The following is a 56,555-nucleotide window of genomic DNA, read 5'->3' on the forward strand; positions in this document are numbered from 1 at the left end:
TGAGCCGCTTTTGCTGTTGTGGGGCGATCGGTTTACAACCGGGCATCGCCACTCACGAGTCAGGAAAGCTGGCCGTCGTAGTCCGGCAGTTTGAAGCCCTTTTCGTAGTCCCCGCCTTCGAGGTCGGTGGACCGGTTGCCGATGTTCGCCGTGATCGTGTAGCCCTGCTGGGTCAGGTCGGCGCGGCAGCGCTGCTTGCCCTCCGCGGTGCCCTCGCCGGATTCGCGGGTGCAGATCGCGTCGATCGGATAGCCCGCGCTGCTCAATTGCTTGCGCGCGGAGGAGGAACTGGTCCGCGCCGTCACGAACAGCACGGACACGTGGTGCTGACCTGCCCATTGGGCGACCGCGAGGACCGGCTTGTTCGGTTCGCCGGGATGGTATTCGGTTTCCAGCGACGTGTTGTCGATGTCCAGCACGATCGCCAGCTTGGACCCGCCCTGGGTGACCCGGTCGGTCAGCCACGGAATCGCCGGGTCGACGGCTTCGCGGACGTCGGCCTGCCATTGTGCGTAGCTGGGCAGTTCGGACACCGCAGCCGAAGCGGTGGCCGGGGCGGCGATCAGCCCGGCGACGGCGAGAATTGCGGCGCAGGCGCTCTTGACGGTCATCGGCGCGATTTCTCCTTAGCGTGGCGGAAATTGCCGTCGACCACGCTAATCTCGCCGGGAGTTTCGGTGCACCGTCGTTCGTCGGGTTATTTCGCGGCGGCGGAGGGGAATTCGCCGTCCGTTCACCGGGAACTACGGGCGTGTTTTCCGCCGCGATTCGGGGTGATGATTGTCGACGCCGGTGGACAATCATCACCCCGATCCGCCGCTATCCGGCGATGGTGTCCAATTCGGCAAGGGCGTCCGCGGGCAGTTCCAGGTCGGCCGCCGCGACGTTCTCCCGCAGGTGCGCGACCGACGACGTGCCGGGGATCAGCAGGATGTTCGGCGACTGGTGCAGCAGCCAGGCCAGCGCGACCGCCTTCGGACTGGCGCCGAGCCGGGCGGCGACGTCGTCCAGCGTCGAGGACTGCAGCGGGCTGAACCCGCCGAGCGGCCAGAACGGGACGTAGGAAATCCCTTGGGCGGCAAGGGATTCGATCAGCTTCTCGTCCCCGCGGTGCGCGACGTTGTACCAGTTCTGCACGGTGACCACCGGCGCGATCGACTGCGCCTCGGCCACCTGCTCGGCGTCGACCACGCTCACGCCGAGTTCCTTGATCTTGCCTTCCTGGCGCAGCTCGGCGAGCACCCCGAACGGTTCGGCCAGCGAACCCGGCACCGGCGAGTGTCCGTCCGCGCCGCCGCCGACGCGCAGGTTCACCACGTCCAGCGCCTCGACGCCGAGGTTCCGCAGGTTCGACTCCACCTGTTCGCGCAGCTGCTCGGGCGAGCGCTCGTGGATCCAGCCGCCCTGGTCGTCGCGCACCGCGCCGACCTTCGTGACGATCTGCAGCCCGGCATACGGCGCGAGCGCTTCGCGGAGCAGCTCGTTCGTGACGTACGGCCCGTAGAAGTCAGCGGTGTCGATGTGGTTCACGCCCAGCTCGACGGCCGTGCGCAGCACCGCGAGCGCCTCGTCGCGGTCGTTCGGCGGCCCGAAGACGCCGGGTCCGGCCAGTTGCATCGCGCCGTATCCCAGGCGGGCGACGGTGTGCCCAGCCAACGTGAACGTCCCGCCGGGGAGGTTGTCGGTCAATGTTCCGCCCTTCTTTCTCGCCGCGCCGGTGCCGTCGCGGCTGCCGTCCATGGTGCTGCCGGCGGCGCGGCGCGGCCAGTACCCCTCGGTCCTGGGAGTGTCAGGGCCAGGCTCGCGGGACAGGAGCCCGATAATTTGGTATACCATTATCATGGCTTCTCTCACTGTGACCGGCGTGCGCCCGTGGGGCGGCGACCTGGCCGACATCGTCCTCGACGGCGACCGCATCTCCGACGTCCGGCCCGCCGGTTCGGCCCCGGTGGAGGGCGAACGGATCGACGGCGCCGGCCTGCTCGCGCTGCCCGGGTTCGTCAACTCGCACGCGCACGTCGACAAGAGCTGGTGGGGCAAGCCGTGGGTGTCCTACGGCGGCGTCGCGAGCACCGAAGGCCGCATCGCGCACGAGCGGGCCGAGCGGGACGCGCTGGGGATCCCGAGCGTCGAGGTCGCCGAGACGGTGCTGCGCGAGTTCCTGCGGCACGGCACCACCGCGGCGCGCAGCCACGTGGACGTCGACCTGGGGCTCGGCCTGCGCGGCATCGAGATCGTGCGGGAGGCCGCGCAGCGGCTGGGCGGCGCGGTGGAGGTTGAGATCGTGGCCTTCCCGCAGGACGGCGTGCTGCGGCGGCCCGGCGTGCTCAAACTGCTCGACGAGGCCGCGGCGGCGGGTGCGGGCTGGATCGGCGGCCTCGACCCGGCGGGCATCGACCGCGACCCGGTCGGCCAGCTCGACGGGCTGTTCGAGATCGCCGAGCGCCGCGGTGTCGGCCTCGACATCCACCTGCACGACGGCGGCGAGCTGGGCGCGTTCCAGTACGAGCTGATCGCGGACCGGACGGTGCGCGCCGGGCTGCAGGGCAAGGTCACCGTCTCGCACGGTTTCGCGCTCGGCGAGGTTCCCCCGGCGCGGCAGGCGGCGTTGCTCGACCGGATCACCGAGGCGGGCATCTCGCTGGCGACCGTCGCCCCGGTGCGGACGGCCCCGCTGCCTTGGACCGAGTTGTCCGCGCGCGAGGTCCCGGTCGGGCTCGGCACCGACGGAATCCGCGACCTGTGGTCCCCGTACGGCGACGGTGACGTCCTGCAGATCGCGCTCGGCTTCGCCCGGTTGCACGGGCTGCGGAAGGACGAGGACCTCGTGGCGGCGGTGGAGCTGGCGACGCGGCGGGCGGCGTCGTTCGTGGCTCGGCAGCGGCATGATCTGGCACCGGGTTGCCGGGCGGATGTGGTGTTGGTGGCGGCGGAGAACGTGCCGGACGCGTTGATGCGGGTGCCGGTGCGTTCGCTGGTGATCGCGGGCGGCCGAGTCGTGGTGCGGGACGGCGAAGTGCTCGTCTGAGCAGTTCGTCCGCTGCTCCAGCATGCCGCCGGTTTTTCCGTAGCCAGGGACGAAGTTTTCGGCTCAGCGGAGCGATAGCTTCCCGGGATGGACAAGCTCGACGCTCTCCGCAGGCGGCTGGAGCAGGACCTCCCCGCGCTGCTGGCGCAACACCACGTCCCCGCCGCGGTCGTCGCGGTGGCTGTCGGCGACGAGACGGCCACCGCGGCCGCCGGGGTGCTCAATCTTGGCACCGGCGTCACCGCCACCATCGATTCGGTATTCCAAATCGGCTCGATCACCAAGGTCTGGACGGCAACCCTCGTCCTGCAGCTCGTGGACGAGGGCCTGGTCGACCTCGACGCCCCGATCCGGCAGTACCTCCCCGACCTCAAACTGGGCGACGCGGCCATCACCGTGCGCCAGTTGCTCAGCCATACCGCCGGGTTCGAGGGCGACCTCTTCACCGACACCGGACCGGGGGACGACGCGGTGGAGAAGTTCGTCGCGACCCTCGACGGCGTCGCGCAGCTCTTCCCGCCCGGGGAGCTGTTCTCCTACAACAACGCCGGGTACGTCGTCCTCGGACGGCTCGTGGAAGTGTTGCGCGGCAAGCATTACGAGGACTGCCTTCGCGAGCACCTCGCCGAACCGCTCAAGCTCCGGCAATTCTCCCCGAACGCCCTCGACGCGATCCGGCACCGCGCCGCGATCGGGCATCTCGAACCCGAGCCGGGCGCCGACCTCGTGCCCGCGCCGTTCTGGTCGATGCTGCGGTCCAACGGCCCGGCCGGGTCGTCGCTCGCGATGTCCGCGGCGGATCTGCTCGCCTTCGCCCGCATGCACCTCGCTGGTGGTGCCGAAGTGCTGAGCGCGGAAAGCGCCGCGGCAATGGTGCAGCGGCAGGTCAGCCTCCCGCCGCTCGGCATCATGGGCGACGCCTGGGGCCTCGGCTGGGAGCTGTTCGACACCCCGAGCGGCCAGGTTTACGGCCACGACGGCAACACCATCGGCCAGGCGGCGTTCCTCCGGCTGGTGCCCGAAAGCGACCTCGCGGTGGCCTTGCTGACCAACGGCGGCGACGCGATGAGCCTGTACGCCGACCTCGTTCCCGCACTGCTCAAGGAATTCGGGGGCGTCGAGGTGTCGCTGCCGCCGCGTCCGCCGTCCGAGCCGGAAGCGTTCGCGGCGGACCGGTATCTCGGCACTTACGCCAGCACGGTCGCCGATCTCGTGGTCTCGCAGGACGACGACGGCCGGGTCTGGTTGGAGCAACGTCCTAAAGGGACAGCCGCGGAATTGAGCTCCGCCAGCAAATCCGAACTGGTCTTCCTCGAGGGCGACACGTTGATCCTCCGCGAGGCGCAGGCCGGGATCCACCTGCCGCTGGTCTTCCTCGGCGACGACGGCACCGGCCGCGCGCAATACGTCCATTCGGGGAGGGCGACCCGTCGCGCCGGGTGACCGGACGGCTTTGCCCGAACTGAACGATCCGGCGGCCGTCCCCGGGTAAGGTTTTACCTCGTGGCCGCTGATCTGGGGTGGAATACGGGGCAGACGCGAATCCACGCTGCCGACGGCCGCCTCCTCGGCGCGGGCGTGCTGATCGGCGGCCGGTACGTGCTGACCTGCTCCCGGGCGGCCCGCGACGAAACCGCTTTCCGGATCGAATCGGCGGGGGCCGCGGCACTGGCCGGGCTGGTCCCGCCGCGCGCGGGCGGGCGCGGCGACCTCGCGCTGCTCGAACTCGAGACTCCGGTACGCGGCGGCGCGATGCTCCGGCGCAAGGTCGAATCCGGGCGGGAAGTCCGGATCCACAGTCTTCCCCTCCGCCTCGGCTACGGCATTTGGGTGCGCGCCACCACCGGCGTGCCGGACGGTGAACGGGTCCCGCTCACGCTCCTGGAGGGGCGCGTCGACCCGGACCTGTCCGGCTGTCCGGTGTTCGACCGCGCCACCGGGCGACTGCTCGGCATCGTGGTGGTCGATTACGCGGTGCGGCTGGTTCCGGCGGACACCGTGCTGGCGTACTTCCCGCAGCTGCGCGAATGGGTGACCGACGATTCGGTGATCGAGGACCGGCTCGACGAACTCCTCGTGCGCACTGGCCGCCTGCCGATGCCGGACACCGGGGACCTGCGGGTCGCGCTGCCGAAAGCGACTCTGACCGACCCGTACGACGCGGTCGTGCCCGACGCGACGGTGCCGGAGTCTCGCCGGTTTTGCGCGGAGTGCGGCAATCCGGTGGGCCGCGACCAGGGCTCGCGGGCCGGCCGGACCCGCGGTTACTGCGTCCGGTGCGGCGCGCCGTTCAGCTTCCAGCCCGCGCTGGAGCCGGGCATGGTCGTCGTCGGTCGTTACGCGGTCGTCGGCTGCATCGCGATCGGCGGGTTCAGCTGGATCTACCTCGCCCGCGACGAGGCCGACGGCGGCCGGTTCGTGGTGCTCAAAGGCTTGATCGGCGAACGGGACCGCGACGGCGCGCTGGCCGCCGCGCAATCCGCCGTCGTCCCGCGCCTGCTGAGACTGGACCATCCGAACATCGTCCGCACCCTCGCCCACGTCGAAGGCCCGGATCCGGAAACCGGCCAGCCCATCGGGTATCTGGTGATGGAATACGTGCGCGGGATTTCGCTGCGGACGGTGGCCCGGCGCGCGAAACGGCTGCGCCCGGAGCACGTCGCCGCGTACGGGCTGCAGCTGCTCGACGCGATCGGATACCTGCACAAGCGAGGGTTGCTGTACGTCGACGTGAAACCGGACAACGTGCTGCAGGACGGCGACCGGATCACGCTCGTCGATCTCGGCTCGATGCGGCGGCAGGACGACCGGGACAGCGTGCTCGTCGCCACCCCGGCGTATCAGCCGTCGCGGTCCGAGCTGGACCGGGAAGGCGTCAGCGTCCGTTCGGATCTCTATTCGCTCGGCCTCACCCTCGCGGAGCTGCTGCGCGCTTGCCGCGGGCCGGACGACAGCGTCGGAACGGAGATGCTGCGAGCCCTGATCGACCGGGCGACCGCGGATTACGCCGACCGGTTCGCTACTGCCGACGACATGGCCGAGCAGTTGCGCGGGGTGCTGCGGCTGCTGCTCAGCCAGCGCACTCGCGTGCCGCGCCCGGCCGTCTCCCAGCAGTTCAGCAATCCTCGCGGACTCGCTGGGGCGGGGCTCGGGGTGCCGGAGTGGGAGGCCTGGGCTGCGGAACCGCCGTTGCGTGCCGACGACGCGCTGCGGCGCGAGGACGTGCGGGCAGCGTTGCCGATTGCGCTTTTCAGCGGTTCTGATGAGGTCGGGGAAACTTGGCGCGGCGCTGGGGTGTTGCTGGACGCGGGGATGCTCGACGACGCGGAGCGGCAGTACCGGGAGTGCGCTAGTCAGCTGCCGGGCGAGCTGGCACCGTTACTGGCCTTGGGTTTCTGTGCGGAACTGCGGGGCTCGACCGACGTTGCGGCGCGTTACTACGACGCGGTATGGGCCTGCGATCGGGCCATGGTCGCGGCGGCGTTCGGGCTTGCGCGGATCCGGCTCCGGGACGGCGATCGCGTTGGCGCGGCGGCGGTTTTGGACGAGGTGCCTGACAGCACGGAGGCCCGGGTCGGCGCGGTGCGGGCGCTCGCCACGGAACTGTCCAGTGTGGACGAGGCCGCCGCAGCCTGGTCCCGGCTCGGCGAACTGGATCTGGACGAGGACGAACAGGACCGGCTGACCGCGGTGGTCGGGGAAGTGCTGCTGCGACTGGCTCTCGGACAACCCGCGGCCGCCGCCCGGCTGCCGGACCTTCGCCAGGTGCGGGACGACCTCGCGCGGATCTACCGGACGCACTCGAATCGGGCGTGGTCGAACCTGCGGGAGCATGCCCGCCGGGTGCGTGCGGCCAAGGTTCCCGAACCGCGTCCGTCCTGGCGGCCCGCGATCGTGGTGCGGCACCCGGATTACCTGCCGCGGCAGGCTTCGACCACGACCGTGCGCGTCACGGTCACGGCCGGCTCCGACGGCGGTTCGATGCGGCTGTTCGTGCGAGAGCTGCCAGGGTGCGTGCTGTACTGGGTCGGCCAGACAACCCCGGCGGAAACGCTGATGCCGTTGCCGCAGCAGCGAATCAGCGACTCGGTGCTCGACCTCGGGCAGTGGGCGGCCGGGGAAACCCGGAGTTATGCGCTGAGCTTTCTCGTGCCGTCGAGAATGGCGACCGGGCAAGAGAATCAGCTGGCCACGATCTGGGCGCAACAGGAGACCGCGCAGTCGGCGGCAGAACACGTGTACGTGCGGCTGACCGACGATCCGGCCCGGCTGACCCCAACGCCGCCCGGTCTCGCGGCCGCCGTGGAGGCCGCGCGTTCCGCGTACCGCGAAGGGAATCCGCGCGGCACGCTGGACGCGCTCGGCTCCGCGGTGGCTTTGGCGACCGCGCAAGGGAACGAGGCTGTGCTGGGCCGGTTGCGGTTGCTGGTGGACATTGTGGACGCGGAGAGCGGGCTCGTGAGTTTCCGCGGGCCGTTGGATGGGGAAGACCTTCTGTCGGAGCGGATTTCGGTGCGGTATCGGACTCGGGAGCCGGTCGCTGCTGAGCCGCCGGTACCTGCTGACGAGGACCACGAGGTCGACATGCTGCGGCCCGAGACGGCTGCTGACTGGGCGGTGCTCAGCGCGCGAGTCGAGTCGCGTCGCGTGGATTCGCGCCGGGTCGATTCCCGTCGGGTCGACTCCCGGCGCGTCGATTCCCGCCGGGTGGACTCTCGCCGGGTCGATTCCCGGCGGGCCGATCCGCGGCCCGGTACCTGGCGGACCGGCCGGGTCGGCTATCCGGTGCGGCCGGACCACCTGGACCCCGGGCCGGATCCGTTCGACTCCCAGCGCGTCGTCTGGGCCGGGCTGCGGGCGACCGGTGCGAGATCGCCGGACGACGCGCCGCCGCCGGTACCGGGGTTGCTGGCGGCGAGCGTCGAATGCCGGTCCGAAGATCCGGTCGTCGTCGGGAAGCCGGTGCGGGTCGCGGTTTCGGTGCGGCGCAAGGAACCCGCGGCCGTACCGGCGGGCGTGGTGCGGGTCCGGGTGCTGCTCGACGCTGCGCCCGGGACGGCAGAGCCGATGTCGCGGATCGGCTGGATCACCGGCGACCGGCTGCGCGATCCGGCGGAGTTCGACGTCATGCCCGTCGCGCCGGGGACGCTGCGGCTGGTGTTCCGGATCTACCGCGAGCACGACGCCCAGCTGCTCCTGGAAATCGCGGCCGCGCTGCCGGTGGAGGTGCCGTCATGACCCGTCAGCTGAGCGCCGAGGTGACCGTCGACAACACCGCCGGGCTGAGCCGCGTCGCGGTGCCGCCGTACAACCGGGCGCGGACGGTCAACCTGCGGTTCCTCGAATTCCCTGGGGTGCCAGGACTTCTCGTGCAGGCTTGGGGCAGCGCGTTCCCCGAGGACGGCGGCGGCGGGTACCAGGGCCGGATCACGCACAGTCTCGGCGAGCTGAACTCCCGGATCGACATCCTCCGCGAAACGTGGCAGCGGCACATCGCGGACCTCGCCGAGCAGACCGAACGCGGCCCGCGCCGGTATCCGTTCGCCGACGGCTGGGATCTGTCGGAGCGGCCGGAACTGTTGCGGCGCGCGGGTTTCGCGCTCGCCGATGCTGGCTATCTCATGTACCGGCTGTTGTTCGCGGGTTCGGATCACGGGCTGCAGCGGATCCGTTCGCTGCTGGAATTGGCGCTCGCCGAGGGCGAGAACGTGATCAGCATCGAATCGGACAGCCTCATCGTGCCGTGGGGCATGCTGTACACCTCGCCGCGGCGGCCGGACGAGTACCCGGACGACGAAAACTGGTCACTCGCCGGGTTCTGGGGCTATCGGCACGTCGTGGAGCACACCTTCTCGCGGGTCGACGACTTCGACGCACGGATCACTGTGGACGGTGGAAAACCAGTCGTCGGGCTCAATGTCGATCATGGCGTGGACAAGCAATTCCCGGACACGCCGTACATCGCGCCGGTGGTCGATTTCTTCCACGGCCGGGCGGAGGTGGTGCTGCGGCCGGACAAGAAGACGCTGGCCGCGCACTTCCGCAGCCGCGACTTCGCTGACCACGTCACGTATTTCGGCTGCCACGGCAAGGTGAGCGGTTCCGGCGGCCTGGTCGAGCAGCCGTATCTGAAACTCGGCGACGGCGAACGGATATACGGCACTGACCTGATCGCGTGGCTGGCGGAAGCGCCGCTGCCGACGCGGCCGTTCGTTTACGTCGGGGCGTGCCAGGGTGGACAGGTGACGTCAGCGTTCTACTCGGCCTTCGGCAAAGCCTTGCTAGGCAACGGCGGACGCTGCCTGATCGGCCCGCAGATCGACCTGCCGCCCGCGTTCGCGCGCGAGTATTCGCAGCGGTTGTTCACTGAATTCATTGATTCGGGTACGAAACTGGGCGACATCGTGCGTTCGCTGGCGCGGGTGTTCGCCGACGAACACCACAATCCGCTTGGCCTGATGTTTTCGCTGTATCGCGGGATCGACGTGCATCTGTGGCAGGAAGGGCGACCGTGACCGAACCGGTGATCCTGGACCTCGACGAGCACGGCGATTTCGTGGATCCGGAAACCGGCAAGCCGGTGCCTGCCGAGGCGACGGCGCGGTTTCTGGCCCGGTGGCTGGAAGTCCCGGCGACGGCGACCGACATCGTCGTGTTCGTGCACGGCTGGCAGAACAACCGGGAAACCGCGGACCGGCGGGCCCGGCAGTTCTTCGGGCTGCTTGAAGAGCGCTATGCGGCCGGGTCTTACGAAGGACTCGGTGCGTGGCAAGGGTTTTACGTGATGGTGCGCTGGCCGTCGATGAGCAACCCGTTCGTGACCGGCTACCGGCGGATCCGCGACCGGGCACACAAGATGACCACGGACGGGCGGGCTGCGGAGGCGCTCGGCCAGTTGCTCGGCTATCTGAACGCGGAACGGCAATTGCCCGGCAGCGCGCCGAGTTTGCGGACCGTCACCGGCCAGTACCTGCACTGCGTCGGCCATTCCTTCGGCGGCCGGTTCGTGGTGGAAGCGGTGCAGGCCGCTGCTGGCGATGGCCCGCCAGTGCTCGGCTGGGATCGAGCTGATCCGCGCTATCCGTACACAGTGGACACCTTGCTGGTGTTCCAGATGGCTGCCCGGCCGGACATCTTCACCGACCGGTTCGCCCCGGTGCTGCGCGACGCTCCGATCAACGGCCCGATCGTGCTGACCCGTTCCCGCGCCGACCGGGCCACTGGGTTGTGGCACCGGCTGGCGGAGGGGGTGAAGGGGATCGGGAACGTCGGCGTGAAAGCCCCGGCCGACGAGATCGCGAATACCGTGCTGCACAAAGTGGACGACGACTATCTACGGTCCGAAATGGACCGGCGGATCGTCAATGTCGAGTCGGGCTGGCGGTTCCGGCGCGGGCGGTGGTGGAATCCAGCCGGGGCGCATTCGGACATCTGGTACCCGGAGTCGGCGCATTTGCTGCTGTCGCTGGCGGAACTGGCCCGCTGAACGGGGCTCGGCGGCCGGAGAAAGACCGCCGAGCCCCGAACGCGTTCAGTAGCCGTAATGCAGCCACACCGCCTTGGTCTCGGTGTACGCGTCCAGCGCCCACGGACCCATCTCGCGGCCCCAGCCCGACGCCTTGTACCCGCCCCACGGCGCGGCCATGTCCGGGATCGGCGGCATGTTCACGAACACCGCACCCGCGCGGATCCCGTCCGCATAGCGTTGCGCGGTACGGATGTCGCGGGTCCAGACGGTCGCGGCGAGGCCGTACTGCGTGTCGTTCGCGCGCGCGACCAGTTCGTCCGGGTCGTCGTACGGCGTCACCGCCAGCACCGGGCCGAAGATCTCCTCGCGCATGATCGTCATCGAATCCGTGACGCCCGCGAACAGCGTCGGCTCGTAGAAGTAGCCGTCGCGGTCGACTTCCGAGCCGCCGGTGATCAGGTCCGCGCCTTCGGAACGGCCGGTGGCCACGAGGTTCGCCACGTGCTTGCGGTGCTTGTCCGACACGAGCGGCCCGACCTGCGTCGTTTCCTCCAGACCGGGGCCGACCTGCAGACCGGCGAGTCCGGCGGCCATCTTCTCCACGAACTCCTGCTCGCGCTTGCGGTCGACGTAGAACCGCGTGTACGCCGCGCAGACCTGGCCGGTGTTCAGCGTCGCGCCGGCGAGGTTGCCCGCGACCGCGGCGTCCAGGTCGGCGTCGGCGGCGATGATGCTCGGGGCCTTGCCGCCGAGTTCGAGGGTCAGCCGCTTGAGGTTGGACTCCGCGCTCGCCGCGGTGATCAGCTTCCCGACCGCGGTGGAGCCGGTGTAGGAGACGTGGTCGACGTCGTGGTGCGAGCTCAGCATCGCGCCCACCGGGCCGTCACCGGTGACCAGGTTAACGACGCCCGCTGGGATACCAGCTTGCTCGGCCAGCTGTACCAGGCGGATGCTCGTGAGCGGCGTGACCTCGCTCGGCTTGATCACCACGGTGTTGCCGGTGGCGAGCGCGGGCGCGAGCTTCCACACCAGGATCATCAGCGGGAAGTTCCACGGCGTGATCAGCGCGTTCACGCCGACCGGCTCGCGGCGGGTGTAGTGCAGGGTGTCCGGGAACGAAACCGGGTTCGTGGTGCCCTGGATTTTCGTGACCCAGCCGGCGAAATAGCGCAGGTGCTCGGCCGCGCCGGTCACGCTCACCTGCCGTGAGATACCAATCGGCTGGCCCTGGTCGCGGGTTTCGAGCGCGGCGAGTTCCTCGTGGTGCTGCTCGACGAGGTCGGCCAGACGGAACAGCAGTTTCGCGCGCTGCACCGGCGCGAGCCCGGCCCACTCCGGCGAGGTCAGCGCGCGGCGCGCGGCGGCGACCGCGGCGTCGACGTCGGCCTGGGTCGCCGTCCCGACGTCTTCGAGAACCGTGCCGGTGGCCGGATCGCGGGTCGGGATGGGCTCCCCGCCGGCCTCGGTCCACTGACCGTCGATGAACAGGCGTGTCGGCAGTGTCGTCGGCATGGCGCTCCCTAGTCCCAAATCTTCTGGTCGCCTCCGAGTATCGGCGCGCGGCGGCCGGGCGGTCTTGTCCGCGAGGGCACGCCCGTTGTCGGCGAGTGAAGACAATGCCGGGCGGAGCCGGGGGACCGGTCAGGATCAGGGCATGGACGTGATCGTGGTGGGTGCGGGCTCGGCGGGTTCGGTGGTGTGCCGGCGGCTGGTCGACGCGGGCGCGAAGGTGACGTTGCTGGAAGCGGGCGGGCCGGACACCAACGCGGCGATCCACGACCCGTCGCGCGCGGCGGAGCTGTGGCATGCCGCCGAGGACTGGGACTACTACACGGTGCCGCAGCCGCACGCCGGGAACCGCAGGCTGCACCTGCCGCGCGGCAAGGTGCTCGGCGGCTCGCATTCGCTGAACGCGATGATCTGGGTCCGCGGCGCGGCGGCGGACTACGACGGCTGGGAGCTGCCCGGCTGGGCTTGGGACGACGTGCGCCCGGTGTACGAGCGGATCGAACGCGACCTGCTCGACCTGGAACAGCACGATCCGCTGCAGCCGATCCAGCAGTCCATTGTGGACGCCGCGCGGGAGATCGGCCTGCCGTTCAACGACAATTACAACAGCGGGGTGCTCGACGGCATCTCGGTGCAGCAGGTCACGATGACCGGCGGACGGCGGCGCAACACCTGGCTCTGCTACTCCGAGCCGGTCGCCGACCAGATGACCGTCCGCACCGGCGCGCTGGTGCATCGCGTGCTTTTCGAGGACGACCGCTGCATCGGCGTACTGGCGGAGATCGACGGCGAACTGGAGCCGCTGTTCGCCGACCAGGTCGTGCTCGCCGCCGGCGCGCTGGCGTCCCCGGCGATCCTGCTGCGCAGCGGAATCGGCCCGGCCGACGACGTCGCCGCGCTGGGCCTCGACGTCGTCGCGGACCTGCCGGGCGTCGGCGAAAACCTGCACGACCACCTGTTGTCGCCGGTCATCTTCGCCACCGATCGGCGCGAGGTCGCGCCGCCGCAGACCGGGCTTTCGGTGACGCAGACGCACCTGTTCTGGCGCAGCCGCCCCGGTCTCGAGGTGCCGGACACCCAGCCGATCCACTTCAGCGTGCCGATGTACGAGCCGTGGATGACTGGTCCCGCGACCGGGTTTTCGCTGATGGCGGGCATGATCACGCCGCAGAGCCGGGGAACGCTGCGGTTGCGCAGCACGGATCCCGCCGAGATGCCGCTGATCGATCTCGCCGCACTCGCGCACCCGGCGGACTTCGAGAGCCTGGTCGCTTCGGTGGAGCAGTGCCGGTTGATCGGCCAGGCTCCGGCGTTGGCTGAGGAGTGGGGTGCGCGGGAGCTGTACCCGGGACCGGCGGATGTCCGGGAGTACGTCCGGCGCACGGCGATCACCTATCACCACCAGGTGGGCACCTGCCGGATGGGGACGGACGAGCTGGCGGTGACGGACCCGACGCTGGCGGTGCGCGGGGTGTCCGGGCTGCGGGTCGCGGACGCTTCGGTGCTGCCGCGGGTAATCAGCGGGAACACGAACGCGCCCGCAGTGCTGATGGGGGAGCGGGTGGCGGAGTTCCTGCTGGCGTAAGGCGACGTCGTGAGTGGCGATCGCGGTGAGAACCGGGATCGCCACTCACGAGCCCTAATCCCGCGAAAACACTCGCTTGCCGCCGAACCACGTCTCTCGCACCGTGATCTCGGCCAGTTCGTTCGCCGGAGTCTTGAACGGATCCTGGTCCAGCACCACGAAATCCGCCGACTTCCCCGGCGTCAGCGACCCCGTCACGTCGTCCAGGCCGCAGGCGCGGGCGGAGTTCAGCGTGAACACCTGGATCGCCTCGGCGAGCGTGATCGCCTGCTCCGGCCACAGGCTCCCGGGGTGCTTGCCGTACGGGTCCTGCCGGGTGATCAGGCCCTCGATGCCTTCCCAGGCGTTCGGGGATTCGCTCACCGGCCAGTCCGAACCGCCGGCGACCAGTGCGCCGGTGTCCAGCAGGGTGCGGTTCGGCTGCATCCGCGTCGCGCGTTCGGCGGGAATCACCTGGGCGATGGCTTCCGGGATCACGCCGGGCACCCACAGGAACGGCGAGATGTCCGCCGACACGTTGAGCGTCGCGAACCGTTCCAGGTCGTCCGGGTGGATGAACTGTCCGTGCGCCACTTGGATTTTCGTCGTGTAGTCGCCGCGCGCTCGCAGGCCGCCGGCAGCGTCCAAAGTGGCCCGGACGGCCGCGTCGCCCGCACAGTGGATCTTCGCCGAGAGACCGGCCGCGACCGCGACGTCCAGCCAGTCCGCGAGTTCTTCCGGCGGCATCGTGGTGTCGCCGCAGAAGCACTCGTGGTGCAGGTACGGCTCCAGGAACGCCGCGGTGTGCGCGGGCGGGGTGCCGTCGAGGAAGATCTTCACGAAGTCCGGCCGATGGTGCTCGCTGCGGTACTCCACGGCACGGTCGAGCAGCGGTTTGCCGATCGGGTCCGCGCCGAAGATCGGGTCGTTCACCAGCATCGACGACACGACCCACGCTGCCAGTTCCCCTGCGTCGTCAAGGGTTTTCAGCGCGGCGAGGATGTCGAGAGTCGCCCCGGCGTCCTGGAACGCCGTGATTCCGTACGAGTGCAGGATTTCGATTGCCCGCCGCGAAGCCTCGGCGTGCTGCTCGGCGGTGAGCGTGCGCGTGTCCCGCATCGCCCGCTCCACCGCCAAGCCCGCGGTCTCGATGAGCAAGCCGGTCGGCGCGCCGCTGGTCAGGTCGCGGTGGATCGTTCCGCCCGTCGGGTCCGGAGCGGACGCGTCGATCCCGGCCAGTTCCAGCGCCCGGCTGCTCGCCCACCGGTTGTGCCTGCTGTCCTCGATGAGCACGACCGGACGTCCGCCTGCTGCCTCGTCCAGCGCTCGCCGCACGGAGTCGTGGCCGAGTTCGGGGGCCAAAGTGGACGGCCAGGCACCGCCGACCACCCACTCGTCTGGCCCAAGCCGTGAAGACCATTCCCTTACCGCGGCGAGGATTTCGGAAAGGCTCGAGCCGCTTTTCAGGCGCAGCTCGAACAGTTCCCGGCCAGCGAGGGCGTGATGGCTGTGCACGTCCACGAAACCCGGCAGCACGAACGCGCCGCCGAGATCGAGGACCTCGGTGTCCGGACCGGCTTCGGCGGTCGTCAACCGGCCGTTCTCCACCGCGAGCGAAGTCGCCCACGGCCGGTCTTCGTCCACTGTGTACACAGTGGCGTTGGTGAGGATCAGTTCAGGCGCCACGGGTCACTGTCCAGCGGGGTCGTAGTCCGGCGAATAGACGGTGTTGCTGAGCAGTCGGCCGTACGCGCCGAAGGTGAAGTGCGTCGGCGTCTTGCCGTCCTCGCCCAGCCCGAACAGCGAACCGTGCGACCGCAGTTCCCGCACGTTCCGATGGTCGGCCACGGTCACCGACGCGCACGGGATGACCTTCTCGCGCCAGGTGAACACGTAGATCCCGGGCCGGATCTGGTAGACGGAGTTCTCGTCGGTGTCGGCGAGCCCGCGCTCCGGACCGGAGAGGCACTGCCAGCTGTACCAGTGCGGGGTGAGGTAAACGTGCTCGTACGCGTGCTCTTCGCTGTACACCCACTGCACGCGGCGGCCGATCAACGCTGTGCTGGGCGCGATTTCCTCGCCGTGCGCCTCGCGGCCCTGGATGGTCGCGGGACGGAACCGTTGCGTCACGCGGGGAAGTCCGTCGCCGATCGTGCTCGTGATGACCAGCGCGCGGCCCTGGCGGACGTCCAGCAGCAGGCTGAACGACGTTTCCGCGCCGGGGTGGAACTGCACGTAGAACAGTCCGGCATCGACCAGGAAGGTCTCGGAAGCGGTCTCGCCGGTGGCGCCGTCCTCGTTCCACGACGCGCGGCCGCTGGTGAAGCTGATCGAGAACGTGCCGCCGTCGGCACAGTCCAAAGTGAACGACTGGTTGTCGAGATCGTCCACAGTGGCCGCTTTGTTGGCGTCGAAGCCGGGGGCGAGACCGTCGAGCGGGAGCCAGGTGGAGGTGTCGGACAGATTGGTCGCGGGCATGAAGCCTTCCTCAGTGTTCGCAGTGGCCGTGGGCGGCCGAGGGCAGGTCGAGTGCCGGGTTCCGGTCGCAGAACCCGTAGGGGCGCATCATGAATCCGGAGTAGTCGACCGGCATGACCGGCCAGTCCTCCGGGCGCGGGATGTGCGTCGGGCCGAAGACGTGCCACAGCACGACGTCGGTGTCGCTGACGGAGCGGTCGGCCGCCGTCCACGCGGGCAGGCCGGCGCCGCCCGGGTGCGCGTTGGGGCGGTCGCCCGCCGGGAAGCGTTCGCCGGGTGCGTACGGCGTGACCCACAGGTGGTTCGTGGCGAACGTCGCGCGCTGATAGACCGTCGATTCCGGTTGCGCCATCAGGGTCGCCGACGGACGCGGCACGAGCTGGTACGCGGTCGGCGCGCCGAGCCGGTTGGTGTGCTCGGTGCTGCGGACTTCCCACACCCGCGCGGTCGCCGGGTTCGCGTGCCGTTTCGCTTCCTGTTCGGTGCGCAGTTCCGTGGCCTTCCAGGTGAAGGCGTTGCCATACGGGTTTTCGTCGCCGATCGGAATGCCGACAGCGTCCACTTCGTACACCGAGTTCCGCTGGCCGTCGACGGCGAAGTCGAGCCGCGCGCAGAACAGGTGCTGGTGCACCGGCGCGAACAGGCCGGGCGCGATCTCGGACGCGTGCGGATGCGCGGACCCGGGCTCGCCGGCGCCGGAGAAGACGATGCCGGTCGCCTTGGCCTCGCATTCGATGGTGCCGTCGAGGTAGAGATACCAAAAGAAGCCGTAGTCGTAGTTGCCGATGGTGGAGATCGACGAGATCACCAGCCGGCGCGAACGGCGGACCTCGGCCTTTCCGTCGAGATCCGTGTGTTTCCAGAGGATCCCGTAGTCCTCCTCGTGCATGCAGATCGCGTTCGGCACGCGCACCGGCTGGCCGTGGTCGTCGGCGAGGAAGGCGTCGAAGTAGTGGATCACGCCGAGGCAGTCGCAGCCCAGCCGCAAGCTGTTGCCGTTCTTGCCGAGCAGGTATTCGCCGGCGTCGAAGTAGCTGATCCAGAACCGGCCGATTGACGTATCACCGTAGGGAACAACCATCTCAGGCACCGACGCGCGATACAGCACCGAGCGGTCCTGGAAGGTCAGCTGGTGCAGGGTCAGGCCCTCGCGCGCGTTGAACCCGACGCGCAGCTGCCAGCCCTCCCACGTCACGAGCGAGCCGTCGACCTGGAAGCTCGGCCCTTCCGGCTGGGTGATCTCGATCGGCTTGAGCGTGGTCCGCGCGGGGTGGTGGCCGTAGCGGCCGGAGTCCTCGGGGACCGGGGTGTCGCCCTCGTCCTCGACCCGGAGGACGCGCTGTTCGGTGAGGTTGAGGTGTGCGACCAGGCCCTCGACCGGATGCGCCCAGGGGCTGTCGGTGCTGTCCTCGCGCAGGAAGGTGAGCGAACGGACGACCCGGCCGGTCTCGTCCTCGCGGCCGAAGTAACCGGGGGCGAGCGGGGCGCAGAAGGCGTGCTCGATGCGGTCGCCGAGACCGCGGCGCTGCATGGCCGCCTGCCACTCCGGGGAGGCCTTGGTGATGGCCTCGGCCAGGTCGTATTCCTCGAAGAGATACGGGGGCTGGCCCTCGCCGCACTTCTCGTGGCTGACCAGCGTCTCGCCGGTCACCGAGACGACCGCGTCGGCCGATTCGCCGGTCGCGGTGTCGAGCAGGGTGAACTGGATCCGGCGGTCGGTCTCAGTACCGGCCAGTACGGCGGCCTTGTCCGGCTCGACCGGGAGGACCTGCGGAAACCGGGTCGTCTCGGTGACGAGCCCCTGTGCCTCCAGCACTGCCCGGCCTGCCGCGAGCTCGTCGGCGGTCAGCGGGTCAAGGGGGTGGGGGTGTGCGTTGCTCATGGTGTCCCTTCGCGCTCCTCGCCGCAGTGTTCGCGGTGGCCCGGGGGTTGCGGTAGCCGGGCTCGGGGGGTCGTGCGGTCGCTGACAACAAGGATGCACTCGTTGCCAATCCCCGGAAGGGCCGTTGCTGCAGGATTGCGCCATGCGACTGGACCTCGAGGACAAGGCCGTGCTGATCACCGGCGCCGCGTCCGGGATCGGGCTGGCCTGCGCGCGGGCGTTCCTGGAGGAGGGCGCGCGGGTCGGCGTGATCGACCGGGTCCGGCCGCCGTCGCTGCCGGGGGAGGTCGTCGCGGCGCGCGCGGACGTCACCGACGAGGGGCAGGTCGCCGCGGCGGTGCAGCTCGTGGCGGAGTCGTTCGGCGGGATTGACGCGGTAGTCGGCTGCGCTGGGATATCAGGACCGGTCGGACGGCCGCTCGCGGAGACCAGCGCCGCGGACTTCGCCGCCGTGATGTCGGTGAACGTGCTGGGGCAGTTCCTGGTCGCGAAGCACGCGCGGCCGTGGCTGGGAGACGGGAGTTCGATCGTCTTCCTGGCCAGCGATTCGGCGTTCGTGTGTGCGCCGGGGATGGTGCCCTACTGCACGTCGAAGGGCGCGGTGGTGTCGTTGACGCGCGCGCTGTCGGTCGAGTTCGACGGCGTCCGAGTCAATTGCGTGTGCCCGTCGGTGGTGGATACGCCGATGGCACGAGGGGATTTGGGGGATCTGCTGGACGAGCCGGGATTTCCGGTGCAGGCGGCCGAGGAGGTCGCCCAGCAGGTGGTGTATCTGGCTTCCGCGCGGGCGCGGACGGTGAACGGTCAGGCCTTGCTCGCCGACTTCGGCTATTCGGCTCGGTCTGGGTTTCCTGCTTGAAAGGGAGAAATGACGATGGCAGACACGCGGGTCGTGGCGATTACCGGCGGAGGGACGGGCATTGGGGCTGCGGTTGCTCGGCGGTACGCCGGCGAAGGTGCGCAGGTCGTGGTTCTGGGCCGGCGGCGGGAACCGCTGGAGAAGGTCGCTGCGGAGACTGGTGCGCACGTGATCGCTTGCGACGCCAGCGTCCGGGAGGACGCGGAGGCGGCGATCGCGGAGATTCTCGGGAAGTACGGGCGGCTGGACGTGATCGTGGCCAACGCCGGCGGGCACGGGCTGTCTTCGGTGGTGGACACCGGGGACGAGGAATGGGAAATCGCGCTCCGGTCCAATCTTTCCAGCGCGTTCGTGTTTTGCCGGGCCGCGTTGCCTTCGCTGGTGGAAAGCGGCGGGCAGGTCGTGATTGTTTCTTCGCTGGCCGGGTTGTTCGCCGGGCCCAATGTCGCCGGATACACGGTGGCCAAGCACGCGTTGATCGGGCTGACCCGGTCCATTGCCCGGGATTACGGGCCGCGCGGGGTTCGGGCCAACGCGGTGTGTCCGGGCTGGGTGCGGACGCCGATGGCGGACGGCGAGATGGAGCAGTTCGCCGAGGCGGCCGGGTTCGACGGCGGGCATGCCGAGGGGTACCGGCGGGTGACTGCGGAGGTGCCGTTGCGGCGTCCCGCCGAGCCGGAGGAAATTGCTTCTATTGTTCGGTTCCTCGGGTCTTCGGAGTCTTCGTACATCACCGGCGCGGTGCTGGTGGCGGACGGCGGGGCGCACGCTGTTGACTTGCCCACTTTGGCGTTCGAGCGGGCCGGGATGTAGTCCCATAATGGCCGGATGACGTTCGAGGGGGACTGGGCGGAGAAGACCGCGACGGCCAACCAGCGGTTCGTGGACAAGGCCGTGGCGATCGCCCGGGAAGTCGAGGTCCTGCTCGGCCGTGAGGCCATGACGTATCCGCGGCACCCGGTCGCGCGCGCGAGCGACGCGCTCGCCGACCGGGTGTTCGCGATTCTGGCCGCGGCGCGCGACGCCAGCCGGACCTTCTACCACGTCGACCAGGTGCCGGTCGCGGTCGTGTCCGACTCCTGCGGCGACGACTGGGTCGAGAAGGTGGCCGATGCCGTCGGCACGCTCGCCGGCGCGATGGCCCGCGCCGCCACTGTTCTGACCGGCGTGGTGGACAGCCAGTTCAAGGACGCGGACACGCAACAGTGGGCTGCCGGTGTCCTGGACGACGTGCGAAACGCAGCCGCCGCGGTCCTCCGCGAGGCGGCCGGTCAGCCGACGTGATGACCCAGGCTGAGGTCCGGGCCCGGTTGCTCGGCCACTTCGCCGAAACCCTCCGGGCGCTGCCGTCCGGATCGGCCCTGGTACTGCTGCATCCGGACCTGCCCAAGGCGAGGTTTCACCGCGGGGTGACCCTGTCCGACGACTACGGCCGCGACGAAACCCGGCGGTTCTTCGACATCGCCTACTGGGTGCTCGGAGCCACCGCCGAGACGTCCGATCAGTACCTCGACCTGACGATGCGTTTCTGGCGCGACCGAGGCTGGGCGACGGAGTTCTTCGCGGAGCCGCCGCCTTCCGCCGGTTACGCGAGCACCTCCGACGGGTACGGGTTCGCGATCAGGCGCAGTCTCGACGGGTACCTCAGCATCGCGGGGACGACGCCGGTCTTCGCCGCGGACTCGCCTGAAGGCGACCCGCTTCCCGACCGGATCGATCGCCCGGCCGCGTAGGTACGTGAGGGGAACCCTGAGGGAATCAGATTCCCTCAGGGTTCCCCTCACGTACTTCTGCGGAAGCGGGGTGACGGCGGTCCGTGAGCCGCGAGGTCAGTCTCGTTCCGCCAGGGTGCGCAGCCACTTGGTCAGCAGCTGCGTTTCCTCCGAGCCCAGGATTTCCGGGTTCGCCGCGGCGTGCTCCAGCACTCGGTGGACATCCGCGTGCTTGCTGTCGGCGGCGCTGGGCGCGGTGCCGGTGATCGCGGCGATCGCGCCCTCCCGGACGGCCACCGACAACGGACGATCTTCCTCAGCCAGGATGATCTGCCGCAACGTGACCCCGATATTCGCGACCAGGATGTGCGCGGCCGCCTGATCCGGCGGGACCGTCAGGCGGCCCTGGTCGGCGGCGGCTCGCGTCAGCGCCCGGAGCATCGCGCTGGGCCGTTCTTGCGCCGCGGGTGCGTGGCCGGGGTGGACCTGGCCGTACATGAGCGTGTAGAAGCCGGGGTTCGCGATTCCGAAGGCGACGTGGGCGTCCCAGCCGTCGCGCAGGTCCTGGATCGGGTCGCCGGACGGCTCGTGGGCGCCTTTTTCCGCCAGGTACAGGTCGAAACCCCGCTCGACGACCGCGTCCAGCAGGCCCTGTTTGCTGCCGAAGAAGTGGTACAGCGTCGGCATTTTCACCCCGGCCTGTGCGCAGATCGCGCGCAGCGAGATGTCCTCGCCCGGCGTAGCGGCGACCTGCTCGGCGGCGGCGTCCAGGAGCCGGGTCCGTGTATCCGCGTTCGCAATCTGTGTCACATCGCTATGGTAGCCGCTGTTGCACTGATACAGTGGTACATATCAGCGATAAAGAGATGGAGGAGTCATCCATGACCGGCCACACTCTCGAAGGCAAGAACGTCCTGGTCGCCGCCGGGGCGAAGAACCTGGGCGGGCTCATCAGCAGGCAGGCCGCGCAGGCCGGCGCGAACGTCGCGATCCACTACAACTCCGAGTCGACCCGTCCGCAGGCGGAGGAGACTCTCGCCGCGGTCGAGGCGGCGGGCGGCAAGGGCGTCGTGCTGACCGGCGACCTGACCGTCCCGGCGAATGTGGCGAAGCTGTTCTCCGACGCCGAGGCGGCGCTCGGGAAGATCGACGTCGCGGTGAACACGGTGGGCAAGGTGCTGCGCAAGCCGATCACCGAGACCACCGAGGACGAGTACGACTCGATGTTCGACATCAACTCGAAGGCGGCGTACTTTTTCATCAAGGAAGCGGGCAAGAACGTCGCCGACGGCGGCAAGATCATCACGATCGTGACCAGCCTGCTCGCGGCGTTCACCGACGGGTACTCGACCTACGCGGGCGGCAAGAGCCCGGTGGAGCACTTCACCCGCGCCGCGGCCAAGGAATTCGCCCCGCGCGGGATCTCGGTCACCGCGGTCGGGCCCGGTCCGATGGACACGCCGTTCTTCTACGGCCAGGAAACCCCGGAACGGGTGGAATTCCACAAGTCGCAGGCGATGGGCGGGCAGTTGACCAAGATCGAGGACATCGCCCCGATCGTGTCGTTCCTCGCGACGTCCGGCTGGTGGATCACCGGGCAGACTATCTTCGCCAACGGCGGTTACACCACCCGCTGAGTTTTGCCGACGACAGCAAGGGAAACGCAATGTCCGAAGTGGAGATTCCGGAACCGGTGGCGTCGTTCGTCGACGCGGTGAACCGGCACGACGACGCCGCGTTCCTGGACGCGTTCACCGAAAACGGCGTCGTGGACGACTGGGGCCGGTCGTTCACCGGACGCGCTGAGATCAAGGGCTGGAGCGACGTCGAGTTCATCGGCTCGCGCGGCGTCCTGACCCCGGAAGAAGTCACGGTTTCCGGCGACACTGTCACGGTCGTCGGGGATTGGCGCAGCAACCACGCCAACGGGCGGTCGAAGTTCGTCTTCGCCGTCGAGGGCGACCGGCTCGCCAAGATGACCATCCGCGAAGGCTGACCGGCCGGGGCGTGGGCGTCCCACCGCGGAACGCCCACGCCCCGGGTCAGTTGGTGCCCAGGTACGCCCGGTGCAGCGTGTCCGGATTGTCCAGCAGGGGCTGCGATTCCCCGGCGTAGGTGACCTTGCCGGAGGAGACGACCAGGGCTTCCTGCGCGACTTTCAGCGCCAGGTGGGTGAATTGTTCCACCAGGAGGATCGCTGCGCCCGCGTTGGCGAACTCGGTGACCGCCGGGAGAAGCCTGGTGAAGACGGCGGGAGCCAAGCCCAGCGACATCTCGTCGATGAGCAGGAACTGGGGTTTCGCCGCGAAAGCCCGGCCCAGCACCACCATTTGCTGCTCGCCGCCGGACAGCAGCGCGGCGGGCGAGTTCTTGCGTTTCTCCAGTTCTGGGAAAAGCGCGAGGACTTCGTCCACCCCAGCCGGGGTTTTGGCGGTCAGGCGCAGGTTTTCCAGGACGGTCAGGCTGGCGAAGACCGCCCGTCCTTGCTCGACGTGCGCCAGTCCGAGCCGGGCTCTGGACACCCGCGAGTGTTTGGTGACATCCGTGTGTCCAACGTGGATAGTCCCGGACGCCGCGGGAATCACGCCGGACAACGCCTCCAGCAGGCTGGTCTTGCCCGCGCCGTTGGGGCCGACCAGCGCGGTGATCTTGCCCGGTTCCAGCGTCAGGCCGACGTCGGCGATGACTGGGCCCGCACCGCGCGTGACGGTCAGGTTTTCGATGCGCAGCGTGCTCACAGCATCTCCGTTTCGCCCAGGTATGCCTTCAGAACGGCGGGATCGGCCAGCACTTCCGCCTGCGGGCCGCTCGCCAGCACCTCGCCGAAGTCGAGCACGGTCAGGGTGTCGCAGACGGACCGGACCAGGTCGAGGTCGTGTTCGATGATCAGCACCGACACGCCGAATCTGGCCGGGACCTGCCGCAGGCGTTCGCCGAAGGCCACGTGCTCCTCGTGCGGGAGACCCGCTGCCGGTTCGTCCAGGAGCAGCACCTGGGGCTTCGCCATGAGGTGGCCGACGACCTCGACCAACCGGCGTGCACCCACGTCCACCCGGTCTAGCGGCGTTGCTGCTGGCGGGCAGCCGAAGAACTCCAGCGCGGCAGCGACTTCATCGGCGGGCGGGCGTCGGCGGGCCACGAAGCGGACGTACGCCTCGATGGTCAGTCCTGATGGAACCCGGTCTTGCTGGAAGGTTCGGCGGAGACCGGAGCGGGCTCGTTGCGTTGGGTTTCCGGTGAGGGGCCGGTCGGCCAGTTTCACGGTTCCTTGAGCCTGAGGCAGGAAGCCGCTGATGGCGTCGACCAAAGTGGACTTTCCGGCGCCGTTCGGGCCGATCACGCCTAGTACTCCGCCCTTCGGGACGGCTAAGTCTACTCCGGACAGTGCTTTGACTTGGCCGAAGGTGACGCTCAAGCCGCGGACCACGAGCACCGGTTCGCCGGGCGGCAGGCGCGGGGGTTCTTCGTCCAGCGCGGTGATTTGGACGCCAGCGCTGGCCCTTGAACGGCGACGCCACAGTTCGCGGATCGCGGTGCCCAGGTTGCCGCGTCCGGCCAGCGCCTGGATGCCCAGCAGACCGAAGATGACGTAACCCCAGTCTTGCGGGACTCCCCATCGCTTCAACAGCTCTGGTACGGCAACCCACAGGACAGCGCCGAACACTGCCATATCAATGAGGTGCGCGCCGGACATGATGGCGAGCACGTACAATGCCAGCGACTGCAGCGGAGCGAAGCTGGTCGGGAAAGCGAACCCGACCTGTGCGGTAAGCAGACCACCGCTGATACCGCCCAGCGTGGCGCTGACGGCGAAGGCCGAGAGCTTCGCGGTACGGACGCTGGCTCCGGCTGCAGCAGTGCCACGTTCGGAGAACGCCACTGCGGCCCAGCTGCTGCCCCACGGACCGCGCCGCAGGAAGTGCACGACCAGTGCGCAGATGATCAGGACGATGACACAGAGCAGGAAGTACGCGTTGTCGTCAGCGACCAAGGACGGCCGGTCTACCGAAACGCCGTCGGTGGTGCCGGGGAACTGGATTTCCACCAGGGTGACGTCGGCGGCCGCGGCCAGGCCGAGGGTCACCACCGCCAGGTTGATCCCGCGCAGACGCAGTGCGGGAAGTCCAATGAGGACACCGACGACACCTGCCGCGAGACCGCCCAGCAGCAGCCAGAAGAGGAAGCCGCCGGGAGCGTTGGCGACGTTCAGCGCGGAGACGACCCACGCGCCGATCGCGCCGAAAGTCAGCTGGCACAACGAGATCATGCCAGCGCTGCCGGTCACGACGCCTAGGCCGAGCAGGGCGATGGCGGCTACTACGACGCTTACGCCGAGGTAGGCGAAGTAGCCGTTGAGGCCGACGGTCAGGCCGATTCCGACCAGCACCGCGACCACCGCGACGACCAGTGGGGTTCCGAAGCGGGACACTGCGCCCCGGTCAGCGAGCTGCATCCCACACCTCCTTGCGCTGAGACCACACGAGCAGGCCGACGATGGCCAGGAACGGGACGAAATTCCGCACTACCGAAAGCTGGTCGACCTGCGCGAGCGCGCCCTGCAGCATGCCGAGCACCAGACCGCCGACGACGGCGAGGTCCAGCCGGCGGAACCCGCCGAGCAGGGCCGCCGCCGCGGCGGGCACGACCAGCATGGCCAGCGAGGTGGCGTCGTTCGACTGGGACGGGGCGACGATCACGATGATGACAGTGCTGATCAGGCCAGTGGCGCCCCACACCGCGGCACTGAGCCGTTTCGCCGGGATACCCAGCAGTTCAGCGGTCGTCGGGCGTTCCGACAAAGCGCGCAGTGAGATACCAACGGGCGTCTTTGTCAGGATCAGCCGCGCGGCGAAGGCGATCACCACCGCGAGCGCGACCGTCACGACGGTCACCTGGCTGATCACCACGCCGCCGACGGTGAAGGCCGGACCGGCCAGCAACGCCTGGAACGGCTGCGGTTTGTTGCCGAACAGGATGAACGACAGCGAAATCAACAGCAGCAGCACTGCGACGGTCACCGCCGAGCGGGTGCCGGTGCCTGCCTCGGCCAGCCAGGTCGACACGACCCAGCCGATCAGCACGCTCAGCAACCCGCCCAGCAGCACGCCGAGCACCACTGCCAGCCACTCCGGCAGTCCACCGTGGACGGACAAGGCCACCCCGACGTAGCTGCCGAACATGCCCGTGGCTGCCTGGGCGAAGTTGACGACGCGGACCAGCCTCGACATCAGCGTCAGGCACACCGCCAGCACCGCGTAAAGCCCGCCGGCGGCCAGCCCGGCCAGCGCTCCCTGCACCATTGCAGTTCTCCTCTGTCCAGAGTGGATCGGGCTAGCGCCGCGGGATCCGCAGCCAGTCGGTACCGGCGATTTCCCACCGGTTCGTGCCCGTCGCGAGCTTGACCGGCCAGCCCGCGATGTTGTCGTGGTGCGTCTGCCCGGGGCCGAACACGTACGGCGTGCCGACCATCGGATCGGTGATCGGTTTCATTTCGCGCAGCGCCTTCGTCACCGATTCCCGCGTGATGTCGCCCTGCATGCCGTTCAGCACCTGCAGGAAGTACTTCGCCGCGAGGTAACCGCCCTGGCTGAACGAGGTCAGCGGAATGTTGTTGCGGGTCATGAGATCCCGCCACTCCTTGGTGCGCGGGCTCGACGGGTCGGTGAACGGGTAGAACTCGGCGGGGACGTAAACGCCCTTGCCCGCGTCCGACACCGCCTTCGCGTACTGTTCACTGTAGACACTCGTGAGCAGCAGCCAGGTCACGTCTTTCCAGCCCTGTGCCTGCGCGGCCTTCAGCTGGCCGATCGAGTCCGGCTCGACGGGGTTGACCGTCACCGCTTTGCACCCGGCCGCGCGGGCCTTGACGATGTACGGCGTGTAGTCGGAACCGTTGTACGGCACAGTCGCGTCGACGTACTTCAGCTTTTTGCCGGTGATTTTCGACCATTCGTCGATGGCTGCGCGGTAGTATGGCAACGTGTTCCCGGCGATCTCCAGCAGCGCGCACATGTCCTGCAGGTGCAGCACTTCCGAGCCGTACAGCAGTGTCAGCGTCATGTCGTGGAACGGGCCGACGTTGGCGGGCCCGATGTTCGGGCTGGTGAAGCACGACGGGTCCACGCCGATGCCGGAGATGGAAAGCACCTTCTCCTGCTGGTAGTACTTGGCGTTGATCTGGCATTCGATGAGGCTGGACGAACCGACCAGCGCCACTGCCTGATCGCCGCCCACGATTTCGCGGGCCGCGGCCGCCGCTGCCGCGGGGTCGCCCTTGTCGTCGATGGCGTGGTATTCGATCTTGCGCCCGTGCACGCCGCCCGCCGCGTTCGCCGCGTCGAAGACGGCCTTGGCGGCCTGGGAGGATTCCGGGAAGGTGGCGGGTCCGCTCAGCGCGTTGACCGAGCCGACCACGATCGGTCCGTTCGGATCGGCGGTGCCCGCGCAGCCCGCCGCGACCAGCGTGACGAGCACGGCCGAGGCGAGCGCGGGCAGGAACTTTCTCATCATGGCTCGGCTTTCCGGTCCACAGTGACCAGAGGGGGAGGGGAGAGGGGGCGGTGCCGGGGGAAGGACCGGCACCGCCGTTTCGCGGGAGACTCAGTCGGTCGCCGCGGCGACCGGGGCGGAATCGACGATCTGCTCGAAGCTCGCGACCTTGTCGCCGTCGAACTTCCACACGTGCGCGACGCGCGCGGTGAAAGCCTTGCCGGACTTGCGATTCGTGCCGGTGTACGTCCCGAGGCCGACAATCGAATCACCGGCGTCCAGCAGCGCGGACAACGTGAACTGGTAACCGTCCCAGTCGCGCGCGATCGCCTCGAAGACGTTGCGCTTCACCTCGTCCGGGCCGGTGTAGGTGCCCGCGTAGGGGAATCCGGCGGCCTCGGTCCAGGTGGTCTCGGGGCCGATCGGGGCGAGCATGCCGTCGAGGTCGCCGCGGTCGCTGGCCTCGTAGTGCGCGGTGATCACGTCCAAATTGGACACAGGGAAACTCCTCTTCAGACAGGCTGGACGTCGGGGTAGCTGATCGAGCCGAGCGGGTAGATGTGCCCGCCCGCGCGGGAATGCTCGGACCGGCCGTCGCCGGTGATGCCGAGGAAAACTCCGGTGGTGCGCAGGTCGTAGCCGAGGTCGTGCAGCCACACGCTGGCCACCGCGATCCGGAACTCCCGGAAGCAGAACAGGTACAGCCCGTCGGCGAACTTCCAGACGGTCGACATGTCCACGTCGCCGTGCCCGCGCTGCACGCCCTCGACGCATTGCCAGCAGTAGCGTTCGGAGGAGAGGTAGACGTGCTCGTACAGGTGATTCGGGCTGTAGCGGTAGACATTGCGCTTGCCGATGAGATCGCGCGACGGCCCGGGCACGTCGCCGGTCGGCTCGCCGCCGTCGGTGGTGCCGGCGTGGAAGGTCTGCGAAACCCGCGGCGCGCCTTCGATGTCCTCGTCGCCGATCACCGACCGCACGGTCATCGCGCGATGCGTGGTGGTCGAGTAGACGATCGTGAGGGCTTCGCCTTCGACGCTCGTCAGCGGCAGATTCACGAAGAAGACGTCCGTGCGCACGGCGACCGCGTCGTACGGGTCCTCGACGCCGTTGAGGGTGAGCCGTTCGCCGTCGAGGAACCGCAGCTCGAGCTTCGCGCCGTCATCGAGCGTGACGGTGAGCTCCCGCCCGGTGAGGTCCGCGTTGGGCAGCCGGTAGGTGTCGATCCCGGCGGCGAACTCGTCGTAGGTGCGCCATTCGTCAGGGGAAGGGTCGGACATGCCCATCATGCTCGCCGCGCCCCGGCCCGTGAGCGAACGTTCATGCGCTGGCGGGCAACTGCCGGACGCTCGCGGTCAATACCAGGGGGTTCGGGGTGGAGACGACGAGCGGCGCTCCCGGGTTTCCGAGAGCGCCGAAGCTGGTTTGGGGTTGATTAGCTGCGGGCGCGAAGGTGGTTAGGGGACTGCACGAGTGCTGCTCGGGACAGTCGCGAGAGGCGCTGCGTCGACGATGGTGCTCTCCGGGCGAGCGGTAGCACCGTACGTGTCTTGGCGTGGGTTAGCCGCGGGCGCGCAATTCGCTCGGCGACTGCGCGAACGCTGCTCGGAAAACTCGCGAGAAGCGTGCGGCGTCGACAAATCCTCGCCGCGCCGCGGTTGCCGCGACTGGACAGGCTGCCAGCAACGGATCCCGCAGATCCTGGGGCAATGCTCCAGCCGCCGTCGGATCCAGTGGCTCCGCCTCGGAATTGGCGCCCCCGGTTGTCCGGGAGCGCCGTACCTGTTTAGGCGGGTTTTCAGCCCCGAGCGCGCAACTCACTGGGCGACTGCGCGAACGCCGCCCGAAACACCCGCGAGAAATGCGCCGCGTCCACAAACCCCCACCGAGCCGCGATTGCCGCAACGGGACGCGCCGCCAGCAACGGATCCCGCAGATCCCGGCGGCAATGCTCCAACCGCCGCTGCCGGATCCACCCCGCCACAGTCGTCCCTTGCTCCTGGAACAACCCGTGCAGATGCCGAGTAGAGATGTAATGCTCCGCAGCAATCTGCGCGGGCCCAAGATCCGACCGCGACAGATTTGCGTCGATATAGCTCCGGATCCTCCGCATCAAGTCGTGGTGCGGGTCGGCCGCCGTACGGTCCAGGTCGAGCTCAGTGGCCAGCATCGTGGTCAGCAGATCGACCGCGTTGTGCGCCAGCCGCACCCCGACCGGGCTCGTCAGCACGTCCAGATTCCCGCCCAGTTGCGCCAGGAACGGCACCACCACGTTTCCGACCCCGGAGCGTCCGGACATCCGTACCGCGGTGAGCTGACCAACCAGGTCCCGTGGAAGGTCAACCTGCTGCTGCGGGAACATCAGCACCAGCGTCCGGAAATTCTCTTCGAAGACCAGCGAATACGGCCGGTTCGTGTCGTACAGTGCGACGTCGCCAGGCCGCAGCACCGCTTCGCGGCCGTCTTGGGTGAGGATTCCGGTGCCGGCCAGCATGACACTGAGCTTGTAGCACGGCCGGTCCGCGCGGGCGATCAGTTCCGGCGTTCGCTCGACCGCGTGCGGCGACGCGGTGATCTCGGTGAGCGCGATCTCGCCCGCCTCATGGGTGCGGAGCCTGCCGTGGAACCGGTCGCGGTGCTCGGTGCTCACCTGCAGCGGCACGAACGACCGCAGGACAGCGGACCGGAACTCCGTGAAGTCCTGCGCGACCGTGGTCGGCGTCTGCAAGATTGCCGTCATCATGTCACCTCTCCGTCGAAGTGCCGGTTCCGCTGCGTGTCCGGGGAAGGAACCTCGGGCTCCTTCCCCGGACGGGACGCACCTTAGACCTGTTCGCCCAGTTTGAAACCCTGTTCGGCGCCCTCGGCGCGGGTGTAGGAGAACCCGTCCGCGCCGATGGTCACGTCCATTTCCTTCGTTTCGGTCCGCTCCTCGACCGGCTGCAGCTTGCCGTCGAGGTCGAGCACCCGCGAGGCCTCGGTGTACCAGCTCGGCACCACCGGATTGCCCCACCAGTCACGACGCTGGTTGTCGTGCACGTCCCAGCTGATCACCGGGTTGTCCGGGTCGCCGGTGTAATAGTCGTGGGTGTAGATCTCGATCCGGTGCCCGTCCGGGTCACGCACGTACAAATAGAACGCGTTCGACACGCCATGCCGGCCGGGGCCGCGCTCGATCTGGTCCGATTTCCGCACCGCGCCGAGGTGGTCGCAGATGTGCAGGATCTGGTGCCGCTCGTGCGTCGCGAACGCGATGTGGTGCAGCCGCGGGCCCGCGCCGCCGGTGAGCGCGACGTCGTGCACGGTCGGTTTGCGGAACATCCACGCCGCGTACACGGTGCCGTCGTCGTCCACGATGTCTTCCGACACCCGGAAGCCCAGGCCCTCGTAGTACTTCCGCGCAGCTGGGACGTCCGGCGTGTTGACGTTGAAGTGGTCCAGCCGCGACAGCGCGCCCGGGCCGTGCACGTCGTAGCGCTGGGTGAAGCGCTCGACGTGCTCGGCCTCGTAGAAGAACTCGATCGGGAAGCCGAGCGGGTCCAGCACGCGCACCGCTTCGCCGATGCCGCGCGTGGTGCCCTTCGGGACGCGGCGGACCTGGACGCCGAGTTCCCGGTAGTACGCCTCGGCGACGTCGAGTTCGGCTTCGCTGCGCACGCGGTACGCGAGCACGGCCAGCGCCGGTTCCGCACCCTTGCGCAGGATCAGCGAGTGGTGCAGGTATTCCTCGAACGCGCGCAGGTAGATCGCTTCGTCGTCCTCGTATGTCACGACGAGACCGAGAACGTCCACATAGAACTCTCGCGACGCTTTCAGGTCGCTGACGATGAGTTCCGCGTAGGCGCAACGGATGACGTCCGGCGGGGTCGTGGTCATGCCTTGTCCTTCCCGGCCCCGAAGCGCGCCGTGTGCACGTCGCCGAGCGTGATGTGCACGGCCTGCTGTTCGGTGTAGAAGTCGATCGAGCGGTAGCCGCCTTCGTGGCCGAGGCCGGACGCCTTGACCCCGCCGAACGGCGTGCGCAGGTCGCGCACGTTGTGCGAGTTCAGCCAGACCATGCCGGCGTCGATGCTCTGCGCGAAGTTGTGTGCGCGGGTGAGGTCGGCGGTCCAGACGTAGGCGGCCAGGCCGTACTTGACGTTGTTGGCCAGTTCGAGGGCTTCCTCGTCGGTGTCGAACGGCGTGATCGCCACGACCGGGCCGAAAATCTCCTCCTGGAAGATCCGCGCGTCCGGCTTCACGTCGGCGAACACCGTCGGGGCCACGTAGTTCCCGGTTTCCAGGCCCTCCGGACGGCCGCCGCCGGCGAGCAGTTTCCCTTCCGTCTTGCCGATTTCGACGTAGCTCATCACCTTGTCGAAGTGCTCGGGGTGCACCAGCGCGCCGACCTCGGTGGCCGGGTCGTGCGGGTCGCCGACGACGATGTCGCGGGCGCGTTCGGCGTACCGGGCGCAGAACTCCTCGTAAATCGGGCGCTCCACGAGGATCCGGCTGCCCGCCGTGCAGCGTTCGCCGTTGAGCGAGAAGACGCCGAACAGCGTGGAGTCCAGCGCCGCTTCGAAGTCCGCGTCGGCGAACACGACGGCCGGGGACTTGCCGCCCAGTTCCATCGACATGCCCTTGAGGCCGGGCGCGCAGTTGCGGAAGATCGTTTCGCCGGTGGTGGTTTCGCCGGTGAACGAGATCAGCCGGACGTCCGGGTGCTTGACCAGCGCGTCGCCCGCTTCCTCGCCGAGGCCGTTGACGAGGTTGAACACCCCGTCCGGCACGCCCGCCTCGCGGAAGATGTCCGCCCACAGGCTCGCCGACAGCGGCGTGAACTCGGCCGGCTTCAGCACCACGGTGCAGCCGGACGCCAGCGCCGGCGCGAGCTTCCAGCTCTCCAGCATGAACGGCGTGTTCCACGGCGTGATCAGCCCGGCGACGCCGACCGGCTTGCGGTTGACGTAGTTGACCTGCTTGCCGGGCACCTTGTAGGTGTCGTCGGCCTGCGCGACGATCAGGTCGGCGAAGAACCGGAAGTTCTCCGCGGCGCGCTGCGCCTGGCCGAGTGCCTGCTTGATCGGCAGGCCGGTGTCGAAGGTTTCCAGCTCGGCCAGCTGCTTGTCGCGGCTCTCCACGAGATCGGCGATCTTGTTGAGGATCCGGGCGCGCTGGCGCGGCAGCATCTTCGGCCACGGGCCGTGGTCGAAGGCTTCCTTCGCCGCGGCGACGGCGAGGTCGATGTCCTCGGCCTTGCCCGCCGAAGCCGTCATGTACGGCTTGTTCGTGACCGGGTCGAGCACCTCGAAGGTGTCGCCCGAGACGCTGTCGGCCGGCGCTCCGCCGATGTAGTGGCGGATGTGCTCCGGCAGGTTCTCCGGAACGTAGTGCGCGGTCATGGTCACTTTCCTTCCACGGTGAAGCCGTCGACGGGCGAGAGGTACTGCTCGCCCTGGCGCATCAGTTCGGTGATCCGGGCGATGCCCGGTTCGGTCGGGGTGATCAGCGGCGGGCGCACGAAACCCGACCGGATGAGCCCGCGCTGCTCCAGCACCCACTTGCCCGGCGCCGGGTTGGTCTCGACGAACAGCAGGTCGACCAGCGGGTGCAGGCCGTAGTGGATCTCGCGGGCGCGGTCGAAGTCGCCCTCGGTCCACGCGCGGTACATCTCGGCGCTGGCGGCCGGGGCGATGTTGGCCGTGGCGCTCACGAAACCGGTGCCGCCGAGGGAAAGCAGCGGCAGGCACAGCAGCTCAATGCCGGACCAGACCAGGAGTTCTTTGCCGCACAAGTGAAGTACGCGGGAGAAGTGCTCGAAGTCCTTGGTGGTCTCCTTGATCCCGACGAAGTTGTCGAAATCGCGGAACAGCCGCGCGACCGTCTCCGGCGCGAGGTCGACCGACGTCCGGCTCGGCACGTTGTAGGCGACGATCGGCAGGTCCGGGAATTCCTTCGCGACCGTGGCGTACCAGCTGTAGAGCGCTTCCTGGGTGGGCCGCGCGTAGTACGGGGTGATGATCAGCGCCGCGTCGATGCCCGCGTCGCGTGCCTCGGACGTCAGCTCCAGCGTCTCGTCGAGCTTCGCCGAACCGGTGCCGGGCATGAACGGCACCTTGTCGTCCACCGCCTTGGCGACGGTGCGGATCGTCTCCGCGCGCTCGGCCACCGTCATCGCACCGGGTTCGCCGGTGGACCCGCCGATCGAGACGCCGTTCGAACCTGACGCGATCTGCCAGTTGACCAGGTTGGTCAGGCTTTCGTGGTCGACGGCGCCGTCGGCGGTGAACGGGGTCATCAGCGGCGCGATCGAGCCGGTGATGGCGTTCGGGGTACTGCGGAACCTCATGGGGTGGGGTCCTTCCTAGGGAGCTTCGGCGGGCGGGGCGGCCCGCCGGTCGAGGTAGGCGTCGAGGGTGGCGGTGCGGTGCCGGCGCGCGGCCAGTTCGAGTTCGAGCGGGTCGGCGTTCTGCTCGATCAGCACCAGCAGTTGTTCGTGTTCCTTGACCGATTCGTGCGCGCGGCCCGGGACGAAGCTGAAGGTCGAATCGCGCAGCGACGCCAGCCGGTGCCAGCCGCGGTGCACGAGATCGAGCACGCGCGGGTTCGGGCACGGTTCAAAAAGGACTGAATGGAACTCTTGGTTCAGCTCGGTGAACCGGTGCGGTTCGAAGTTTTCCAGCGACAGCCGCATCTGCTCGTTGACCGCGCGTGCCCGTTCGATGTCCTCAGCGGACAGTTTCGGCGCGGACAGCGAGGTGGCGAAACCTTCCACCAGGGCAAGGGTTTGCATGGTGTGCTCGTACGCGGTCTCGTCGACCATCACCACCTGCGCGCCGACGTTGCGCTCGAACGTGACCAGCCCCTCGGCCTCGAGCAGCCGGATCGCTTCGCGCACCGGGACGACGCTGACGTCCAGTTCCTTGGCGATCTGCCCCAGCACCAAACGATAGCCGGGACCGAAGGTCCGGTCGGCGATCCGGTCCTTGATCCAGCGGTACGCGCGCTGGGACTTGCTCTCGCCGGCTACGGGCGCCACTGGGCGTACCTGGCCTTCCAGTGCTCGTTCATCGGGTAGAGGCCGTCGACGCTTTCGCCGTTCGCGACCTGTTCCGCGATGAACGTTTCCTGGCGTTCCTGCTCGATCGCCGCGTCCGCGATCTTTTCCACCAGGTGCGGCGGAATCACGAGCACGCCGTCGGAATCGCCGACGATCATGTCGCCCGGCTGCACTGTTGCGCCGCCACAGGCGATGGTGATGTCGACGTCCCAAGGAACGTGACGGCGGCCGAGCACCGCCGGGTGCGGGCCGGAGTGGTAGGTCGGGATGTCCAGCGCTGCCACCGCCGCCAAGTCGCGCACGCCGCCGTCGGTGACGATTCCCGCCGCGCCGCGCACCTGGGCGCGCAGGGCGAGGATGTCGCCGATCGTGCCGGTTCCCTTTTCGCCGCGGGCTTCCATGACCAGGACGTCGCCGGGGTTGAGGCTGTCGATGGCGCGTTTCTGGGCGTTGAAGCCGCCGCCGTGGGATTTGAAGAGGTCCTCGCGGAAGGGGACGTAGCGGAGCGTCCTCGCGCGGCCGATGAGTTTTGTGTCCGGACGGGTGGAGCCGAGGCCGTCGATGGAGACGTGGTTGTAGCCGTTTTTGCGCAGTTGGGCGGAAAGCGTTGCCGTGCCTACGCTGGTGAGCTTGGTCTTGAGTTCCTCGGTGAGCACGAATTCGGCCGGGAGACCCGCGGATTCCCTGTCGCCGTATGCCTGTTCACGCTGGTTGTCGTCGATTTTGGGCTGAGCGCTGAACTCCGGGAGCGGCGTGGTGCCCTCCACGACCGGTGTGACGAGACGCCCGGTGGTCTTCGCGCCGCCGCTGACCTCGACCTCGACGGTGTCGCCCGGCTTCACCACGGACGATCCGGCCGGGGTCCCGGTGAGGATGACGTCGCCGGGTTCGAGGGTGCTCAGCTGGGAGAGGTCGGCGACGAGGGTGCCGAAGTCGAAGATGAGGTCCTCGGTGGTGTCGTCCTGGACGAGCTCGCCGTTGACCCAGGTGCGGACACGGAGCTTCGTGGGATCGACCTCTGCGGCGGGGATGGTGGCCGGGCCGAGGGGAGTGAAGCCGTCGCCGCCCTTGGAGCGAAGGTTGGAACCGCCGTCGGCGTGCCGCAGATCGTATACGCCAAAGTCGTTGGCGGCGGTGATGCTCTCGACGTAGCTCCAGCCTTGGTCGGGGGAGACGCGGCGGGCCTGCTTGCCGATGATGAGCGCGATCTCGCCCTCGAAGGCGAGGAGTTCGGTGCCCGCGGGGCGCTCGATGGGAGTGCCGGAGGCGCTGATCGAGGTGGCGGGCTTGACGAAGTAGGAGGGCTTCGCCGGGGTCCTCCCGCGCTGCTTGGCGCGGGACGGATAGTTCAGATGAAGCGCGATGACCTTGCCCGGCCGCTCCGGCGGGGTGGTGCTCGATACGGGACTCATGGGGGTTGACCTGCCCGGATGTCGTCGGGAGAGGAAGATATCTCAAAAGATATACGATCCTGGGCGGTTGGGGCAAGGGGTGAATGCTGTCCTTGAGGGGAGACAGCGGCGGACCTGTCACGGCGGATATTCGCTGCTCAGACGCGCCTATTCGCCGGTGGCCCGTTGCTTCCGGCTGACAATTGCCCGCTGCCGCCATTACAGTGATGGCACGACCACGCACTGTCGCTGGTGCAGGGGGTAGGGATGGCGGGTCACTCCGACGCGTCCAACGTCGTCCAGGCGCTCGTACGTCTCGACGACGTGCCGGAGCGGTTGCCGGATCTGGTGTTCGTGCTGGTCGCTCCAGGAACAGAGGACCAGCCGGGCGAGCTTGAGGTCCGCCGTACCGAGCGGCACGAGTTCGCGATCGCGGCGTATTCGTCGCTTGACCGGCTGGTCGACGCTTGCGGGAGCGGACAGCCGTGGACTCAGGTCGCCCGGGACCGGCTGCTCGAAGTGTGCGGCGAGCTGGGAATCGGCATCGTGGTCTTCGACGCCGTTCTCGACCTCGCGCCCCGCTACCCGGAGGTCGACAGCCGGGACCAGCCTCCGCTGGAGCCGGGCGAGCCGTTGGCCGAACCGGACGGCCGGTTCTATGTGCCGTCCCGTCCGGTCCGGGCTGGTCAGCAGACGGTGGAACTAGAACTGCAGCCGATCCGGAACGGCCGGCCGGTACTGCTGGCCTACACCTCGGCGGAGCTGCTGGCCGCAGGGTGTGGACCGTATCAACCGTGGGTCGCGGTCAACGGCGACGACCTCGAAGCCGTCGCGGACGAGGCGGGAGCGCACGGGGTGCTGCTCAATCCCGTGCTCGCCGAGGAATCCCGGCACACCGCGCCCGTGCGCGAGTGGGCATCTCGGCCAGTGATCGGAGGGGAATAGGCATGTCCGCGCCGTATGGGGACACGACCGGCTACAGCTTCACGGAAGGAGCGCTCAACGGCATCGTCGGCCAGCTCCGGGAAGGCGAGAAAGCACTCGACGAGGCCACCTCGAAAGCCGTGCGCGGAGTCGATGCGGGCGCGTCGTCCGCGATCGTCGGTACCGTGCTGGACGACTTGGTGAAGATGGGCGTCGGAGCGGCGGGCGCGGCCGGTAGCGCGGCGGAGAAGGTGCACGCCGCCAACGGTGCCTACGACGACATCGAAAACACCCACGCCGGGCAGCTCAAGCTCAACGGCAAACACGCCGACGATCCTGATACGCAGCGGGAAGCACACGTCCACGGCTGAAGGGGAGATCAGCATGGGACAAGCGCTCAACACCACCGTGAACGGCTCATCCGGCACGTGCGTCGCCGCCGCGGACTGGCTGCACACCGTCGCCGAGGCGGGGCACCGCGCCGCAGGCAATGTCCGCGCCGCACGCAACGGCGCCGAGGCAGGCTGGCACGGACCTTCCAGCCAGGCGTTCCAGGAATCGATCGCCAACATCGATGTCACCGCGGACGACATGGCCAACTGGGCCGCGACCGCCGAACGCGGCCTCCGCGAGTTCGCGTCGTCGCTGGACGCGGTGACCGCCCGCATGAACGATGCTCTCGCTCAAGCGCACGCGGGCGGACTGCGGGTCGACGGTCCGTTCATCGTCGAGCCCGACCCGATTCCCTCGAACAAGCCCGGCACTCCGGTCGAGGTGTGCACTGCAGGCGGCGCGAGCCGCGCAGTCGGTACCTATCAAGGCGACATCAAGGAATACAACACCCTCGTCTTCCAGTACAACGGCAAAGTCGCCGCCTACAACGAGTGCAAAGCGATCGTCGACGCCGCACGCACCACCGAAGGCAATGCGCACCAGTCGCTCCAGCGCGCCCTCCAGCCTCCGTCGGGTCGGCTCGACATCGACGCCTACGTGGTGGGCACAACCACCATTGCCCGGGTCAACGGCTACATCAGCTCGTTCGAAAACCCGCGGAAGGAAGCGCTCCTGAATGCCCAGAGGTCCTCGGCCAGCGCGCAGTTCTTCGACGACTGGGCACACGGCACGCGCGTCAGCTTGACCGCGCTCAACAAGGAGGATCTCGCGTGGGCGGCCAGCAAAGCCCGCGACAACAAGGCTGCCTACGAGACTCGGGCGCAGCAGTTTCAGCAGTATGTCGACAAGGTTCCGGAGAAAGTCCGGGATTGGATCGCGAAGTATCCCGGGAAGGACAGCCTGCATGTGCTTCCGGAAGATGCGAGCCTGGGCTTGAAGACTGGACAAAAGCTTCTCAAAGGGATGCCTTACGTCGGCAGCGCGCTGACTGTGGTGAACGAGTCGATTGGAGCGGCCAGCGGAGAACAGTCCTGGGGCAAAGCTGTCGCGGACTCCGGCGGGCTGATAGTCGGAGGCGCGGCGGGCGCGGCTCTTGCGAGCGCGGGTGCTGGCGCCGTCTTCGGTTCGCCGCTGGGCCCGGTCGGGTCTTTCGTCGCCGGCACGGCCGGCGGAATCGCGGGTGCTATCGGCGGTCAAGCCGTCGCTGACTGGCTCGTGCCGAAATAAGCAGGAAAGTCACTTCATGACAGACGCATCTACTCCAGGCAGCGCCGGTGGGCCGCCCGGTCTTCCTCCTCGACCGGATTCGCAGACCGGCGAGCCATTCCCGCCGCACGGTCTGAGCTACTTCGGGGGAGAGCGGCAATCGCCTGAGGCGGACCCGACGCGGGAGAATCGTCCCTCTTGGCGGCCGGAGGCCCCGCCTGGCAAGGGTCCTGTGCTGGCTTGGCACCGGGAGAGCCGAAGCGGGAAGATCATGAGTGCCGTCGTCGGCCTGGCATTGATGCTGGCGTTGGTGGCGGGCGTTTCCCTGGTTCGCGGCCTGGGGTTGGGCGCGTTCAAGTACTGGCAGATCTGGGTCGTCATCGCGGTGTTCACGTTCCTGACGACAAGTCCGTTCACGTACTTGACCTACGCGGCGGGCGCCGACTGGCTTCTCGTGGAACGCTCGAGGTGGGGAATCAAGAAACGAGTCTGGCTTGACCTCTACAACCTGACCAAGATCGACGCGTCCTACGGCGGCACAACCTTCCATCTCTGGCTTTACGGCAAAGAAGGCGGATTCTCTCGCAGCTCGCACGAGTTGCAACTGGATCGGCGAATCTGGGATCTCGTCTACAACGGCATCCTGCACTCGGTCGCGAACGGGGCCCAGGTCAGCAACCAGGCGATAGGCATCTTGCAACTGGGCGAAACGCCAGCTTTGACCATGAGGGACGCGGAGCACCGCGACCCGTGACGGTCGGGTGCGGCGGATGGGCCTCGTGAGTGCCAACCGCGGCAGTCATTCACGAGGCCTTCGGCAGGGCTCGCGTTCGTTTCACCGGGGCCGCGGGTCTCGCGCGCGCCGGGGAGGGGCCGGCACACGCGAGACCCTTCTTGCGGCGGGGGCGGGGTCTGGGTGGTGAAGCGAAGTCCCGGCTCGCCCGGGCGCGGCGCGTCCTCAGCCAAAGCGCCCAGGCGAGCCCGCCGCGCCTGCTTTAGGCCCCCTCCTGCCAGCGGGCCAGCGGGAGAGCCGGAACCCGATGCCCCCGGTGCCCCACCATCTCCTCGTTAGCCACCAACGCGTTCAACACCGCCTCCTCGACCGCCTGCACCACCGCCTCGAAGAACGGGTCGATCGCGCCCCACGGGATGAACCGCATGCTCTCGTACGGCTCGTCGTCCGGCCGAGGGAAGTGGCTGGTCAAAGCGCCTGCGTTAGCTGTGCTGAAGGCCAGGAACAGGTCACCGGAGAAGTGCGATCCGGTGGTCCCGGTGCGGGCCAGCCCAAGCGGCACCCGTCGGGCCAGGGCGGTGCACTGGCCAGGCAACAGAGGCGCATCAGTCCCGATCACCACGATCACCGAACCGGCACCAGCCGGAGCGAGCCAGCTCGTGTCGGCCATCGGGTTGTCGTCAGCCAACTCGGCACCGAGATGCGCCCCGGCCACAGTGAGCTCCGGACGGCTCCCGAAGTTCGCCTGCACCAAGGCCCCTACGGTGTAGGAGTCCGAGCCATGCGAAACAACCCGCGAAGAAGTCCCGGTCCCGCCCTTGAACCCGTAGCACGTCATCCCAGTGCCGCCGCCCACTGAACCTTCGGCTAAAGGCCCCGAGGTAGCCGCATCGATGGCGGCGACTGCGTGGTCGGTGCGGATGGTCGGGGCGTTGACGTCGTTGAGATACCCGTCCCACGTCTCCGCCACTACTGGCAACAGCCACTCCGCCGCGGCGTCCGGGCGTTCCCGCACCACCCAATCGATCGTGCCCCGGTGACACTGTCCGACGGAGTGGGTGCTGGTGATCAAAACCGGCAGAGTCAGCGAACCGGTCTCCGCGAGCCAAGCGCGGCCGGTCATTTCTCCGTTGCCGTTCAAGGAAAAAGTGCCCGCCGAACAAGGCACGTCGAACTGGGAACGGCCGCGCGGAAGGATCGCGGTGACCCCGGTCCGCACCGACGAGCCTTCGATCAACGTGGTGTATCCGACCTCGACGCCTGGGATGTCAGTGATCGCGTTGTGCGGGCCGGGCTTGCCGCCGAGGGCCAAGCCCAGGTCGCGGGCGCGGGTCATGCGGGGTCCTCCAGGGAGCATCGGGTCGAAACGCGGGCGTAGGACAGCACCATCGCCTCGGCGACGGATCGGTCGAGCGGCGGAACGGCTTGGGTCAGGTGCAAGCCGTACCCGTCTTCGAGGGTGACGAGGTTGCGGGCGATGGTGACCGGGTCGTCGGTCAGGTCGAAAATCCCGGTCGCGGCACCGGCTTCCAGGATGCCGACGTACCCGCGCACCTGGCGTTCGTACAGCGCGATGTGCCGCGCGGCGTACGCCGGTTCGCGGCGGGCGATGGTGCCCAGTTCGTAGAGCAGCACGCACAGTTCGTCGTTCTTGCCGTTCGGCAGGCCGCTGCCGATCATCGCGCGCATCCGGGCGCGCGGGTCGGCCTCGGCGGCGACGGCGGCTTCGCGTGCGACGCAAAAGCGTTCGACGGCCTCCTGCTGCACGTCTTCGAGCAGGTCGCTCAGGGAAGGGTAGTAGTACAACAGGGAACCCGGCGACATGCCGGCGTGGTCCGCGACGTCGCGCAGCTTCAGGTTCAGCACGCCGCGTTCGACGACCGTGTGCCGCGCCGCGGCCACCAGTTCCGCCCGCCGCTCGGGGGCCTTGCTCGGTCTTGCCATGCCTTGATTCTTTGAACAAATCTCGAAAAATGCAACCCCTGAACGGATCGAGACCGCTGAAGTCTTGACGTGGCGGGCGTGAGGGCCTTAGCTGAACGCCCGGCTGGTTATTTGAGTTCCATTCAAACAACGTACCTGAGCAACGACTTGATGGAGGCCAGCGTTGTCCACCCCCGTCTTGCGCCGCGGGTTGCGCACCCTCGGCATGCTGCTGATCACGCTTTCCGCGATCAGCCCGGCGTCCTCGGTGTTCGTCATCGCACCGGGCGTCCTCACCGGCGCCGGATCGGGCGCCTTCTACGCCTTCCTCGCCGCCGCTGTCGTCGGCATCTTCATGGCCTTCGTGTACGCCGAACTGGGCTCGGCCTTCCCGAGCGCGGGCGGCGAGTACACGATCGCCGCGCGCACGCTGGGCAAACTTCCCGGATTCATGGTGCTGGGCATCATGATCGTGACGCAGGTGCTGATCGTCGCGGTGATCGCGCTCGGCGTCGGCCAGTACCTGAGCGTGGTGCTTCCCGGCGTGTCCCCGGCGGTCGTGGCGGCGGTGACGTGCGTGCTCGCGGCGATCGTCGCGGTGTTCGACATCAAGCTCAACGCCTGGGTCACCGGCATTTTCCTCGCGGTGGAGCTGCTGGCGCTGGCCGTGGTCGCGGTCCTCGGGCTCGCCAAGCCGGCCCGTCCGTTCACCGACCTGCTCGCGCATCCGGTCGCCCCTGGCGGCGGTCCGGCGACGATCAGCGCGGTGATGATCGCGACGGCGATCGCGATCTTCGCCTACAACGGCTACGGCTCGGCTGTCTACTTTGGAGAAGAGACCAAGGACGCCGGACGCGGGGTGGCGCGCGCTGTCCTCATGGGACTCGGGGTCACCGTGCTGGCCGAACTGATCCCGGTCACCGCGGTGCTGATGGGCGCGCCGGATCTCGGCACTTTGTTCAGCTCTCCCAACATGTTGTCGTACTTCGTGCAGGCCCGCGGCGGCAGCACGCTCGACACCGTGCTGAGCCTCGCGGTCGCACTCGCCATCATCAACGCCGTCCTCGCGATTGTGCTGATCAGTTCTCGGCTGGTGTTCAGCAGCGGCCGCGACCGCGCATGGCCGAAGGCGATGAACCGCGCGCTCGCGGCGGTGCACCCGAAGTTCGGCACCCCGTGGGTCGCGACGCTGGCGACTGGATTCATCGCCGCCGCACTGTGCTTTGTGGACCCGCAGATCCTGACCGTCGTGACCAGCACGTCGATCGTCGTCGTGTACGCGGCGCTGTGTCTCGGCGCCATCTTGGGCCGCCGCTCCGGAGCGACGGCCGGGGCGAAGTACCGGATGCCCGGGTTCCCGATCGCGCCTGTGGTCGCGTTGATCGCGCTGGCTTTCGTGCTGTACGTGAACGCGACCGACCCGGTGATCGGACGGCCGAGTCTCATCGTCACCGGCGCGATCGCGTTGCTGGCCTTGGGATATTACCTCGTGGTGCTGCGTCGCCGGGGCGGCTGGCAGTTGAGCGACGCGGTGGAGGAGGAAGAGGAGGCCGCGCCCGCGCCGGTGCGGGAGACCTCGTAGGCTGCGGCCGGACCGTCCACTTGAGACGCGGGCGGTCCGGTTGTCGTCCCGCACCAGGTCCGGGATGATGCCCTGGTGCGGGTTTCAGTGCTGGACACGTCGCCGATCGTCGCGGGGTCGACCGCGCGGGAGGCGTTGCAACGCACCGTCGACCTCGCCGAACAGGCCGACGAACTGGGATATCACCGCTACTGGTTGCCCGAACACCACAGCATGCGTGGTGTCGCGAGCGCCGCGCCTGCCGTGTCAGTCGCCCGCGTCGCGGATGCCACGAAACGGATCCGCGTCGGCGCGGGCGGCGTCCTGCTGCTCAATCATCAGCCGCTGGTCGTCGCCGAGCAGTTCGGCACGCTCGCCGCGTTCCATCCGGGCCGGATCGACCTCGGGCTCGGCCGCGCGCTCGGCGGTCCACAACGAGTGTCCGCCGCGCTGAACCCCGGCCCGGCGGACAGCTTTCCCGGCCGCGTCAAGGAGTTGCTGACCTACTTCGCCGACGCAGACCAGCCGCTACGCGCGACACCCGCGCAAGGGAATGTTCCGGACATCTGGCTCCTCGGCTCAAGCACCGCAAGCGCACACCTCGCCGCCGAACTAGGCCTGCCGTACGCGTTCGCCTACCACCTGCGTCCCGCCGAAGCCGCCGTCGCGACCCGCAGCTACCGCGAGAACTTCCGCCCCGGCCACACAGCTGAACCGTCCATTGTGGTCAGCGTCGCCGTGGTCGCCGCCGCGACCGAGGAGCGGGCCGAATGGCTCGCCAGGTCCATTCGGGCTAAAGCATTGAGCCGTTCGCGCGGCGAGCGGATCTTGTTGCCGCGCCCGGAAGACGCCGTCGTGGACCCGGCGGTCGGCCCCGGCCCGGTGCTCGCCGGGGCTCCGACGGCGCTGCGGAATTCGTTGCGCACAGTCATCGCCGAAACCGGCGCGGACGAACTGATGATCACCACTCCGATCCACGACCACGCGGAGCGGAAACGGTCCTATGCGCTGGTCCGGGAGATCTCGGACACTTTACCCGCGCGCGATTGATCCCGTTTTGTCCGATTGACCGCAGGGAAACCGGCTGCGGCGCACGGGGTTTCCCCAACGTTCAACCTGGCGCGGGTTCGCATGTCACTTGTCGTGCCTAAGTTCCTCACGGCTTCGGAAAGTGGGGATTCATGGAAACCAGCGACGCGGTGCGGGCCCGCGCGATCACCAAGTGTTTCGGCGACGTCATCGCGCTCGACGGTGTCGATCTCGACGTCGCTTACGGCGAGATCCACGGGCTCGTCGGCCCGAACGGCGCGGGCAAGACGACGCTGCTCGGCCTGCTGCTCGGGCTCGCGGTCGCCGACGAGGGCGAACTCGAGATCCTCGGCCGCCCGGTCGGCCGCGCGCTCGCCACCCCGGACGGCATTTCCGGGTTCGTCGACGGCCCGGGGCTGTACCCCTCGCTCACCGCCCGGCAGAACCTGGCCGCGCTCGCCTCGCTGCGCGGGCAGACGGTGGACATCGATGACCTTCTCGCGCAGGTCGGCCTCACCGACGTCGCCGACGACCGGGCGCGCGGGTTCTCCCTCGGCATGCGCCAGCGCCTCGGCCTCGCCGCCGCGCTGCTGACCAAGCCACGGCTGCTGATCCTCGACGAGCCCGCCAACGGCCTCGACCCGGCGGGCAAGAAACACGTGCACAGCGTGCTCACCCGGCTCGCCGACGAGGGTGCCGCGGTGGTGCTGTCCAGCCACCGGATGGACGACCTCGAAGCGCTCTGCTCGGAGGTCACCATCCTGTCCGCCGGCCGCGTCGTTTTCACCGGCCCGCTGGCGAAACTGTCCTCCGACGATCGCGAACTCGCCTACCGCCTGGTCACCTCGGACCAGAAGGCCGCGCGCGAGATCGCCGAGAACGTGCCCGGGCTGCGAATCGACGACACCCAGACGCCTCGTGGACAGGCCGACGTCCTGGTGGTGAGCGGCCTGGTGCCCGCGCTGGACGACCTCGTCGCGCGCGTCGTCGGCAAGGGCATCGGCGTACGGGAATTGGCTCCGGTCGTTTCGCCGCTGGAGGCGGCTTTCCTGGAGCTGACGGAGCAGGGGGAGAAGCGATGACCGTCACCGAGGAACGGGCACCGGCGCCGGTCCGCCCCGTCGGGCTGGGCCGCGGGTACCGGTTCGAACTGGTGAAGCTGTTGTCGCAGTGGCGGATCCGCGTGCTGCTACTCGCGTGCTGGCTTGCACCGGCGGTGTTCGTCGCGGCGGTCAGCCAGCAAAGCGACCTGCCGGTGGACACTCTGTTCGGCCGTCTGATGAACGTCACCGGTTGGGCCGGGCCGCTCGTCCTGCTCGGTTTCGCGGGCAGCTACGCGCTTCCGCTGCTGACCTCCCTGGTCGCCGGAGACGTCTTCGCGGCCGAGGACCGGCTCGGCACCTGGCGGCACCTGCTGGTGGCGATGCGGTCGTACCGACGGATTTTCGTCTCGAAGGCGCTCGCCAGTCTGACCGTGATCTTGTTGCTGGTCCTCGGGCTGGCGGTGTCCAGCACGGTCGGCGGCCTCGTCGCGGTCGGCGGGCAGCCGCTGATCGGCCTCGACGGACACCTGCTGTCCTCGGGCGGCGCGGCGGTGAAGGTCATTCTCGCCTGGATCTGCGTGCTCGCCCCGACCCTTGCCCTGGCAGGGATCGGCCTGCTCGGCTCTGTCGCATTAGGACGGTCGCCGATGGGCTTGCTGCTGCCCGCGGTGGTCGCGTTGGTGATGGCGGTGGCGCAGCTGCTGCCGCTGCCGGTCGTCGTGCGGCTCGCGCTGCCGACGTACGCGTTCATCTCGTGGAACGGCCTCTTCACCGACCCGGTCCAGTTCGGTCCGCTGCTGATCGGCGTCGGCGTGAGCCTGGTCTGGGCAGTGGTCGCGACTGCGCTGGCCTACGTGCTGTTCGTGAGACGCGACTTCACCGATCTGACCTACGACGGTGCCGGTCGTCGCGTATTAACCGCGGGCTTGCTGCCGCTGGCCGCGCTGGTCGGCGTCACAGTGGCGGTCGTCGCGGTTGCCACGCCCGCCACGGGATCGGGCATCGACCAGGCCAAGCTGCAGCAGTCGCTGTCCACCGAATTCGCACACCTCTACCGGCTCCAGGCCGCACAGCTGCACCGTCCGGACGTCACGGAGGAGCAGCTCGCGGCCAGCACGGAATGCACCAAGGGCGGCGGCCTCGTCGAGGCCGAAGGCCCCGGCAACGACTGGCGATGCGTCGTCACCTGGCATCTCCCTGGTATCTCAGCGACCGGGCAGGCGATCTACCAGCTCGATGTCACCTCGGACGGGCGGTATGTCGCCGACGGCGACGGACCGAAGGAAGTGAACGGCTACTTCCAGGTGCGGACCCCGGAAGGGGACCGGCCCAACCCGCTGTGGCAGTTCGACGGCAACGTCGAACTGCTCTCCTCCACGAAGGGATGAGGACATGCAAGTAACGCGCCGTCGCAGGCGTGGCGGGAAGAAAGAACTCCGCAGATCCCGCAAGCTGCGCTTCGTCACGGCGGGGGCGACCACGGTCGCGCTCGTCGCCACGGGCTCGGGCATCGGCCTCGCCTCCACCAAGCAGTTCGGCACCGACCAGGTCGGCCAGGAAACCGCGAACGGCCTGACCATCTCGAGCGACCAGTACCTCAAGCCGATCGGCGAGCGGCTGGTCGTCCCGAACGGCAAGATCATGTCCTCGACGGTCAGCCCGGACGGCAGCCACCTCGCCGCGCTGACCACCGACGGCGGCATCGCGCTGACCATCGTCGACCTGAAGAGCTGGAAAGTGCAGCAGCTCGTCGGCAAGGACAAGAAGGCCGACCTGCAGCTGCCGGGCAACGACGTCGGACAGGAAGGCCCGTCGTACTCCCCCGACGGCAAAACGCTGTGGCTGGGCCAGATCGACGGCTACCGCAAGTTCGACGTGAAGCCGGACGGCACCGTCGCGAACCCGACGTGGGTCGCGATCCCGGCGGACGGGGACAAGCATTCCCTTGCCGCGGGCGCGATCTTCTCGCCCGACGGGTCCACTGTGTACTCCGCGGTGAACGGCCAGAACCGCGTCGTCGCGATCGACGCCGCCAGCGGCCAGATCAAGCAGAGCTGGACTGTCGGCAACGCGCCGCGCGCACTGGTGCGGATCGGCGACCGGATCTACGTCAGCAACGAGGGCGGCCGCGCGGCGAAGCCGGGCGACACCACGATCAACTCGTACGGCACTGACATCGTCGCCGACCCGAAGACCGCCGCCGCCACCACTGGCACGGTCAGCGTGATCGACCTGGCGAATCCGGCCGCGCCGGTCAAGAGCATCGACGTCGGCCTGCACCCGACCGCGTTGCGCGCCAAGAACAACACGCTGTTCGTGGCGAACACCGGCGGCGACAGCGTTTCGGTGATCGACGCCCAGCGCAACGTCGTGGTGCAGACCATCGCGACGCAGCCGTGGCCGGAGGCGAACGTCGGCTACGAGCCGACCGACATCGCGCTCACCGACGACGGCCACCTGCTGGTGACCCTCGGCCGCGCGAACGCGGTCGCGGTCTACCGCTACTGGTTCCCGCAGGCCCCCGCCGCCTTCATCGGGCTGCTGCCGACGGACTACTTCCCGTCTGGTATCTCAGCGTCGGGCAAAAATATCCTTGTCGCGAACACCCGCGGCATCGACGCCCGCCGCCCGACCACCGCGGCCGGGCACGCCACGCACGACACCACGTCGAGCCTGCAGCGGTTCACCCTGCCGACCGACTGGCAGATCTGGGCGCAGACGTCTCAGGTGTTCAAGCAGAACGGCTGGACGCCGGGTTCGGTGCAGAAGGCGAACGGCAACCGCAACGTCAAGCCGGTTCCGGTGCCGCAGCGGCTCGGCGACCCGTCCACGATCAAGCACGTTTTCTTGCTGGTCAAGGAAAACCGGACGTACGACCAGCTCTTCGGCGACATGAAGAAGGGCAACGGCAACCCGGCGCTGGCGCAGTTCGGCCAGGCCGTCACGCCGAACCAGCACGCGCTGGCCGACCAGTTCGGGTTGTACGACAACACCTACGACATCGGCACGAACTCGGCCGAGGGCCACAACTGGCTGATGCAGGCGGACAACCCGGAGTACACCGAGTCGTCGGCCGGCGAGTACAAGCGCAGCTACGACACCGAGGACGACGCGCTGGGCCACCAGCGCAGCGGCTTCCTGTGGACCGGTGCGCAGGCGGCGGGCAAGTCCGTCCGCGACTTCGGCGAGTTCCACCAGTTCCTGACCAAGCCCGCGGACGCGAGCTGGCAGAACCTGTACTGCGACTCGAAGAACATGGCCGCGACCGGCGAGCCGACCGCGTACCCGCTGGTCTCGTCGTCGCCGATCCCGTCGCTGAACAAGGTTTCGGTGCCGGGCTTCCCGAAGTTCGACACGGCGGTGCCGGACCAGTACCGGTACGAGATCTGGAAGAACGACTTCGAGAAGAACGGCCCGGCGGACCTGAACATGTTCTGGCTGTCGAGCGACCACACCGGCGGGCCGCCGAGCCCGGCCGCGCAGGTCGCCGACAACGACCTGGCCGTCGGCAAGATCGTCGACAAGATCTCGCACAGCCAGTACTGGAAGGACTCCGCGATCTTCGTGGTCGAGGACGACTCCCAGGCCGGGCTCGACCACGTCGACGGGCACCGGGCCCCGGTGCAGATCATCAGCCCGTACGCGCAGCGCGGGGTGACCGACAGCCGGTACTACTCGCAGATCACCATGATCCGCACCATCGAGCAGATCCTCGGGATCCACCCGATGAACCAGAAGGACAGCGCGGCCACCCCGATGGCGACCGCGTTCACGCAGAAGCCGGACGCCACGCCGTTCACCGCGGTGCCGAACCAGACGTCGCTGACCGCGGGCCTGAAGACCCCGCCGTCGTGCGGCACGGACAACGTCCCGACAGCGTCCACCGCGGCGGCGTCGGCGGCGGTGCCCGCGGACAAGCAGCAGCTGGCGCAGCAGTGGCAGCAATGGCAGGCGCAGCAGAAGCTGACCGGCCCGAACGCCACCGCGGACTACGCCAACCCCGCGCAGATGGACCACTTCACATGGTACCAGGTGCACGGATGGAACCAGCCGTATCCGGGCGAGGACAAGATCTTCGCGCCGGACCAGGTGCCGGGGGCGTTCATCCCGTCGGCCGATTCGGACGGCTGATTCGTTAGCGAGTAAGGGAAAGCCCCTGTCCGCCGGTGTGCGGGCAGGGGCTTTCGCGCGGGCTGACGCGTACGTGAGGGGAACGGGGTCGGGGTGAAGGTGCTCGACCGCGTGCTCAGCCACGGCGACGGCTGGCTCCCGCTGCCGCTGTACCCGATCGATTTCCTGCGCACGCGGATCACCGAACTGCGCGAGCGGGCGGGCCGCCACGTCCCGGTCACGCTCTACGGGGCCGACCCGGAGAAGCTGGCGGACTACGCGGAGGCGGGCTTCGATCGGGTGCTGTTCGAACTCGAGGACCACGCGGATCCCGCGGACGCGTTGCGGCAGCTCGACCGGCTGGCGAGTTTCGTGCGCTGAGCGGGGATTGGTTCAGTGTGCGAGGTCGACCACCACCCGGCGGATCTGGTCGGCGGGCACTTCCTGGCTGCTCACCCGGAACGGCACCTGCGCCCGGACGCCGATAGCGAAAGTGCACTGGCCCTCGAAGAATCCCGCGAACCGGACCGCGCGCAAGGACGGCCAACCGGTTGGCTGCGCGAGATAATCGCCGATTTGGGCTAGCACGCGGCCCGGCTGGTGTCCGCTGTCGTCGAAACCTTGCGCGGGTGCGCGGAGCACCGCTTGCAGGACTGCGTTTCCGGGAACTGGCAAGGGTTTACCGGAGGGATCCGCGGTCACGAGCGGCACGTATCGCACGGTGAATCCAGCGGCATCAGGGCCGTTGATGGTGAACACCACTTCGTCGTAACAGCCGTGTCGGCTCACAGTGACTAAATACAGTGCATTCGTTGTCGAGCCGGGGCCTTCTTTGGTTCCAGTGCCCCAATTCCTGGTCGGACCACAGGGTGAAGGATGACCGTCCGAACGGGACGGTGCCGGACGGTCCGAAGACGACGGAGCGGCCGTGGCGTTCTGCGCTGCCGTGGTGGCGGGAGCCGTGGTGCCCGGCGGTCCTGGGACTGCGGTGGGCCCGCTGCATGCCGACAGGAGCAGAATCCCTGCCGCCACCGGGATCTTGCGCAGCACAACGTTTCGCGCCGAGAGCCTGCGGACTAGTGAAGAGTGGGTGTTCATGACGCGCCTGCCTAGGGAAAAGGTCCCGGGGCAGGCCGGTCGGATGCGGTCAGTGTGCGGGCGGGCCAGGCGGTTCGGCGACGAAGGTGACGCAGTCGCAGGGATTTCGTCGCCGAACCGTTGCCTGGATCAGCCGGTCAGGACCCGGTGTGCTGCTCCGGTTCCAGCGAGTTCCCCGGCGGGATGTGCCCGCAGCTGGAAGGCGCGGCCTTGCCCGCGAACCGGTCGCCGAGCCAGGCGATCGCAGTCGGGGCCCACGCCGGGAGCGCGGTGGCGTGGCTCAGCGCGTCGTATTGCGTGTACTTGATCGAAGTGTTTCCGGTGGCGCAGTACTGATTCGCGAGCGCGCGGACGTCGCCGGCCACCATCACGCCGTCGCCGGTTCCGATGCCCGGCTCGTTGCTGACGGTGCCTTCGAGCGCGCCGTTGTTGGCCTGCGCGATGAACCCGGGAATCGACGGCGTCGCGGCCGAGCCGATGTTCACCTTGTTGACCGCGTCGACGAACGGCGGCACCGAATCCGGATCCGCGTACTCCGGCTTCACCAGCTTCTGCCAGGTCAGCCCGGGGTAGTGGCCGAGCGCCTGTGCGATCGACGCGTGCTCGAGCTCGGCGAGCACCTTCAGGCCGTACTGGCTGGCGTACGGCTTGAGGTCGATGCCGTAGCCGCGTGAGACGCCGATCAGCGCCATCGGGATCACGCCGGACCAGACCGGGCTGCCGCTGACGTACTTGAGGTTGTGCGCGGGGTCGACGAGCACCCCGCCCTCGGCGAAACCGACGAGGTTCTTCTCGACGTCCGGCGCGTAGCTCGCGGCGATCGCCGACGCCCAGCCGGTCGCGATCGCGCCGCCGGAGTAGCCGATGAGACCGAACTTGGTGGATTCGTTCATTCCGGTGCCGGACGCGTGCGTCGCGGCGCGGATGGAGTCCAAAGTGGTCTGACCGTATTCGGGACCCGCGGCGAAATCGGCGGCCGGGCCTTCGGTGTCCGGGATGACGACGCTGTACCCGAGCGCGAGCGCCGGTGCGATGAGCAGCGATTCGGCGTTCGGCAGCACGCCGCCGAGCCGGACGTCGCCCGCGATCGCGCGGGACGGTGCGTCCTCGGGGCTGAGCGAGTCGTACGCGGACTGGTACGAAACGACTTTTCCGTTGCCGCCCAAGGGATTGCGGACGACCGAGGTGACGTTCGCGGTGGGATTGCCCTGCGCGTCGGCGGTCCGGTAGAGCAGCTGGGTGGCCTGTACTGGGGTCGGGAAGCCGAAGACGTGATATGTCAACGTCCGCGTCTTCAATACGGTGCCCGGCGCATACGACGAAAGCGGCGTGCTGCCGTCGTAACTGTAGAAGGAATCAGCCGAGGCGGCGGCGGGCAGCGCGACGGCGGAGGTGATCGCGAGAGCGGCGGCGGCGATCAACGCGCGGACGGGTTTCCGGATCATGACTCCCCTTTGAACCATGAAGTTCGAACCATGATGTGGATCACGACTGGCGGGTAACTTACCAGTGAGTAGGTATCCGCACAACTACGGAATGTGCAGGCAGTGCCGGTGCCGAGGAGTCAGGCGGGTCCCGCGTAGGCGGCGGCGATCGCGGCGGCGCGGTGGTGCAGCGCGGCACGCAACGATTGCGGCGCAAGGACTTCCGCGTTCCGGGCGAGCTGCCACAATGCCCATTCGGCGTGCCGGGAATCCTGGAAAGCCGCCTCCAGCCGAATCCACCCGTCCGGGCTGGGTTCCTCGGCGAGAATGGCGAGCGCGGTGCGGGCCAGTTCTTCGCGCTGCGCCGGGCGAATTCGGACTAGCGCGACGATTTGGTCGCCGCCGGTCCGGAATCGCGCGCTGCGTTCCTGCCAGGCCCGGCCGAGGTCTACCCGATCGGGCCGCTGCGCTGGTTCGTCGAGTTCTTCGGCGGCCAGCACTCGCGACAGCCGGTACGTCCGGTCCTCGCCGTCTCGGGTGGCCAGCAGATATCCCAGCTCCCGTACGGTGACCAGTCCAATCGGGTGCACCGTGCGCCACTGAGGAGTCTGGTTGACCGCCTGATAGCGGATGCGCACCTGGTGTCCGGCGAACACCGCGCGACGGATCTCGGCCACCACCGCGTCCGGTACCTCCTCGGCGACCGCGCGGCGCGAGAGGAGGTCGATCTCCGGGTCGATGAGCAACCGTTCGGCCACGCCCGCGGCCGTGGTCCGATGGCTTTCCGGCAGCGCGTCGACCACCTTGAGCATGGCCGAAGCGAGCGCCGAACCGAGACCGAACGCCTGCGCGCCGCGGCGTGCTCCGGCGACCAGCAACGCGAGCGCTTCGTCGTGGTTCAGCCCGGTGAGTTCAGTCTGAAATCCGGGCAGCAGCGCGAATCCGCCGTTCCGCCCGCGTTCGGCGTAGACCGGGACGCCCGCCGCGGACAGCGCGTCGATGTCCCGCAGCACCGTGCGAGTGGAGACTTCCAGCTCGCGAGCGAGAGTGGCCGCGGACAGCCGGCCGCGCTGGCGCAGCAGCAGGACCAGCGAGACCAACCGGTCGGCGCGCATACCGGAAATTCTACCCAATACGCGACACAGGATGTCGGGTATTGCTTGCCAAGCTCCTCCGCGTACTGCCCGAGAACGCGAATGGAGCAAGTAGTGGAGCGAACGACTGTCAACCCGTGGGCGTGGTCGACGGCGATGGGATACCACCAGGGCGAACTGGTGTCCGGACCGGTCCGGACCCTGTACTGCTCCGGGCAGACCGCGATGAACGCCGACGGCGAACCGCAGCACGCCGGGGACATGGCGAAGCAGGTGGCGCTCAGTCTCGACAACCTGGAGGAAGTGCTCGCCGAAGCGGGCATGACGCTGGCAAACCTGGTCCGGCTCAACGTCTACACGACCGACGTCGACCAGCTTTTCCAGCACTACGGCGCCCTCGCCGCCCGGCTGGCCGCGGCCGGGGTCGCCCCGTCGGCCACGATGCTCGGCGTGACCCGGCTGGCGATCCCCACCCTGCTGGTCGAGCTGGAGGGAACGGCCGTCGCCGGGCAGTAGCCCGTTGTCTCGGCCATCCGCATATATCGCGACGTGATATATATGGACGGGTGACCGAACGAGGCATGTCGGAGCAGGTCTTCCTGATCCTCACCGCGCTCGCCGACGAGCCGAAGCACGGCTACGGCATCGTCCAGGCCGTCGAAAAGCTGTCGGAAAACCGAGTCCGCCTGCGGGTCGGCACGCTGTACGGCGTGCTGGACCGGCTGGTGGCCGACGGTTGGGCGGAGCGAGACAAGGAGGAGATCCACCAGGGCCGGCTGCGGCGTTATTACCGGCTGACCGACCTCGGCGGCCGCGTTTTGGCCGAGCAAGCCCGGCGGCTGGCCGCGAATGCCGCCGCGGCGGATTCGGTGCTGCGGGCGCGGGGCTGGGCGCTCGGGGGCGGAGCATGACCGCTCCCGAGCTTCAGCGCTCTCACCCGGCGCGAGTCTTGCAGTGGGTCGAGCGGTCGGCCAGATCATGACCGCTCCGGAACTCCGGTGCCGCCGGATGGTGCGACTGCTGCCCCGTTGGTACCGCGCCGACCGCGAGGAAGAGTTGGTCGGCACCCTGCTCGACGCGCGGGAGGCCGGTGGCGGCCGTCTCGCGGAAGGCCGCGAACTGCTTTCGATGCTGGGTCTGGGCCTGCGCGCCCGGCTGGCTGCTGGCTCAGCCCCGGCTCGCGTGGTCGCGTTCGGCGACACTGTCCGGCTGGTCGCGCTGCTCGGGCTTCTCTGGGGCGTGATGAAGAGCGTCCTCTCCCTCGGCCACGATTTATACGACGCACTCGGCTTTTCTCGGACAAGCCGCCTTTACGCGGCACCCGGATCCCCCGTCGAAGCGGCCATGTCGCTCTACGCCTCGCAGTCCGCCCAGCAAATATGGCACGACGTCGCGTTGGCCGTCGCGGCCGTCGCGCCTCTCGCGCTCCTCTTCGCCGGGCGGCGCCGGGCCGCGCGAGGAGTCGCCGGCGTGGTGCTGATCGCCGGATTCGCGGCCTTCCTGTATCAGTATTCGTTCAGTTTCAGTCCTGATCTGCTGGGCTATTTCATCCCGCAATGGCTGCCGCTGCTGCTGATGATCGCCGGGTTCCATATCGGCGCGCCACTGCCGTCCGCGCGGAAATGGTGGCCTGCCTTCCTCGGGGTTACGGCTTCGGCACTCTACTTCGGTTTCTTCGGCGGATCAGACCTGCGCGGGCTTTCCTGGTTTACGTGGGCGGCGGTGCTCGTCATCCCGGTCTATTTCGCTTTCCGGCGACGCTCTCCCTCGTGGTCGTTTGCGCTGGCGGCGTGCTGTGCGCTGGTGCTGGTCCAGTCGCTTGTCCTTAAAGCCACCATGGCCGCGGCCGGCTTCGAGGCGCTGGAGCTGGTGCAGGTGGCGCTCGTGAGCGCGGGCATCGTGGCGCTGATCGCGGCCGGAATCTTCGACTTCCGCCGAACGCTCTCGTAGCAAGGATTTTCCATGGACACAATGCCAAGGGCGCTTCCGCGCGCCGTAAAACAGCCGATTTCCGTCCGGAATTACCGGCGAAGAAATAGCTGGATAACCGTCGGCGCGATCCTGTTGATCGCCATTCTCGGCTATTTCACTCGCTGGATTTGTGACGACGCCCTGATCTTCACCAGAATCGTCGAACAGATCCTCGCCGGGAACGGACCGGTTTACAACGTCGGCGAACGGGCCGAGGCGTCCACGAGCACGCTGTGGCAATGGCTGCTCGCATTCGCCGGGTTCGTGTTCGGCCAGTCGGACACCTCGACGCTGTCCTGGATGCTCGGCCTGCTCCTCACCGCCGCCGGGTTCGGCTTCGCGGTGAGCGCGACGAGCCGCTTGCACGGCGGACACGTCGCGGCGATGGTGCCGTGCGGGATCCTCGCGCTGCTGGGCGTGCGGCCGGTGTGGCAGTACGCGACGTCCGGGCTGGAGACCGGGCTCAACACGTTCTGGATGGCGCTCTGCTGGTGGCTGCTCGTGAGGCTGCGCGACAGAAAGTCAGCCAAATCTGTTGTCACAGCAGCGTTTGTGATGGGCTTGGGTCCGCTGGTCCGTCCCGAACAAACGTTGGTCGCGGCAGTGTTCCTGGTGGCACTGTGGTTGGTGACGAAGCCGACCTGGCGCGTCACCCTCGCCGCGGTGGGGGCCGCCGGAGCGCTGCCGGTCGGGTACGAGATCTTCCGCATGGGCTTCTACGGCATCCTCGTGCCGATGCCCGCGCTCACCAAGAACGCGAGCGAATCCTTCTGGGCGCGCGGATTCGACTACGTCGGCGACTTCGCGAACCCGTACCTGCTGTGGCTGCCGCTGGTGCTCTGCGCGGTTCTGCTCGCCGGGGTGCTGCGGAGGCAAAGCAGCGATCGAATCGTCACCCTCGCCCCGGTGGTCGCGGGTGTGCTGTCGCTGGCATATCTGTTGAAGGTCGGCGGCGACTACATGCACGCCCGCATGGTGCTGCCGATCTTCTTCCTGCTGATGCTGCCGGTGCTGGTGCTTCCGGCGGCGAAGAAAACGCGCGTGATCGGCGTCGTCCTGCTGGCCTGGGCGGTTCTCTGCGCCAGCATCGGGCAGTTCATCCCGCAAGACGGCAAGCTCATCGACGACGAACGCGGCTACTACCACGCGTGGACCGGCCAGACCTATCCCACCGAATCGGCGGATTTCACGCCGAGGATGAAATATCTCAACGACGCCGTCAGTCCGCGCACGCTGATCTACGAAGACCCGCACCAGCGGATCCTTACCGCACGCCTGCGCGCGGACGTCCCGTCGAAGAGCATGGTGATCGGGGTATATCTCGGGACGGTCGGTGTCATCTCACCGGTGGACGTCGGTGTCGTCGACTTCTGGGGCCTCGCCAACCCGATCGGCGCGCGGTTCGAGTTCCCCACCGTGAAGCCGGGACACTCGAAACCGCTGAGCAACGCGTGGCTGCTGGCGGATTACGCGGACCCAGAAGCCCCGGTCCTCAGCTCAGGCAACTTCGCGATGCGCGCGGACATCACCGCGGACCAGGTCGCCGCCGCCCGGCACGCGCTGAGCTGCGGAGATCTGGCGGAGATCCAGCGGTCCACGCGCGAGCCGATGTCGCCGGGCAGGTTCTGGGCGAATCTCACCGGAGCCGTGCACCGGACCGGAGTGACCGTGCCGCCGGACCCGTTCGCCGCCGAGCGGAAGTTCTGCGGAAACCCGTGATCCGTCCGGCGGAACCCCCGGTTGCCGAGTCCGGGGGAGCGGCGCAGGCTGGGGAGAGGGACCTGCCCGCACCGCATCCCCGGCTTCTTCCGCGCTGAAAGCACGCGGACCTGCCCGGTAACCGGCAAGCGCACGGGTCACCGCCGAGTCCCACCGCTGCTCGGCGGCGCCCCGTGTTCCCCCGGCCGGCCCGGGTCAGCTGACGTTGGCGAACTGGCCCGGCTGGTACAGCCCGGCCGGCGTGCGCACGATGACGTTCATCCGGTTGGCCGCGTTGATCAGGCCGATCAGCATGACCAGCGCGGCGAGCTGGTCGTCGTCGTAGTGCTCGCGCGCCTGCGCCCACGTCGCGTCGGAAACGTCGCCGGCGTCCGCGATCCGGGTGCCCTCCTCGGTCAGCGCGAGCGCGGCCCGCTCGGCCGGAGTGAAGACGGTCGCCTCGCGCCAGACGGCGACCAGGTGCAGCCGTTCCGCGGTCTCGCCCGCCGCGGCGGCGTCCTTGGTGTGCATGTCGGTGCAGAAGCCGCAGCCGTTGATCTGGCTGGCCCGCAGCGAAACCAGCTCCTGCGTCGACGTCGGCAGCGACGAGTTGCGCAGCAGCATGCTCAGCCCGGCGAACCGCTTGCCGAGCGACTTGCCGAGGTCGTTGGTCATCATGTCGAAGCGTGCGTTCATCAGATCCTCCAGTGTGGTGAAGCGGATGCCCATGAGATGCCGCCCGCCCGCCGGATGTGACAACTCCGGGTGTGACCCGCGTCGCACCCGCCCGGCCTGCTCCGCAATGCCGAGGTCCGTGAGGGGAACCCTGAGGGAATCAGATTCCCTCAGGGTTGCCCGCACGGGCGTTTCCCGCCCCCCGGCCCGGCGGCTTTCCAAAACCCGTGGGGGGGGGGGGCGGGCGGGCCGGC

51 protein-coding genes are annotated in these 56,555 nt (G+C 68.5%); 26 read left to right on the top strand and 25 right to left on the bottom strand.

Annotation, left to right across the window (positions count from 1 at the left end; translation table 11 throughout):
• Nucleotides 1-59: 59 nt before the first annotated feature.
• Both ACWDNU_RS26715 and ACWDNU_RS26720 read right to left on the bottom strand, forming a co-directional pair.
• Complete coding sequence (locus tag ACWDNU_RS26715) at nt 60-611, bottom strand: HAD family acid phosphatase (RefSeq protein WP_449670907.1); 552 nt, start codon at nt 609-611, stop codon at nt 60-62.
• Between the two features lie 208 nt (nt 612-819).
• Entirely contained in the window at nt 820-1,740 is a 921-nt protein-coding gene (locus ACWDNU_RS26720; RefSeq protein ID WP_449670943.1) for an oxidoreductase, read from the bottom strand.
• 100 nt (nt 1,741-1,840) lie between these two features.
• On the opposite strand from ACWDNU_RS26720, the gene ACWDNU_RS26725 reads away from it, so the two are divergent.
• The 5 genes from ACWDNU_RS26725 (at nt 1,841) to ACWDNU_RS26745 (ending at nt 10,514) form a co-directional block, all read left to right on the top strand.
• Nucleotides 1,841-3,028 carry an amidohydrolase gene (locus ACWDNU_RS26725; protein WP_449670908.1) on the top strand — a complete coding sequence of 396 codons (1,188 nt, stop codon included), beginning with the start codon at nt 1,841-1,843 and terminating at the stop codon, nt 3,026-3,028.
• A gap of 87 nt (nt 3,029-3,115) precedes the next feature.
• Nucleotides 3,116-4,471 carry a serine hydrolase domain-containing protein gene (locus tag ACWDNU_RS26730; RefSeq protein ID WP_449670909.1) on the top strand — a complete coding sequence of 452 codons (1,356 nt, stop codon included), beginning with the start codon at nt 3,116-3,118 and terminating at the stop codon, nt 4,469-4,471.
• Between the two features lie 60 nt (nt 4,472-4,531).
• Complete coding sequence (locus tag ACWDNU_RS26735) at nt 4,532-8,266, top strand: tetratricopeptide repeat protein (RefSeq protein ID WP_449670910.1); 3,735 nt, start codon at nt 4,532-4,534, stop codon at nt 8,264-8,266.
• Nucleotides 8,263-9,543, top strand: coding sequence for a hypothetical protein (locus ACWDNU_RS26740; protein ID WP_449670911.1), 1,281 nt, complete (start codon nt 8,263-8,265; stop codon nt 9,541-9,543). Before ACWDNU_RS26735 ends, ACWDNU_RS26740 begins: the two co-directional genes overlap by 4 nt.
• Nucleotides 9,540-10,514 carry an alpha/beta hydrolase gene (locus ACWDNU_RS26745; RefSeq protein ID WP_449670912.1) on the top strand — a complete coding sequence of 325 codons (975 nt, stop codon included), beginning with the start codon at nt 9,540-9,542 and terminating at the stop codon, nt 10,512-10,514. The genes ACWDNU_RS26740 and ACWDNU_RS26745 overlap by 4 nt, the downstream gene beginning before the upstream one ends.
• Before the next feature lie 45 nt (nt 10,515-10,559).
• On the opposite strand, the gene ACWDNU_RS26750 is transcribed toward ACWDNU_RS26745, so the two are convergent.
• Entirely contained in the window at nt 10,560-11,996 is a 1,437-nt protein-coding gene (locus ACWDNU_RS26750; protein WP_449670944.1) for an aldehyde dehydrogenase family protein, read from the bottom strand.
• Nucleotides 11,997-12,150: 154 nt separating this feature from the next.
• Between ACWDNU_RS26750 and ACWDNU_RS26755 the strand changes: the two genes are divergently transcribed.
• Nucleotides 12,151-13,590 carry a GMC family oxidoreductase gene (locus tag ACWDNU_RS26755; RefSeq protein WP_449670913.1) on the top strand — a complete coding sequence of 480 codons (1,440 nt, stop codon included), beginning with the start codon at nt 12,151-12,153 and terminating at the stop codon, nt 13,588-13,590.
• A 54-nt stretch (nt 13,591-13,644) separates the two neighbouring features.
• On the opposite strand, the gene ACWDNU_RS26760 is transcribed toward ACWDNU_RS26755, so the two are convergent.
• The 3 genes from ACWDNU_RS26760 to ACWDNU_RS26770 are packed head-to-tail and all read right to left on the bottom strand — an operon-like array spanning nt 13,645 to nt 17,929.
• Nucleotides 13,645-15,255, bottom strand: coding sequence for an amidohydrolase (locus ACWDNU_RS26760; protein WP_449670914.1), 1,611 nt, complete (start codon nt 15,253-15,255; stop codon nt 13,645-13,647).
• 3 nt (nt 15,256-15,258) lie between these two features.
• Complete coding sequence (locus tag ACWDNU_RS26765; RefSeq protein ID WP_370934965.1) at nt 15,259-16,047, bottom strand: molybdenum cofactor biosynthesis F family protein; 789 nt, start codon at nt 16,045-16,047, stop codon at nt 15,259-15,261.
• 10 nt (nt 16,048-16,057) lie between these two features.
• Nucleotides 16,058-17,929: a primary-amine oxidase gene (locus ACWDNU_RS26770; RefSeq protein WP_449670915.1), complete on the bottom strand. Its 1,872-nt coding sequence runs from the start codon at nt 17,927-17,929 to the stop codon at nt 16,058-16,060.
• Nucleotides 17,930-18,071: 142 nt separating this feature from the next.
• Here ACWDNU_RS26770 and ACWDNU_RS26775 point away from each other — a divergent pair, with 142 nt between their 5' ends.
• From ACWDNU_RS26775 to ACWDNU_RS26790, 4 genes are read left to right on the top strand one after another with little or no spacing between them, the layout of a single operon-like run.
• Nucleotides 18,072-18,788, top strand: coding sequence for an SDR family NAD(P)-dependent oxidoreductase (locus ACWDNU_RS26775; protein ID WP_449670916.1), 717 nt, complete (start codon nt 18,072-18,074; stop codon nt 18,786-18,788).
• A 15-nt stretch (nt 18,789-18,803) separates the two neighbouring features.
• Nucleotides 18,804-19,601, top strand: coding sequence for an SDR family NAD(P)-dependent oxidoreductase (locus ACWDNU_RS26780; RefSeq protein WP_449670917.1), 798 nt, complete (start codon nt 18,804-18,806; stop codon nt 19,599-19,601).
• A 15-nt stretch (nt 19,602-19,616) separates the two neighbouring features.
• Nucleotides 19,617-20,072 (top strand): hypothetical protein, encoded by a 456-nt coding sequence (locus tag ACWDNU_RS26785; RefSeq protein WP_449670918.1) that lies wholly within the window; start codon nt 19,617-19,619, stop codon nt 20,070-20,072.
• Nucleotides 20,072-20,521, top strand: coding sequence for a hypothetical protein (locus ACWDNU_RS26790; protein WP_370934970.1), 450 nt, complete (start codon nt 20,072-20,074; stop codon nt 20,519-20,521). Before ACWDNU_RS26785 ends, ACWDNU_RS26790 begins: the two co-directional genes overlap by 1 nt.
• A 96-nt stretch (nt 20,522-20,617) precedes the next feature.
• Here the strand turns inward: ACWDNU_RS26790 and ACWDNU_RS26795 are convergent, their stop codons facing one another.
• The gene (locus ACWDNU_RS26795) at nt 20,618-21,310 is read right to left on the bottom strand and encodes a TetR/AcrR family transcriptional regulator (RefSeq protein WP_370934971.1); all 693 of its coding nucleotides are present in this window, start codon (nt 21,308-21,310) and stop codon (nt 20,618-20,620) included.
• A 71-nt stretch (nt 21,311-21,381) separates the two neighbouring features.
• Here ACWDNU_RS26795 and ACWDNU_RS26800 point away from each other — a divergent pair, with 71 nt between their 5' ends.
• Complete coding sequence (locus tag ACWDNU_RS26800; RefSeq protein WP_370934972.1) at nt 21,382-22,137, top strand: SDR family oxidoreductase; 756 nt, start codon at nt 21,382-21,384, stop codon at nt 22,135-22,137.
• 29 nt (nt 22,138-22,166) lie between these two features.
• Complete coding sequence (locus ACWDNU_RS26805; protein WP_449670919.1) at nt 22,167-22,496, top strand: nuclear transport factor 2 family protein; 330 nt, start codon at nt 22,167-22,169, stop codon at nt 22,494-22,496.
• Nucleotides 22,497-22,542: 46 nt separating this feature from the next.
• Here the strand turns inward: ACWDNU_RS26805 and ACWDNU_RS26810 are convergent, their stop codons facing one another.
• From ACWDNU_RS26810 to ACWDNU_RS26865, 12 genes are all read right to left on the bottom strand, one after another.
• A complete protein-coding gene (locus tag ACWDNU_RS26810) occupies nt 22,543-23,238 on the bottom strand; it encodes an ABC transporter ATP-binding protein (RefSeq protein ID WP_370934974.1) in 696 nt (231 codons plus the stop codon).
• On the bottom strand, nt 23,235-24,953 hold the full coding sequence (locus ACWDNU_RS26815) for a branched-chain amino acid ABC transporter ATP-binding protein/permease (RefSeq protein ID WP_449670920.1): 1,719 nt from the start codon (nt 24,951-24,953) through the stop codon (nt 23,235-23,237). The genes ACWDNU_RS26810 and ACWDNU_RS26815 overlap by 4 nt, the downstream gene beginning before the upstream one ends.
• Entirely contained in the window at nt 24,940-25,800 is an 861-nt protein-coding gene (locus tag ACWDNU_RS26820; RefSeq protein WP_354740379.1) for a branched-chain amino acid ABC transporter permease, read from the bottom strand. Before ACWDNU_RS26820 ends, ACWDNU_RS26815 begins: the two co-directional genes overlap by 14 nt.
• A gap of 31 nt (nt 25,801-25,831) precedes the next feature.
• A complete protein-coding gene (locus ACWDNU_RS26825) occupies nt 25,832-27,010 on the bottom strand; it encodes an ABC transporter substrate-binding protein (RefSeq protein ID WP_344286153.1) in 1,179 nt (392 codons plus the stop codon).
• Nucleotides 27,011-27,100: 90 nt separating this feature from the next.
• Entirely contained in the window at nt 27,101-27,487 is a 387-nt protein-coding gene (locus tag ACWDNU_RS26830) for a nuclear transport factor 2 family protein (protein WP_344286154.1), read from the bottom strand.
• Nucleotides 27,488-27,501: 14 nt separating this feature from the next.
• Entirely contained in the window at nt 27,502-28,269 is a 768-nt protein-coding gene (locus ACWDNU_RS26835; protein ID WP_449670921.1) for a MoaF C-terminal domain-containing protein, read from the bottom strand.
• A 518-nt stretch (nt 28,270-28,787) separates the two neighbouring features.
• Nucleotides 28,788-29,729: an AraC-like ligand-binding domain-containing protein gene (locus ACWDNU_RS26840; RefSeq protein ID WP_350563941.1), complete on the bottom strand. Its 942-nt coding sequence runs from the start codon at nt 29,727-29,729 to the stop codon at nt 28,788-28,790.
• A gap of 83 nt (nt 29,730-29,812) precedes the next feature.
• Entirely contained in the window at nt 29,813-30,865 is a 1,053-nt protein-coding gene (gene hpaD / locus ACWDNU_RS26845) for a 3,4-dihydroxyphenylacetate 2,3-dioxygenase (RefSeq protein WP_449670922.1), read from the bottom strand.
• Nucleotides 30,862-32,370 carry a 5-carboxymethyl-2-hydroxymuconate semialdehyde dehydrogenase gene (gene hpaE / locus ACWDNU_RS26850; RefSeq protein ID WP_449670923.1) on the bottom strand — a complete coding sequence of 503 codons (1,509 nt, stop codon included), beginning with the start codon at nt 32,368-32,370 and terminating at the stop codon, nt 30,862-30,864. Before hpaE ends, hpaD begins: the two co-directional genes overlap by 4 nt.
• Nucleotides 32,371-32,372: 2 nt before the next feature.
• Nucleotides 32,373-33,317: a 4-hydroxy-tetrahydrodipicolinate synthase gene (gene dapA, locus ACWDNU_RS26855; RefSeq protein WP_370934979.1), complete on the bottom strand. Its 945-nt coding sequence runs from the start codon at nt 33,315-33,317 to the stop codon at nt 32,373-32,375.
• A 15-nt stretch (nt 33,318-33,332) separates the two neighbouring features.
• Nucleotides 33,333-34,007 (bottom strand): GntR family transcriptional regulator, encoded by a 675-nt coding sequence (locus ACWDNU_RS26860; protein ID WP_449670924.1) that lies wholly within the window; start codon nt 34,005-34,007, stop codon nt 33,333-33,335.
• Complete coding sequence (locus ACWDNU_RS26865; RefSeq protein ID WP_449670925.1) at nt 33,995-35,440, bottom strand: fumarylacetoacetate hydrolase family protein; 1,446 nt, start codon at nt 35,438-35,440, stop codon at nt 33,995-33,997. The genes ACWDNU_RS26860 and ACWDNU_RS26865 overlap by 13 nt, the downstream gene beginning before the upstream one ends.
• Before the next feature lie 246 nt (nt 35,441-35,686).
• On the opposite strand from ACWDNU_RS26865, the gene ACWDNU_RS26870 reads away from it, so the two are divergent.
• From ACWDNU_RS26870 to ACWDNU_RS26885, 4 genes are all read left to right on the top strand, one after another.
• Nucleotides 35,687-36,364: an SseB family protein gene (locus ACWDNU_RS26870; protein ID WP_449670926.1), complete on the top strand. Its 678-nt coding sequence runs from the start codon at nt 35,687-35,689 to the stop codon at nt 36,362-36,364.
• Nucleotides 36,365-36,366: 2 nt separating this feature from the next.
• Nucleotides 36,367-36,714 carry a hypothetical protein gene (locus tag ACWDNU_RS26875; protein WP_449670927.1) on the top strand — a complete coding sequence of 116 codons (348 nt, stop codon included), beginning with the start codon at nt 36,367-36,369 and terminating at the stop codon, nt 36,712-36,714.
• Nucleotides 36,715-36,727: 13 nt separating this feature from the next.
• Nucleotides 36,728-37,963, top strand: a complete 1,236-nt coding sequence (locus ACWDNU_RS26880) for a hypothetical protein (protein WP_449670928.1) — start codon at nt 36,728-36,730, stop codon at nt 37,961-37,963.
• 250 nt (nt 37,964-38,213) lie between these two features.
• Nucleotides 38,214-38,696: a hypothetical protein gene (locus ACWDNU_RS26885; protein WP_449670929.1), complete on the top strand. Its 483-nt coding sequence runs from the start codon at nt 38,214-38,216 to the stop codon at nt 38,694-38,696.
• A 241-nt stretch (nt 38,697-38,937) separates the two neighbouring features.
• Here ACWDNU_RS26885 and ACWDNU_RS26890 read toward each other — a convergent pair whose 3' ends face one another.
• A complete protein-coding gene (locus tag ACWDNU_RS26890) occupies nt 38,938-40,011 on the bottom strand; it encodes a DmpA family aminopeptidase (RefSeq protein WP_449670930.1) in 1,074 nt (357 codons plus the stop codon).
• Nucleotides 40,008-40,619, bottom strand: coding sequence for a TetR/AcrR family transcriptional regulator (locus ACWDNU_RS26895; RefSeq protein WP_067580715.1), 612 nt, complete (start codon nt 40,617-40,619; stop codon nt 40,008-40,010). Before ACWDNU_RS26895 ends, ACWDNU_RS26890 begins: the two co-directional genes overlap by 4 nt.
• A 163-nt stretch (nt 40,620-40,782) precedes the next feature.
• Here ACWDNU_RS26895 and ACWDNU_RS26900 point away from each other — a divergent pair, with 163 nt between their 5' ends.
• The 6 genes from ACWDNU_RS26900 (at nt 40,783) to ACWDNU_RS26925 (ending at nt 48,722) form a co-directional block, all read left to right on the top strand.
• Nucleotides 40,783-42,180 carry an APC family permease gene (locus ACWDNU_RS26900; protein ID WP_370934984.1) on the top strand — a complete coding sequence of 466 codons (1,398 nt, stop codon included), beginning with the start codon at nt 40,783-40,785 and terminating at the stop codon, nt 42,178-42,180.
• A 75-nt stretch (nt 42,181-42,255) separates the two neighbouring features.
• Nucleotides 42,256-43,209, top strand: a complete 954-nt coding sequence (locus ACWDNU_RS26905; protein WP_449670931.1) for an LLM class flavin-dependent oxidoreductase — start codon at nt 42,256-42,258, stop codon at nt 43,207-43,209.
• 131 nt (nt 43,210-43,340) lie between these two features.
• A complete protein-coding gene (locus tag ACWDNU_RS26910) occupies nt 43,341-44,270 on the top strand; it encodes an ABC transporter ATP-binding protein (RefSeq protein ID WP_449670932.1) in 930 nt (309 codons plus the stop codon).
• On the top strand, nt 44,267-45,619 hold the full coding sequence (locus ACWDNU_RS26915; protein WP_449670933.1) for an ABC transporter permease: 1,353 nt from the start codon (nt 44,267-44,269) through the stop codon (nt 45,617-45,619). Before ACWDNU_RS26910 ends, ACWDNU_RS26915 begins: the two co-directional genes overlap by 4 nt.
• A 4-nt stretch (nt 45,620-45,623) precedes the next feature.
• Complete coding sequence (locus tag ACWDNU_RS26920) at nt 45,624-48,362, top strand: alkaline phosphatase family protein (protein WP_449670934.1); 2,739 nt, start codon at nt 45,624-45,626, stop codon at nt 48,360-48,362.
• 93 nt (nt 48,363-48,455) lie between these two features.
• On the top strand, nt 48,456-48,722 hold the full coding sequence (locus ACWDNU_RS26925) for a hypothetical protein (RefSeq protein WP_449670935.1): 267 nt from the start codon (nt 48,456-48,458) through the stop codon (nt 48,720-48,722).
• A 12-nt stretch (nt 48,723-48,734) separates the two neighbouring features.
• Here the strand turns inward: ACWDNU_RS26925 and ACWDNU_RS26930 are convergent, their stop codons facing one another.
• The 3 genes from ACWDNU_RS26930 to ACWDNU_RS26940 all read right to left on the bottom strand — a co-directional run bounded on the left by ACWDNU_RS26930 (nt 48,735) and on the right by ACWDNU_RS26940 (nt 51,978).
• Nucleotides 48,735-49,439 (bottom strand): AMIN-like domain-containing (lipo)protein, encoded by a 705-nt coding sequence (locus ACWDNU_RS26930; RefSeq protein ID WP_449670936.1) that lies wholly within the window; start codon nt 49,437-49,439, stop codon nt 48,735-48,737.
• Nucleotides 49,440-49,576: 137 nt separating this feature from the next.
• Complete coding sequence (locus tag ACWDNU_RS26935) at nt 49,577-50,884, bottom strand: lipase family protein (protein WP_449670937.1); 1,308 nt, start codon at nt 50,882-50,884, stop codon at nt 49,577-49,579.
• A 119-nt stretch (nt 50,885-51,003) separates the two neighbouring features.
• A complete protein-coding gene (locus ACWDNU_RS26940; RefSeq protein ID WP_449670938.1) occupies nt 51,004-51,978 on the bottom strand; it encodes a helix-turn-helix transcriptional regulator in 975 nt (324 codons plus the stop codon).
• Nucleotides 51,979-52,071: 93 nt separating this feature from the next.
• Here ACWDNU_RS26940 and ACWDNU_RS26945 point away from each other — a divergent pair, with 93 nt between their 5' ends.
• The 4 genes from ACWDNU_RS26945 (at nt 52,072) to ACWDNU_RS26960 (ending at nt 55,647) form a co-directional block, all read left to right on the top strand.
• Nucleotides 52,072-52,473: a RidA family protein gene (locus ACWDNU_RS26945; protein ID WP_449670939.1), complete on the top strand. Its 402-nt coding sequence runs from the start codon at nt 52,072-52,074 to the stop codon at nt 52,471-52,473.
• Nucleotides 52,474-52,523: 50 nt separating this feature from the next.
• Entirely contained in the window at nt 52,524-52,868 is a 345-nt protein-coding gene (locus ACWDNU_RS26950) for a PadR family transcriptional regulator (protein WP_370934996.1), read from the top strand.
• A gap of 97 nt (nt 52,869-52,965) precedes the next feature.
• The gene (locus tag ACWDNU_RS26955) at nt 52,966-53,907 is read left to right on the top strand and encodes a hypothetical protein (RefSeq protein ID WP_449670940.1); all 942 of its coding nucleotides are present in this window, start codon (nt 52,966-52,968) and stop codon (nt 53,905-53,907) included.
• A 114-nt stretch (nt 53,908-54,021) separates the two neighbouring features.
• Entirely contained in the window at nt 54,022-55,647 is a 1,626-nt protein-coding gene (locus ACWDNU_RS26960; RefSeq protein WP_449670941.1) for a hypothetical protein, read from the top strand.
• A gap of 195 nt (nt 55,648-55,842) precedes the next feature.
• On the opposite strand, the gene ACWDNU_RS26965 is transcribed toward ACWDNU_RS26960, so the two are convergent.
• Nucleotides 55,843-56,322, bottom strand: coding sequence for a carboxymuconolactone decarboxylase family protein (locus tag ACWDNU_RS26965; protein ID WP_449670942.1), 480 nt, complete (start codon nt 56,320-56,322; stop codon nt 55,843-55,845).
• Nucleotides 56,323-56,555: the final 233 nt, after the last annotated feature.

Source organism: Amycolatopsis sp. NPDC003676, assembly GCF_053587275.1.

Bases quoted from the DNA above. Each gene is read 5' to 3' on its own strand.
- ACWDNU_RS26715 (WP_449670907.1), bottom strand. From the start codon at position 611: ATGACCGTCAAGAGCGCCTGCGCCGCAATTCTCGCCGTCGCCGGGCTG.
- ACWDNU_RS26720 (WP_449670943.1), bottom strand. From the start codon at position 1,740: ATGGACGGCAGCCGCGACGGCACCGGCGCGGCGAGAAAGAAGGGCGGA.
- ACWDNU_RS26725 (WP_449670908.1), top strand. From the start codon at position 1,841: ATGGCTTCTCTCACTGTGACCGGCGTGCGCCCGTGGGGCGGCGACCTG.
- ACWDNU_RS26730 (WP_449670909.1), top strand. From the start codon at position 3,116: ATGGACAAGCTCGACGCTCTCCGCAGGCGGCTGGAGCAGGACCTCCCC.
- ACWDNU_RS26740 (WP_449670911.1), top strand. From the start codon at position 8,263: ATGACCCGTCAGCTGAGCGCCGAGGTGACCGTCGACAACACCGCCGGG.
- ACWDNU_RS26755 (WP_449670913.1), top strand. From the start codon at position 12,151: ATGGACGTGATCGTGGTGGGTGCGGGCTCGGCGGGTTCGGTGGTGTGC.
- ACWDNU_RS26765 (WP_370934965.1), bottom strand. From the start codon at position 16,047: ATGCCCGCGACCAATCTGTCCGACACCTCCACCTGGCTCCCGCTCGAC.
- ACWDNU_RS26770 (WP_449670915.1), bottom strand. From the start codon at position 17,929: ATGAGCAACGCACACCCCCACCCCCTTGACCCGCTGACCGCCGACGAG.
- ACWDNU_RS26775 (WP_449670916.1), top strand. From the start codon at position 18,072: ATGCGACTGGACCTCGAGGACAAGGCCGTGCTGATCACCGGCGCCGCG.
- ACWDNU_RS26780 (WP_449670917.1), top strand. From the start codon at position 18,804: ATGGCAGACACGCGGGTCGTGGCGATTACCGGCGGAGGGACGGGCATT.
- ACWDNU_RS26785 (WP_449670918.1), top strand. From the start codon at position 19,617: ATGACGTTCGAGGGGGACTGGGCGGAGAAGACCGCGACGGCCAACCAG.
- ACWDNU_RS26790 (WP_370934970.1), top strand. From the start codon at position 20,072: ATGACCCAGGCTGAGGTCCGGGCCCGGTTGCTCGGCCACTTCGCCGAA.
- ACWDNU_RS26800 (WP_370934972.1), top strand. From the start codon at position 21,382: ATGACCGGCCACACTCTCGAAGGCAAGAACGTCCTGGTCGCCGCCGGG.
- ACWDNU_RS26805 (WP_449670919.1), top strand. From the start codon at position 22,167: ATGTCCGAAGTGGAGATTCCGGAACCGGTGGCGTCGTTCGTCGACGCG.
- ACWDNU_RS26815 (WP_449670920.1), bottom strand. From the start codon at position 24,953: ATGCAGCTCGCTGACCGGGGCGCAGTGTCCCGCTTCGGAACCCCACTG.
- ACWDNU_RS26820 (WP_354740379.1), bottom strand. From the start codon at position 25,800: ATGGTGCAGGGAGCGCTGGCCGGGCTGGCCGCCGGCGGGCTTTACGCG.
- ACWDNU_RS26825 (WP_344286153.1), bottom strand. From the start codon at position 27,010: ATGATGAGAAAGTTCCTGCCCGCGCTCGCCTCGGCCGTGCTCGTCACG.
- ACWDNU_RS26835 (WP_449670921.1), bottom strand. From the start codon at position 28,269: ATGTCCGACCCTTCCCCTGACGAATGGCGCACCTACGACGAGTTCGCC.
- ACWDNU_RS26840 (WP_350563941.1), bottom strand. From the start codon at position 29,729: ATGACGGCAATCTTGCAGACGCCGACCACGGTCGCGCAGGACTTCACG.
- hpaD (WP_449670922.1), bottom strand. From the start codon at position 30,865: ATGACCACGACCCCGCCGGACGTCATCCGTTGCGCCTACGCGGAACTC.
- hpaE (WP_449670923.1), bottom strand. From the start codon at position 32,370: ATGACCGCGCACTACGTTCCGGAGAACCTGCCGGAGCACATCCGCCAC.
- dapA (WP_370934979.1), bottom strand. From the start codon at position 33,317: ATGAGGTTCCGCAGTACCCCGAACGCCATCACCGGCTCGATCGCGCCG.
- ACWDNU_RS26865 (WP_449670925.1), bottom strand. From the start codon at position 35,440: ATGAGTCCCGTATCGAGCACCACCCCGCCGGAGCGGCCGGGCAAGGTC.
- ACWDNU_RS26870 (WP_449670926.1), top strand. From the start codon at position 35,687: ATGGCGGGTCACTCCGACGCGTCCAACGTCGTCCAGGCGCTCGTACGT.
- ACWDNU_RS26875 (WP_449670927.1), top strand. From the start codon at position 36,367: ATGTCCGCGCCGTATGGGGACACGACCGGCTACAGCTTCACGGAAGGA.
- ACWDNU_RS26880 (WP_449670928.1), top strand. From the start codon at position 36,728: ATGGGACAAGCGCTCAACACCACCGTGAACGGCTCATCCGGCACGTGC.
- ACWDNU_RS26885 (WP_449670929.1), top strand. From the start codon at position 38,214: ATGAGTGCCGTCGTCGGCCTGGCATTGATGCTGGCGTTGGTGGCGGGC.
- ACWDNU_RS26890 (WP_449670930.1), bottom strand. From the start codon at position 40,011: ATGACCCGCGCCCGCGACCTGGGCTTGGCCCTCGGCGGCAAGCCCGGC.
- ACWDNU_RS26895 (WP_067580715.1), bottom strand. From the start codon at position 40,619: ATGGCAAGACCGAGCAAGGCCCCCGAGCGGCGGGCGGAACTGGTGGCC.
- ACWDNU_RS26910 (WP_449670932.1), top strand. From the start codon at position 43,341: ATGGAAACCAGCGACGCGGTGCGGGCCCGCGCGATCACCAAGTGTTTC.
- ACWDNU_RS26915 (WP_449670933.1), top strand. From the start codon at position 44,267: ATGACCGTCACCGAGGAACGGGCACCGGCGCCGGTCCGCCCCGTCGGG.
- ACWDNU_RS26920 (WP_449670934.1), top strand. From the start codon at position 45,624: ATGCAAGTAACGCGCCGTCGCAGGCGTGGCGGGAAGAAAGAACTCCGC.
- ACWDNU_RS26930 (WP_449670936.1), bottom strand. From the start codon at position 49,439: ATGAACACCCACTCTTCACTAGTCCGCAGGCTCTCGGCGCGAAACGTT.
- ACWDNU_RS26935 (WP_449670937.1), bottom strand. From the start codon at position 50,884: ATGATCCGGAAACCCGTCCGCGCGTTGATCGCCGCCGCCGCTCTCGCG.
- ACWDNU_RS26940 (WP_449670938.1), bottom strand. From the start codon at position 51,978: ATGCGCGCCGACCGGTTGGTCTCGCTGGTCCTGCTGCTGCGCCAGCGC.
- ACWDNU_RS26955 (WP_449670940.1), top strand. From the start codon at position 52,966: ATGGTGCGACTGCTGCCCCGTTGGTACCGCGCCGACCGCGAGGAAGAG.
- ACWDNU_RS26965 (WP_449670942.1), bottom strand. From the start codon at position 56,322: ATGAACGCACGCTTCGACATGATGACCAACGACCTCGGCAAGTCGCTC.